This is a genomic window from Edaphobacter acidisoli, assembly GCF_014642855.1.
GTDB lineage: Bacteria > Acidobacteriota > Terriglobia > Terriglobales > Acidobacteriaceae > Edaphobacter > Edaphobacter acidisoli.
Map to the genome: position 1 here is coordinate 172,202 of NZ_BMJB01000002.1, position 57,671 is coordinate 229,872.

General features: G+C 59.7%; 48 protein-coding genes (2 of these 48 running past the window's edge). 23 read left to right on the top strand and 25 right to left on the bottom strand.

Going from position 1 to position 57,671, the window contains the following annotated elements:
• From IEX36_RS13780 to IEX36_RS13790, 3 genes are all read right to left on the bottom strand, one after another.
• Window positions 1-744, bottom strand: the 5' portion of a protein-coding gene (locus IEX36_RS13780; RefSeq protein WP_188760139.1) for a DUF2264 domain-containing protein. 507 nt of this gene lie to the left of the window's left edge; 744 of the gene's 1,251 nt are visible here — the first part of the coding sequence; its start codon is at window positions 742-744; its stop codon lies beyond the left edge, outside the window.
• Window positions 745-824: 80 nt separating this feature from the next.
• Window positions 825-2,624 (bottom strand): glycoside hydrolase family 57 protein, encoded by a 1,800-nt coding sequence (locus tag IEX36_RS13785; RefSeq protein ID WP_229669016.1) that lies wholly within the window; start codon window positions 2,622-2,624, stop codon window positions 825-827.
• A gap of 154 nt (window positions 2,625-2,778) precedes the next feature.
• A complete protein-coding gene (locus IEX36_RS13790; protein WP_188760141.1) occupies window positions 2,779-3,897 on the bottom strand; it encodes a BON domain-containing protein in 1,119 nt (372 codons plus the stop codon).
• 331 nt (window positions 3,898-4,228) lie between these two features.
• Between IEX36_RS13790 and IEX36_RS13795 the strand changes: the two genes are divergently transcribed.
• Window positions 4,229-4,618, top strand: coding sequence for a YtxH domain-containing protein (locus IEX36_RS13795; RefSeq protein WP_188760142.1), 390 nt, complete (start codon window positions 4,229-4,231; stop codon window positions 4,616-4,618).
• 80 nt (window positions 4,619-4,698) lie between these two features.
• Window positions 4,699-5,259: a hypothetical protein gene (locus IEX36_RS13800; protein WP_188760143.1), complete on the top strand. Its 561-nt coding sequence runs from the start codon at window positions 4,699-4,701 to the stop codon at window positions 5,257-5,259.
• Here IEX36_RS13800 and mnmA read toward each other — a convergent pair.
• From mnmA to IEX36_RS13820, 4 genes are all read right to left on the bottom strand, one after another.
• On the bottom strand, window positions 5,256-6,374 hold the full coding sequence (gene mnmA / locus IEX36_RS13805) for a tRNA 2-thiouridine(34) synthase MnmA (RefSeq protein ID WP_188760144.1): 1,119 nt from the start codon (window positions 6,372-6,374) through the stop codon (window positions 5,256-5,258). The two genes, IEX36_RS13800 and mnmA, sit on opposite strands and share 4 nt — an antisense overlap.
• 192 nt (window positions 6,375-6,566) lie before the next feature.
• Complete coding sequence (locus IEX36_RS13810; protein ID WP_229669017.1) at window positions 6,567-7,238, bottom strand: DoxX family protein; 672 nt, start codon at window positions 7,236-7,238, stop codon at window positions 6,567-6,569.
• 110 nt (window positions 7,239-7,348) lie between these two features.
• Entirely contained in the window at window positions 7,349-8,431 is a 1,083-nt protein-coding gene (gene arsB, locus IEX36_RS13815) for an ACR3 family arsenite efflux transporter (protein ID WP_308422319.1), read from the bottom strand.
• A gap of 37 nt (window positions 8,432-8,468) precedes the next feature.
• Window positions 8,469-8,969 carry an arsenate reductase ArsC gene (locus IEX36_RS13820; protein WP_188760146.1) on the bottom strand — a complete coding sequence of 167 codons (501 nt, stop codon included), beginning with the start codon at window positions 8,967-8,969 and terminating at the stop codon, window positions 8,469-8,471.
• Window positions 8,970-9,117: 148 nt separating this feature from the next.
• Here IEX36_RS13820 and IEX36_RS13825 point away from each other — a divergent pair, with 148 nt between their 5' ends.
• Window positions 9,118-9,486 (top strand): ArsR/SmtB family transcription factor, encoded by a 369-nt coding sequence (locus IEX36_RS13825; RefSeq protein ID WP_229669018.1) that lies wholly within the window; start codon window positions 9,118-9,120, stop codon window positions 9,484-9,486.
• Window positions 9,487-9,525: 39 nt separating this feature from the next.
• On the opposite strand, the gene IEX36_RS13830 is transcribed toward IEX36_RS13825, so the two are convergent.
• Window positions 9,526-11,100, bottom strand: a complete 1,575-nt coding sequence (locus tag IEX36_RS13830; RefSeq protein WP_188760148.1) for a hypothetical protein — start codon at window positions 11,098-11,100, stop codon at window positions 9,526-9,528.
• 212 nt (window positions 11,101-11,312) lie between these two features.
• Between IEX36_RS13830 and IEX36_RS13835 the strand changes: the two genes are divergently transcribed.
• On the top strand, window positions 11,313-13,397 hold the full coding sequence (locus IEX36_RS13835) for a M13 family metallopeptidase (RefSeq protein ID WP_188760149.1): 2,085 nt from the start codon (window positions 11,313-11,315) through the stop codon (window positions 13,395-13,397).
• Window positions 13,398-13,663: 266 nt separating this feature from the next.
• Window positions 13,664-14,575, top strand: coding sequence for a DMT family transporter (locus IEX36_RS13840; RefSeq protein WP_188760150.1), 912 nt, complete (start codon window positions 13,664-13,666; stop codon window positions 14,573-14,575).
• A gap of 144 nt (window positions 14,576-14,719) precedes the next feature.
• Here IEX36_RS13840 and IEX36_RS13845 read toward each other — a convergent pair whose 3' ends face one another.
• Window positions 14,720-16,099, bottom strand: coding sequence for an MATE family efflux transporter (locus IEX36_RS13845; protein WP_188760151.1), 1,380 nt, complete (start codon window positions 16,097-16,099; stop codon window positions 14,720-14,722).
• 167 nt (window positions 16,100-16,266) lie between these two features.
• On the opposite strand from IEX36_RS13845, the gene IEX36_RS13850 reads away from it, so the two are divergent.
• From IEX36_RS13850 to IEX36_RS13860, 3 genes are all read left to right on the top strand, one after another.
• Window positions 16,267-17,187, top strand: a complete 921-nt coding sequence (locus IEX36_RS13850; protein WP_188760152.1) for an HAD-IIB family hydrolase — start codon at window positions 16,267-16,269, stop codon at window positions 17,185-17,187.
• Between the two features lie 182 nt (window positions 17,188-17,369).
• Entirely contained in the window at window positions 17,370-18,068 is a 699-nt protein-coding gene (locus tag IEX36_RS13855) for a lytic transglycosylase domain-containing protein (protein ID WP_188760153.1), read from the top strand.
• A gap of 103 nt (window positions 18,069-18,171) precedes the next feature.
• The gene (locus IEX36_RS13860) at window positions 18,172-19,224 is read left to right on the top strand and encodes a lysylphosphatidylglycerol synthase transmembrane domain-containing protein (RefSeq protein WP_188760154.1); all 1,053 of its coding nucleotides are present in this window, start codon (window positions 18,172-18,174) and stop codon (window positions 19,222-19,224) included.
• A 1-nt stretch (window position 19,225) separates the two neighbouring features.
• On the opposite strand, the gene IEX36_RS13865 is transcribed toward IEX36_RS13860, so the two are convergent.
• Complete coding sequence (locus tag IEX36_RS13865) at window positions 19,226-19,837, bottom strand: cytochrome P460 family protein (protein WP_188760155.1); 612 nt, start codon at window positions 19,835-19,837, stop codon at window positions 19,226-19,228.
• A 153-nt stretch (window positions 19,838-19,990) separates the two neighbouring features.
• On the opposite strand from IEX36_RS13865, the gene mreC reads away from it, so the two are divergent.
• From mreC to mrdA, 3 genes are read left to right on the top strand one after another with little or no spacing between them, the layout of a single operon-like run.
• Complete coding sequence (gene mreC, locus IEX36_RS13870; protein ID WP_188760156.1) at window positions 19,991-21,322, top strand: rod shape-determining protein MreC; 1,332 nt, start codon at window positions 19,991-19,993, stop codon at window positions 21,320-21,322.
• 26 nt (window positions 21,323-21,348) lie between these two features.
• The gene (mreD, locus tag IEX36_RS13875) at window positions 21,349-21,873 is read left to right on the top strand and encodes a rod shape-determining protein MreD (protein ID WP_188760157.1); all 525 of its coding nucleotides are present in this window, start codon (window positions 21,349-21,351) and stop codon (window positions 21,871-21,873) included.
• A 54-nt stretch (window positions 21,874-21,927) separates the two neighbouring features.
• Window positions 21,928-23,847, top strand: a complete 1,920-nt coding sequence (gene mrdA / locus IEX36_RS13880) for a penicillin-binding protein 2 (protein ID WP_188760158.1) — start codon at window positions 21,928-21,930, stop codon at window positions 23,845-23,847.
• Window positions 23,848-24,182: 335 nt separating this feature from the next.
• Here the strand turns inward: mrdA and IEX36_RS13885 are convergent, their stop codons facing one another.
• The 4 genes from IEX36_RS13885 to IEX36_RS13900 form a co-directional block, all read right to left on the bottom strand.
• Complete coding sequence (locus IEX36_RS13885) at window positions 24,183-25,502, bottom strand: lactonase family protein (RefSeq protein WP_188760159.1); 1,320 nt, start codon at window positions 25,500-25,502, stop codon at window positions 24,183-24,185.
• 103 nt (window positions 25,503-25,605) lie between these two features.
• Window positions 25,606-26,889 (bottom strand): lactonase family protein, encoded by a 1,284-nt coding sequence (locus IEX36_RS13890; RefSeq protein WP_188760160.1) that lies wholly within the window; start codon window positions 26,887-26,889, stop codon window positions 25,606-25,608.
• 211 nt (window positions 26,890-27,100) lie between these two features.
• Complete coding sequence (locus IEX36_RS13895; protein WP_188760161.1) at window positions 27,101-28,186, bottom strand: MlaD family protein; 1,086 nt, start codon at window positions 28,184-28,186, stop codon at window positions 27,101-27,103.
• A gap of 259 nt (window positions 28,187-28,445) precedes the next feature.
• Window positions 28,446-28,826 (bottom strand): holo-ACP synthase, encoded by a 381-nt coding sequence (locus IEX36_RS13900; RefSeq protein ID WP_188760162.1) that lies wholly within the window; start codon window positions 28,824-28,826, stop codon window positions 28,446-28,448.
• Between the two features lie 183 nt (window positions 28,827-29,009).
• Here IEX36_RS13900 and IEX36_RS13905 point away from each other — a divergent pair, with 183 nt between their 5' ends.
• On the top strand, window positions 29,010-29,375 hold the full coding sequence (locus IEX36_RS13905; RefSeq protein ID WP_188760163.1) for a hypothetical protein: 366 nt from the start codon (window positions 29,010-29,012) through the stop codon (window positions 29,373-29,375).
• 4 nt (window positions 29,376-29,379) lie between these two features.
• Here IEX36_RS13905 and IEX36_RS13910 read toward each other — a convergent pair whose 3' ends face one another.
• Window positions 29,380-29,970 (bottom strand): DUF4352 domain-containing protein, encoded by a 591-nt coding sequence (locus IEX36_RS13910; RefSeq protein ID WP_188760164.1) that lies wholly within the window; start codon window positions 29,968-29,970, stop codon window positions 29,380-29,382.
• Window positions 29,971-30,039: 69 nt separating this feature from the next.
• Between IEX36_RS13910 and IEX36_RS13915 the strand changes: the two genes are divergently transcribed.
• Together IEX36_RS13915 and IEX36_RS13920 are read left to right on the top strand one after the other, a co-directional pair.
• Complete coding sequence (locus IEX36_RS13915; RefSeq protein ID WP_188760165.1) at window positions 30,040-30,744, top strand: ABC transporter ATP-binding protein; 705 nt, start codon at window positions 30,040-30,042, stop codon at window positions 30,742-30,744.
• An 80-nt stretch (window positions 30,745-30,824) separates the two neighbouring features.
• Entirely contained in the window at window positions 30,825-31,526 is a 702-nt protein-coding gene (locus IEX36_RS13920; protein ID WP_188760166.1) for a carbohydrate-binding protein, read from the top strand.
• Between the two features lie 40 nt (window positions 31,527-31,566).
• Here IEX36_RS13920 and IEX36_RS13925 read toward each other — a convergent pair whose 3' ends face one another.
• Together IEX36_RS13925 and IEX36_RS13930 are read right to left on the bottom strand one after the other, a co-directional pair.
• Window positions 31,567-32,217: a carbonic anhydrase gene (locus tag IEX36_RS13925; RefSeq protein ID WP_188760167.1), complete on the bottom strand. Its 651-nt coding sequence runs from the start codon at window positions 32,215-32,217 to the stop codon at window positions 31,567-31,569.
• Window positions 32,218-32,277: 60 nt separating this feature from the next.
• A complete protein-coding gene (locus tag IEX36_RS13930) occupies window positions 32,278-32,850 on the bottom strand; it encodes a thioredoxin family protein (RefSeq protein WP_188760168.1) in 573 nt (190 codons plus the stop codon).
• A gap of 88 nt (window positions 32,851-32,938) precedes the next feature.
• On the opposite strand from IEX36_RS13930, the gene IEX36_RS13935 reads away from it, so the two are divergent.
• Entirely contained in the window at window positions 32,939-33,433 is a 495-nt protein-coding gene (locus IEX36_RS13935; protein ID WP_188760169.1) for an HNH endonuclease signature motif containing protein, read from the top strand.
• Window positions 33,434-33,481: 48 nt separating this feature from the next.
• On the opposite strand, the gene IEX36_RS13940 is transcribed toward IEX36_RS13935, so the two are convergent.
• Window positions 33,482-34,615 (bottom strand): sialate O-acetylesterase, encoded by a 1,134-nt coding sequence (locus IEX36_RS13940; protein WP_188760170.1) that lies wholly within the window; start codon window positions 34,613-34,615, stop codon window positions 33,482-33,484.
• 149 nt (window positions 34,616-34,764) lie between these two features.
• The gene (locus IEX36_RS13945; protein ID WP_188760171.1) at window positions 34,765-36,396 is read right to left on the bottom strand and encodes a DHA2 family efflux MFS transporter permease subunit; all 1,632 of its coding nucleotides are present in this window, start codon (window positions 36,394-36,396) and stop codon (window positions 34,765-34,767) included.
• A 71-nt stretch (window positions 36,397-36,467) separates the two neighbouring features.
• On the opposite strand from IEX36_RS13945, the gene IEX36_RS13950 reads away from it, so the two are divergent.
• From IEX36_RS13950 to IEX36_RS13960, 3 genes are all read left to right on the top strand, one after another.
• Window positions 36,468-37,109, top strand: coding sequence for a TetR/AcrR family transcriptional regulator (locus tag IEX36_RS13950; protein WP_229669019.1), 642 nt, complete (start codon window positions 36,468-36,470; stop codon window positions 37,107-37,109).
• Between the two features lie 498 nt (window positions 37,110-37,607).
• Entirely contained in the window at window positions 37,608-40,877 is a 3,270-nt protein-coding gene (locus tag IEX36_RS13955; protein WP_188760173.1) for a vitamin B12-dependent ribonucleotide reductase, read from the top strand.
• 142 nt (window positions 40,878-41,019) lie between these two features.
• A complete protein-coding gene (locus IEX36_RS13960) occupies window positions 41,020-41,880 on the top strand; it encodes a hypothetical protein (protein ID WP_188760174.1) in 861 nt (286 codons plus the stop codon).
• A gap of 265 nt (window positions 41,881-42,145) precedes the next feature.
• On the opposite strand, the gene IEX36_RS13965 is transcribed toward IEX36_RS13960, so the two are convergent.
• Together IEX36_RS13965 and IEX36_RS13970 are read right to left on the bottom strand one after the other, a co-directional pair.
• The gene (locus tag IEX36_RS13965; protein ID WP_188760175.1) at window positions 42,146-43,327 is read right to left on the bottom strand and encodes a glycoside hydrolase family 27 protein; all 1,182 of its coding nucleotides are present in this window, start codon (window positions 43,325-43,327) and stop codon (window positions 42,146-42,148) included.
• A 138-nt stretch (window positions 43,328-43,465) separates the two neighbouring features.
• Window positions 43,466-44,920, bottom strand: a complete 1,455-nt coding sequence (locus tag IEX36_RS13970) for a sulfatase family protein (protein ID WP_188760176.1) — start codon at window positions 44,918-44,920, stop codon at window positions 43,466-43,468.
• Window positions 44,921-45,183: 263 nt separating this feature from the next.
• On the opposite strand from IEX36_RS13970, the gene IEX36_RS13975 reads away from it, so the two are divergent.
• Complete coding sequence (locus IEX36_RS13975; protein WP_188760177.1) at window positions 45,184-46,146, top strand: sugar-binding transcriptional regulator; 963 nt, start codon at window positions 45,184-45,186, stop codon at window positions 46,144-46,146.
• Window positions 46,147-46,259: 113 nt separating this feature from the next.
• Here the strand turns inward: IEX36_RS13975 and IEX36_RS13980 are convergent, their stop codons facing one another.
• Window positions 46,260-46,916, bottom strand: coding sequence for a Dph6-related ATP pyrophosphatase (locus IEX36_RS13980; RefSeq protein WP_188760178.1), 657 nt, complete (start codon window positions 46,914-46,916; stop codon window positions 46,260-46,262).
• Between the two features lie 181 nt (window positions 46,917-47,097).
• Between IEX36_RS13980 and IEX36_RS13985 the strand changes: the two genes are divergently transcribed.
• Genes IEX36_RS13985 through IEX36_RS14000 form a run of 4 tightly spaced genes read left to right on the top strand, consistent with a single transcriptional unit; the run spans window position 47,098 to window position 52,706 of the window.
• Window positions 47,098-47,403, top strand: a complete 306-nt coding sequence (locus IEX36_RS13985) for a YXWGXW repeat-containing protein (RefSeq protein WP_188760179.1) — start codon at window positions 47,098-47,100, stop codon at window positions 47,401-47,403.
• 56 nt (window positions 47,404-47,459) lie between these two features.
• Window positions 47,460-48,041 carry a KdsC family phosphatase gene (locus tag IEX36_RS13990; RefSeq protein WP_188760180.1) on the top strand — a complete coding sequence of 194 codons (582 nt, stop codon included), beginning with the start codon at window positions 47,460-47,462 and terminating at the stop codon, window positions 48,039-48,041.
• Window positions 48,042-48,087: 46 nt separating this feature from the next.
• On the top strand, window positions 48,088-52,500 hold the full coding sequence (locus tag IEX36_RS13995; RefSeq protein WP_188760181.1) for a DEAD/DEAH box helicase: 4,413 nt from the start codon (window positions 48,088-48,090) through the stop codon (window positions 52,498-52,500).
• Between the two features lie 44 nt (window positions 52,501-52,544).
• Complete coding sequence (locus IEX36_RS14000; protein WP_188760349.1) at window positions 52,545-52,706, top strand: DUF5522 domain-containing protein; 162 nt, start codon at window positions 52,545-52,547, stop codon at window positions 52,704-52,706.
• A gap of 3 nt (window positions 52,707-52,709) precedes the next feature.
• On the opposite strand, the gene IEX36_RS14005 is transcribed toward IEX36_RS14000, so the two are convergent.
• The 3 genes from IEX36_RS14005 to IEX36_RS14015 form a co-directional block, all read right to left on the bottom strand.
• The gene (locus IEX36_RS14005) at window positions 52,710-53,576 is read right to left on the bottom strand and encodes a tetratricopeptide repeat protein (RefSeq protein WP_229669020.1); all 867 of its coding nucleotides are present in this window, start codon (window positions 53,574-53,576) and stop codon (window positions 52,710-52,712) included.
• A gap of 107 nt (window positions 53,577-53,683) precedes the next feature.
• A complete protein-coding gene (locus IEX36_RS14010) occupies window positions 53,684-55,828 on the bottom strand; it encodes a VWA domain-containing protein (protein ID WP_308422320.1) in 2,145 nt (714 codons plus the stop codon).
• A gap of 72 nt (window positions 55,829-55,900) precedes the next feature.
• A protein-coding gene (locus IEX36_RS14015; RefSeq protein WP_229669021.1) for a TonB-dependent receptor crosses the window boundary here: on the bottom strand, window positions 55,901-57,671 show its 3' portion. Its footprint extends 1,697 nt past the window's final position; the window shows 1,771 of its 3,468 coding nt (coding positions 1,698-3,468); the start codon falls outside the window, past its right edge; its stop codon occupies window positions 55,901-55,903.

Below are 57,671 nucleotides of genomic sequence, written 5' to 3' on the forward strand. Positions count from 1 at the left end.
ATAGGGATGCATGACGAAGCTGTTGTAGTAATCCCAATGAAAATGCGGCCCATCGCCATAGGCTCCGTCGCCCACATACCAGCTATTCAGTTCGCGCAGAGCGTAATCGACACGCATCCGGTCCCAGTGCTGCCCGATGACCTTCAGCAGTGCTTCGTTTAGCGCAGCAAAGAGCAGCCAGTTGGAAAGACCCGGCTGAATGCGCCGTTCGGTGATGAGCGCCTCGACGAGTCGCTGGTGAGTTTGTTCGTTCAGTTTGCCGAGCAATTGATTTGGTGCACGCAGCAGTGCAAGTGCAAGAAACGACGAGTCCACCAGTGTCTGCGGAGACGCGCCAAAAGACATGTGGTCAGGCGAAGAAGGATCGAGAGCAGATGTGATCCCATCGAGTGCCCATGCACGGTAGCGGCTGCGCAGCGCAGTCTCCTGTGCCGATTCTCCTGATGCAGCATCCAGTTCAAGCCACGGCGCAAGCCCAGCGAGCAACCTACCCAAAGCCTCAAGGTGCGTCCCAACGGCACGCGACTCGCGCTGCCCAGGCGCCGCTTCAACTGGCATATCACGACGCAATGTGTGCTCGTGCAGCGCCTTGAGAACAGGCTCCGACACGCGCTCTAGCAAACCAAGCCAATAGGCACGATCGCCCCGATTTTGCGTTGTAGTGTTCGTTTGAGCGAAGGTCGGTAAAGAGGCAGCAGCCCCTGCTGCGAGGCCGCCCATAAGAAAGTGTCTACGATTTGGCATCTGGATGTTCATTTTGAGGACAGCATCCAAGATGCCACAGACGTGGAGCTTCTGTCCTGCGCCGATGTCTGCAAATGTGACTAGGCTGTAGCTGCAGCTGCTGGAGGTACGACGCTCTGCGCTTCAATCCGCTGTTGCTTTGCACCCGCTGCCCATAGTTCAGGATCGATATCTGGAAAGACGTTATCGCGCGTCTCGATCTCCGCCAACCGGGTTTCCTGCTCAGGCGTGATGCTGCCGGTCGACTCAAATGTCTGCCAGATCGCCTTGACCTCGTTGAATTGATCGTTGTGCGTCAGGAAGCGGATCTCAGCGTAATCGCGCGCAGCGCCTGTCGTAATGAGAAACTGCCAATCGGACGATTCCAATAGCAGCAACTCGCGGCAGAGCTGTTGCGCGATGCGTTTGCCCAGCGACGAACTGGCCCAATGACCCGTGGTGGCCACCTCTCGCGTATAAAGTTCAGCGGGATAGATATGCGTCCAGGTCCAGGAAGTCTCCGGATTCATCCATACATGGTTCGTTCCTTCGGCTCCCCACGACCCTTCGTGCATTGCAATAAAACCCGCGCGCGGATAACGGTCGAGATATTCGGCGCAACTGGTCATCTCAATTCCAGTTGGATAGCTGTATACCGTGCGTGCAATGGCCTCGAGCCACATTGGCCCCTCGAACCACCAATGGCCAAAGAGCTCTGCGTCAAAAGGCGCACAAAGAATCGGTGGGACCTCATCTTTGAAGCCAGATTGCAATGCCTCATGTACGAGATGTACAAAGTGTGATGCATGCGCCTTCACGCGTTCGGCTGCCTGCTGTGGGTCGTAGGGTTGCTTGTCCCCCATGTCCACTTTGGGGCCGGTTACGCGCCAGTAGCGGTGTCCGCCCGGCCAGCGTTTTTTATGGAAGTCGAGGTAAACGCCGTCGCCCGGATAGCCACTATCGCCGGACCACACCTGCACTCCGGTGCGCGGATCGCGCGGAAAGATTGTCGTTGCGTAACGCTTGTCATATGGGCCATCGACGTAATACGGCTGATACAAGCTGCGGTGCGCCTTATGCATCATTTGCTCGATCTCCGCGTCCGTGGGAACAGATCCATCGAGCAACTGGTAAGGCGAAGGAGTTCGCACCGATTCTTCGACAAGATGCGTATCGACAAAGAAGAATTCGATACCTGACTCAGACAATGCTTGCTCCACGCCAATTCGGTCAAAGGCCGCAGGTGTTGTACCGTCCGCGCAGGCAACAGGATAGTGCCAGTATCCCGCAGGGCGATAGCCGCACTCAGGTGCCCAAATACCGCGTGGACGGCGACCAATATGTCGCACGTGCGTGTCAACCGCCGTGCGGACCTGGGCGCGCACGCTCTCATCAGTGCCCAGCAAAGGCATATAGCCGTGTGTAGCTCCGCACGTGATGATGTTGATCAGGCCGGTATCATTGAAGTGGCGGAAAGCCTTAATTAGGTCGTGATCAAATTCATTAAAGTCTTCTAGTGCCTCCGAAAAGAAGCGATGCCAGAAGCGCGCAATCTCCGCAAGGTGAGCTTCTCCAGACTGTATGAAGAAGGCTTCGTCTTCGCGCGCCGCAACGATCTTGCGTGTCAGGTAGTTGGGAAATTCGGCTTTGAAAACAGGATGCGCGAGCTGCTCCAACAAGATGGGCGAAAGATTCAGATTGCAGTTGAATCGAATCTGATCACGCTCCAGGTTCTTAAGCACGCGCAGCAGTGGCAGATAGGTCTCAGCTGCAGCTTCGTGCAACCACTCCATCCCATGTGGCCAAGTGCCGTGGTTGATGACGTAAGGAAGATGCGCGTGCAGGGTAAAGGTGAGGAAGCCTGCGGGGCGGGACGCTTTGTCGGGCGATGCCTTCGTCAAGACGGAGCACCTCACATTGGATTTTCGGGTTGGAGCAGACAGACCCGGCAGACGCTTCACCGGGTCTGGTGCGCCAAGTCTACACCAGAGACATTCGCGTGGAATGTACTTTGACGGCCGCTGTAGAGTTAGATGCAGATGACAGTGCAACTAGTTAGTTGTCAGACCGTCGCTGCAATTGGGGTGAAGGCGCGCCGTTGTTGCCTGAAGCGCCTCCGTTGTTCGCGACGCGGAGACTGATCGGTCCACTGAGGTGGAAGCGCACGATCGATTCCGATGGGATCTGCACCTGCTCGCCCTTAGTGACCGTGTTGGCACCCGCTCCGAGGCCACCGCCGGCCGCTGCGCCTATAGCAGCACCTTTGCCTCCGCCGAAGATGCCACCAAGAATGGCCCCAACGGCTGCACCGCCGCCAACCTTCTCAGCGGTGTTTTTTCCTCGTGCTTTGCCCTGCAACGTATATGGTGCAGATGAGGCGGCGAGACGGTTTCCACGCGGGTTGATGCCAGTGAGCTGTACGCTCAGCAGCGAGCTTCCTTTATAGTGGGCAGCCTCTTGCACATCCGAGACGTTGCCGCTCACATGAGTGCCCGCTGGAATGGCAGTTATACCGCCAATCACAACGTCACTTGATACGACGCCACTGAAGTTGTCGCCAATCTGCGAGGTTGCACTGCTGAGCGTCTGGGTAATGCGGACGGGAATGACCGTGCCGCTGGGTACTGTTACATCAACGAAAGCAGGTGGCGGAGGCGGTGCGGGACGAGAAACAGGCGGTGCCATATTTTCACCTGCCGAAGGAGGTGGAACAACGGTCGCCTGCTGCACTGGCTTGGGTGGAGCCTGCCGCTCAACAGGCGCTGTCTTCTCTTTAGCTCTGCTTGGCGAGGGTTTGCGCGTCTCGCGTGGAGTTGGCTCAGGCGCTGGCGGGGGAGCAGCAGCTGCTGCAGGAGCAGGAGCCTGCACCGTCAGGTTATTGACCACGGTTTTGATCCCCGCGACCTGTGCTGCATCGGCCGCGGCAAGCGCACGTGCCTGGTCATTACTGACGGCGCCGTTCAGTGTAGCGATCCCATTCTGCACAGTCGCTTGAATTGGCGGCTCGGTACTGAGCGCGCTGTCAGCGGCAAACCGGTTGTGCAGCGCGGTTGTCAGCGCATCGTCGCTGGGTGGAGCGGCAGCCTTTTTGCAGCCATTTGTTGCGAAGGCAAGCGTAAGGATTGTTGCGGCGAGAAAAGCAGATGGTTTCGTTAGTCTGCGAAAGATTTGCATGGGACCTCTTTTTGTCTCGTTTGGCCATTGCCGTGCCATGATTCTAGCCCACTTAAATGATTTCTGAATGAGTTGGCGAGCGATAGCCGGTAAAGCTGCTTTCTTCTGCACAATCTATAGGTTGGACGCAGGCAGAGCTGCCTTGTGAGTTGTCTTATCTCTCTGTAGAGCATGATATCGACACGCAACCTTGCCATTGACCGGAGCATCTACGCAATACAACAGCCAATTCTTACCGCCTAGGGTGATCTGCGCTTTGCCATATGATTTCGGCGCAGATACGGAAATTGGTTTATAAAGGCGAGAGAGTTTTGGAAGAGGAGAAGTTCAAATGGCAGACAATGACAACGGGATTAGCGGATTGGGATGGTTCGTCGCCGGATTGAGCATCGGCGCTCTGGTCGGCGTGCTATATGCCCCAAAGGCTGGTAAGGAAACTCGCGAAGACCTCGTGGCGAGCGCACTGGATGCTAAGGACCGCGCAGCCGTTCTTGCCCAGCAGGCCCGCGATCGCGCTGCCGAGCTCGCAGCGCAGGGGAAAGAGCAGATGAACCGCTATGCTGATCGCGGTCGCGAGTATTATGACCGCGGACGGACACAATGGACGCAATACGTCGAGAAGGGTAAAGGGCTGGTGCAGGAACATCAGAGCAAGATGTCAGCGGCGATTGATGCTGGCAAGGAAGCTTACGCGAACACGACAGGCGATACCCATTCCTAGTGTCTTGTCTCAGTTTCATTGAGGCCCGATCAACTTTTGGCTGATCGGGCCTTATGATTGTTGCCGGAGAGGTGCAAGTGATGAGTGTTCACGGTGCTGTGCTGTCTGGAATCTGGTTAGCTGCCATAGATACGGATAAATGGCTGATTGTCTTCGTCGGTATGGTTGCGGTGGCGCTGGTCGTGCAGGCGATTGCTGTGATCGTCTTCGCGGTAGGGGCTGCGAAGACGCGCACGCGAGTGTTTGAGATGATCGAGGACTTGCGCGGTAAGATGACTCCGCTGATCTCCGTGACCCACGACATGGTCAAGGATGCCTCGCCTAAGGTGAAGACGATCACCGACAATCTTGTGCACACCAGTCACCTGATCCGTACCAAGGCGACAGAGTTCGACGCGACTGCGACGGAGGCAAATGCGAAGACGCGGGCTCAGGTTGCGCGCGTGGATGGGATGGTCAGCTCGGTGCTGGATGCGACCTCGGACGCGGCGGCGATGTTCTCGAACGCGATCCGGATTCCGGCGCGGGAGCTTTCTGGGTTGATGCACGGGATGAAGGCTGGGCTCGACGTGCTGCTGGGGCGGAGGAACGGGGCAAAGTCCGAGCCGGTAGAGGAGCAGGAGCCGGTGAGCCGGATCTAGGTGATCCAGCCGCCGCCGACGACCTCGTCTTCCTGGTAGAAGACGGCGGACTGGCCCGGGGTGATGGCGCGCTGGGGTTCGTCGAAGATGGCGTGGACGGTTTCGGCGTCGACGCGGGTTAGCGTGGCAGGGGCCGGGGTGTGGCGGTGGCGGATCTTCGCGGTGACGCGGATGGGCTCGGTGAGCTCCGGGATGGAGATCCAATTGAGGCGGTTGGCGTAGAGGTCGCGGGAGAGCAGCGCGTCGTCGGGGCCGACCGTGACCTGGTGCGAGTCCGGGTGGATGCTGAGGACGTAGAGCGGGTTGGGCGTTGAGAGGCCGAGGCCCTTGCGCTGGCCGACGGTGAATGCCTGGATGCCCTCGTGGTGGCCGACGACCTCGCCGGTGGTGGTGACGAGTTCTCCGGAGGTGTCGGGCATCGGTTCGCCCTGCTCGTCGAGGTAGGCCTTGAGGAAGAGGTTGTAGTCGCCGCCGGGGATGAAGCAGATCTCCTGTGAGTCGGGCTTCTGGGCGACGGCGAGGCCGGCTTCGGCGGCGAGGCCGCGGACGACGGGCTTCTGCATCTCGCCGAGCGGGAAGATGGTGCGCGAGAGCTGGTCTTGGGTCAGGCCGAAGAGGAAGTAGGTCTGGTCCTTGGTGTAGTCGGCTGGGCGGGAGAGGATCCAGCGGCCGCGGGCGGGGTCGTAGTGGTTGCGGGCGTAGTGGCCGGTGGCGATGCGGTCGGCGCCGATCTGGCGGGCGGTGATGAGGAGCTGGTCGAACTTGAGGTGGTTGTTGCAGAGGGTGCAAGGGATGGGGGTGCGTCCGGCGAGGTACTCGGAGACGAAGGGGCGGACGACGTCGGCCTCGAAGCGGGCCTGCTGGTTGACGACGTAGTAGGGGATGCCGAGCTTCTCGGCGACGTGGCGGGCGTCGTAGACGTCGTCGATGGAGCAGCAGCGGCCCTGGACGGACTCGGGCATGCCCTCGTGGCCGGCGAGGCGGCGCTGGTTCCAGAGCTGGAGGGTGAGGCCGACGATCTCGAGGCCCTGGGCGCGGAGGAGCGCGGCGACGGCGGAGGAGTCGACGCCGCCGGACATGGCGACCGCGATGGTGTTGTTGTGCTCCGTGGGCATCCCCCTACCCCCCTACTTTTTGCGCAAAGTCTTCAAAATATTAGAGTTAGTGTTGGACTTACGCGTAAAGTCTTGATTTCATGGAAAAAGTCCCCGGATGTGCGGGGACTTGCTCTCTTCTGACTTTCTATTTCAAGTATAGCAGATGGAGAAAACTAAACCGCCAAGTTTATGTGCTTTCATATGTGTGGTTTAGGTGGTCAGGGGGCTTGACAAGTATTTCTGTGGATTTGATTCTGTGGCGACGCTCAAACCTGGACCATCCACACGAAGGCGCGAGGACATATTCGGTGGAGCGCCTTTGGGAAGAGTGATGAATGCAATCACCAGCATCGCCGCGACGATGAGGGCGGGAACGCACCAGGTAATCATGGGTGGTTCTTTGGCTGGCGCTGGTCGTGGAAGACGCCGGGATGCCGGACGCAGTGTCCAGGAGACGATCGTGAACACGGCGAGAATAAGTGGCCCTATCCATTGGCTGCCGCGGTCGCCCGCCAGCAGGTGGGAGGCGGCTGCTCCGGCGTAGTTGAAGAAGGCCCCGGCGTATGCCCACTCCTTGAGTCTCGGAAAGCGGGGCGCGAGCAAGGCCAGGGCGCATGGAATTCTTGGCACTCCGATGATGTACAGCAGGAAGAGGGGATAGCCGAGGTGGGTCAGGACCACACGAACATACTCGATGCGCAGAAGGTCCCATAGACCACCTGCAGCCATCTCAAACGCCACAAGAATCGTTGAAAGCCAGTAGACAGTTGCCCGGAGCCACGCTGTGCGTCCCTGCGGAGAGCCATCTTCTTCGTGCCGGGACGTGAGAAGAGCGGCAACTGTTGCTGCCGCTATGAGGATGATGGTGATTGCAGCGTTCAATGGAGTCCTCCTCTGTCGCCTTGTGAACTTCATTTGCTGTTCTGATGACGGATGGAGGAGAAGGAGTGTGACAGATGGAGGCAGGATAGGACGCCCAAATGGCACCCGAGCTACTGTTTTCCTGAGACGCAGACGCTTTCTATCTCTGCGGGTTGAGGGTTTGTGAAGTAGCGGCGTTGGAAGTAGAGCGCCAGGTTTACCAGGGCAATCATGACGGGCACTTCGACCAGAGGGCCGATGACGGCTGCAAACGCCGCTCCGTAGTTGATGCCGAAGACTGAGACCGCCACGGCGATGGCCAGCTCGAAGTTGTTTGAGGCGGCGGTGAAGGCAAGGGTGGTGGTCTTCGAGTAGTCAGCGCCGAGCTTTCTGCCCATGTAGAACGACACAAGGAACATGACGACGAAGTAGACCAGGAGAGGCGCGGCGATCCTGAGGACATCGAACGGCAGGCGGACGATGTAGTTGCCCTTGAGGGAGAACATGACGACGATGGTGAAGAGCAGGGCAATCAGCGTCATGGGGGCTACTCGCGGCACGAAGTTGCGGTCATACCATTCGCGTCCCTTCATGCGAACGAGCAAGGTGCGGGTCAGGAATCCTGCGATGAAGGGGATGCCGAGGTAGATGAAGACGCTTCGGGCAATCTCAGCGATGGAGATGCTGACCACGGCTCCGCGCAGGCCGAACCAGCCGGGCAGGACGGTGATGAACACCCATGCGTAGATGGAATAGAAGAGGACCTGAAACACGGAGTTGAAGGCGACCAGTCCTGCGGCGTATTGGGTGTCGCCCTTTGCAAGCTCGTTCCAGACGATGACCATGGCGATGCAGCGTGCGAGCCCGATCATGATGAGTCCGGCCATGTACTCGGGGTATCCGCGCAGAAAGAGGATGGCGAGCGCGAACATGAGCAATGGCCCGATCAGCCAGTTCTGAATGAGAGAGAGGCCGAGCACGCGCTTGTTGCGAAAGACCTCGTGCAGCTCCTCGTAGCGGACCCGCGTGAAGGGCGGATACATCATCAGGATCAGGCCTGCTGCGATTGGAATGGAGGTGGTGCCGACGCTGAAGCGGCCCAGCAGCGGCACGACTCCGGGAGCAAGCCAGCCAAGCGCAATCCCGGCGGCCATGGCCGCGAAGATCCAGGCGGTGAGGTAGCGATCGAGAAAGGACAGACGGCCCTTCTTCACGTTGATCTCCGTGTCTACAGTCGTGTTGTGACGGTGGCTACGACCGGCCAATCTGGTCGAGTTCGCGTTGGATGGCCATGCTTTCGAGCGTTGCCAGAGGAAGCGAGAGGAAGAGGCCAATTCTCCGGTCGAGGACGGAGAAGGCGTCGCTGAAGGCGCGGGCGATCTCCTCCGGAGTCCCTTTGACGGCGGCGGGATCGGGAATACCCCAGTGCGCGGTCATGGGCTGGCCGGGCCAGTAAGGACATTGCTCGTTTGCTGCGTTATCGCAGACGGTAAAGACGAAATCGAGCCTGGGGGCATTTGGGGCGGCGAACTCGTCCCAGGATTTGCTGCGGAGACCTGTAGTCGGCAGGCCTGCGGACTCGATCTGCTGGAGAGCTTCGGGGCGCGGCTGTCCGGAGGGATGGCTGCCGGCGCTGTAGGCGGTGAATTTGCCCCTGCCTTTGTGGTTGAGGATGGCTTCCGCCATGATGGAGCGGGCGGAGTTGCCGGTGCAGAGGAAGAGGACGTTGTAGTGGGTTTGCGGGCTGGTCATGCAGCTACGACTCCTCGACGATGGGCTCAGTGGGTTTGGTGTTCATGCCTGCGCTTTTCATATTCGCTAAGGCAAATGTATGGATGCGGAACATATCTGTCAAGGCGTATATAATGCCGTCATGGCTGGTGGCGGGAAAACATTGAATTTGTCGCAACTGCTGGCTGCGTTGGCCGACCCTACGCGGCTGAGGCTGCTGAACCTGATGCGCGGGCGCGAGGTCTGCGTGTGCTACTTCGTGGAGATTCTGGGGCAGGGGCAGCCGAAGATATCGCGGCATCTGGCTTATCTGCGCAGGGCGGGGCTGGTGCGGGCTCGGCGTGAGGGGAAGTGGATGCACTACAGCATGGAGCGGCCGGATGATGCGGCAGCTCGGCCGGTATTGGATGCTGTGCTGGGTTCGCTGGCCGAGGACAGGAAGATGCAGGCGGATCTGAAGCGGCTGGAACGGGCTTGTTGCAAGCCGGAGATGTTTGTGACGCTTGAGGGTGCTCCTCTGCCGGCGCGGGTGGAGTGATAGAGAGCAAGAGCAACGAGCAAACGGCGGCTTGATGGCTTATTTGGCGGAGCCTTCGTTTTGCGGGTCGGTGGGGAGGGTGTAGAGGGTGGGACGTTGACGGTGTTCGGGTGCCTGGTCGCCTTGAGTATTGTCTTCGGAGGAGCTGGTTGTGGTTGGGGTGGATGGCGGCTGCGGTTGCGATGATGCGGCGGTGGGCTGCTGCGATGATGCGGCAGTGGATGGCGTCTGGCTGGGTTGTGCTGGTTTGGCTGGGGTGGGTTGTGCTGGTTGTTCGGGGGTGGATGCGGCGGCTGTCTGTGGGGCGGCGGTGAGGTGGACGGGCAGGTCGGTTGGCTTGGGTGCGGCGGCCTGGTCGAGTTTGAGGTCGGATTGCTCTTTGCGGTTCAGCGCGGGGAGCTTGTAGATTTCGAGCGCGTTGTTGCGGATGATGCCGAAGCTGAGGCCGTCGGATGAGATCGCGTAGTTTTCGCCGGTGACTTCGACGGGGGAGCAGTCGAGCTTGAGGATCTGCTTGCCGCTCTCGGCCTGGTAGACGACGACGGTCTCGGAGCTGACCTGGGCTGGGACGAGCTCCTCGGTCTGGTCGGCGAGCGGGGTGGTGGTGAGGATGCGGCCGAAGGCGAAGCGTCCGCTGGCGGCGGAGAAGACGAAGTGAGGGGCGAGGTAGTCGCCGAAGACACCCTGCTGCCACATCTGGTTGCCGCGCATGTCGAAGCCGCCGAGGATTTGTGGAGTGGGCGTGTTGTGGCAGGCGAAGGCGACGAACTCGCTGCTGCTGACGAAGACGGGAATGGGTTTGCAGGTGGAGTCGAAGGCGGCCAGCTCCCAGGTCTGGCCGGAGAAGGTGTCGAAGTTGAAGGCCCAGTGCTGGTGGCCCTGGTCGAGGACTTCGAGGTAGCCTGCGCCGGTGAGGATGAAGTTGCCGAATTTGTTGGTGCGGCCTGCTCCGGCGTAGAGGGCGTGGACTTCGGCGGTGGGGGTGTCGGGGATGGCGATGCGGTAGAAGTTGACCTGGACGGGGTCGGGGTCGGGCGCGGCGAGCGGGTCGGCTGGGGTGGTTGTGCGCGCTTTGGTCTCGATGGTGAGGACGTCGGATTCGGGTGTCAGGAGGATGGCGCCGATCTGGCGATCGAGGACGCGGACGAAGGGGGTCTGGTGGAAGGCGTCGCCGGCGGCGAGGTTGGTGAGCGGCGCGAGGGTGGTGAGGGTGTCGCGGATACGCAGGAGGAAGTGGCCGTGGCCGAGGTTCCAGAGATACTGGCCGCGGTCGTGGAGGCGCCACTCGGTGCGGGCGAGGACGCGGCCTGCGGGGAGCTCGAGGAGGATGGCGCGGACGTTGCGGTCCTGGTCGTCGGGCGGGTCGCCGGGGATGCGCTTGAGGAGGGTGTGGACTTCGAAGGTGAGGAGCAGGTGCTGGGGGTCGACGAAGTTGAGCGTCAGCATGGAGCTGCCGGCGAGCATGAACTCCTGCGTGGGCGGCTGGAAGTTGAGGGTGTCGAGCGGAATGGAGATGTCGGGCTGCGGGCCGCGCAGGGCGGCGAAGGCCGTGGCGGTCAGGGCCAGGACGAGCGCGAGGAAGACCCGGCGGACGAGTTGGACGGGAACCGGCATGAGGGTGGGCGCGTATCTGCCTGTGACTATTCTGCTATATAGACGAGTGGTGTGTTTGGACGGTCTCTCTGAATTGAGGGAGAACGGGTATCTTCTTTTCAGCGGATGACATGCAGGACGACAGGAGCAACGGCAGACAGGGGCGGACGGGGTGTGTTAGTTTCCGGTTGGCTGATGATTATGGAGGCAGGATGTTTATGAAGGAGAGTTGCATGATGGGACGATTGGGGAGGGTTCAGGTGGCTGGCGTTTTGGCGCTGGCTTTGGCAGGTGCTGGAAGCGTGGCTTTGGCGCAGCAGACGAAGACGGACCAGAGCACGCCGGAGAAGAAGTATCTGCCGATTCCGGGGTTCGATAAGACTTCGATCGACGCGAGCGCGAATCCTTGTGATGACTTCTACAAGTTTGCGTGCGGGAAGTTTGCGGCGAACCATCCGATCCCGGCCGACCAGCCGGAGGTGGACCAGTTCTATGCGCTGTTCAATGTGAATACGCAGGAGCTGAATGGGATTTTGAAGAAGGCCGAAGAGGGTGGCTCGGAGCGGTCGGCTGATGAACAGAAGATTGGCGACTACTACAAGGCTTGCATGAACACGGACGCGATTGAGGCCAAGGGGATGGAGCCGGTTGAGCCGCTGCTGAAGGAGATTGACGGCGTGACGGACCGGGCACAGTTGCCGGCGCTGATCGGCAAGCTGCAGCGGATGGGCGTGGATGTGTTCTTTGGCTATGGCGAGCAGCAGGACCTGAAGGATGCGACGAAGCAGATTGCGTTTGTGCAGCAGGCGGGGTTGGGGCTGCCGGAGAAGGACTACTACCTGCGGACAGGCGCGAAGGACATTCAACTGCGCAAGGATTATGTGACGCACGTGACGAAGATGCTGGAGCTGAGCGGCATTGATGCCGACACGGCGCAGAAGGATGCGGACGCGATGATGACGCTGGAGACGAACCTGGCGAATGCTTCGATGGGTGTGGTGGAGATGCGTGACCCGGAGAAGACGTACCACATGCAGACGATCTCGACGTTTGAGGGAAATCTGCCGGGGATTAATTTTGGGGAGTATCAGGAGGCGTTGCATTCGCCGCATGTATCGGAGCTGAACAACTCGACACCGGATTTCTTTCCTGCGATGGTGAAGCAGATCGAGACGACCGACCTGGCGACGCTGAAGGCTTATATGCGGTATCACGTGCTGACGGCGTTTGCGGGACGGTTGCCGAAGAAGTTTGATCAGGAGAACTTCGACTTCTATGGGCGCAAGCTGTATGGGCAGCCGGAGCAGGCTCCGCGATGGAAGCGGTGCTCGAACTCGGTGAACGCCGCGCTGGGCGAGGCGTTGGGCAAGGTTTATGTCGATGAATACTTCCCGCCGACGAGCAAGGAAAAGACGCTGCAGATGGTGCATGATATCGAGGCGGCGATGGACCGCGATATCGACTCGCTGGAGTGGATGTCGGAGCCGACGAAGGTGCGGGCGAAAGAGAAGCTGCACATGGTGGCGGATAAGATCGGGTATCCGGACAAGTGGCGCGATTATTCGAAGCTGGAGGTGAAGGCGGATGATGCGCTGGGGAACTCCGAGCGGGCGAATGCGTTTGAGAATGATCGCGAGCTGAACAAGATTGGCAAGCCGGTGGACCGTGGGGAGTGGCAGATGTCTCCGCCGACGGTGAATGCGTACTACGATCCGAGCATGAACGATATCAACTTCCCGGCGGGGATTCTGCAGCCTGCGTTCTATGACAAGACGCAGGACGATGCGGTGAACTATGGACACATCGGCGCCATCATTGGGCATGAGCTGACGCATGGCTTCGATGACGAAGGGCGCAAGTTTGATGGGCATGGGAACCTGGACAACTGGTGGACTCCGGATGATCTGAAGAAGTTTGAAGCGAAGACGGATTGCCTGGTGAATGAGTATGGCGGCTTCACCGCTGTGGACGATGTGAAGGTAAATGGCAAGCTGACGCTGGGCGAGAACACTGCCGATAACGGCGGCCTAGTGCTGGCCTTTATGGCGTACATGGAGCGCGCGAAGAAGGAAGGTGTCGACCTGACGGCGAAGACGGATGGTTACACGCCGGCGCAGCAGTTCTATATTGCGTATGCGCAGAACTGGTGCGAGAACTCGCGTCCGGAGATGGTGCGCGAACAGGTGCTGACTGATCCGCACTCGCCAGACCACTTCAGGGCGAATGGCGCAATTGTGAATCAGCCGGGGTTTGCGGCGGCGTTTGGATGCAAGGTGGGTACGCCGATGGTCCCGGTGAATAGCTGCCGAGTGTGGTAGTTGCTGATTGATTGGTTGTTTGGCGGGAGAGGGCTTAGGCTGCTCTCCCGCTTTGCTTTGGGGCGATTTTCGCATAGGGTAGAGAGGCCAAAGACAAAATACAGGGGTCTCTCCGCTCCGCCACGCGATAAAGCCGCGTGACTCCGGTCGAGATGACGTGGTTTATGGGATCGCTGTCTGGTTGAGTTGAGGAGATTGTCTGCTCGATACCTGTGCAGGATATGCCATAAGGTGGATGATTCGCCCGGTTGTGCGAGAGTGGAGAGATGGTGCTGTTGCGGCGAGGGCGGGCGATGGGGTTTGCGGCTTGTGCTGCGGCGAGCTCGCTTTGGGGGTGCGGATTTTTCTTTGGCAAGATTGCTCTGCGCGAGATGGGCGTGGGGCACATGGTGTTGTACCGCTTTCTGTTTGCGGTGGTGGCGCTGTTGCCGTTGCTGGCTACGCATAAGCCGGGGCTGAATCGGCGCGAGTGGGGTGTGCTGGCGATTGCGGCGTTTCTAGGGATTCCATTGCAGTTTCTGTTGCAGTTCTATGGGCTGTCGCTGACGACGGTGAGCCATGCGTCGCTGATGGTGGGTACGATGCCGGTGATTCTGGCTGTAGGCGCGGCTGCGTATGCGCATGAACGGATGGATGGGGTGGGCTGGGTTGCGCTGGTGGTTTCGACCTGTGGCGCGGGGTTGATTGCGCTTGGCAAGCATGGCAACTCGGGCTCGTCGATGGGCGGCGATCTGCTGGTGGTGTTGTCGCTGGGGGTGGCGTTGTTTTGGATTCTGCTGAATAAGCAGTTGATGGAGCGGCACTCGGCGGCGGTGGTGACGGCGTATGGGATTCTGCTGGGGACGCTGATGCTGGTGGTGTGGGTGGTGCTGAAGGATGGGCTGCCGCCGGTGCATGGGATTTCGTTGAAGGCTTGGCTGGCGCTGGCGGCGAGTGGGTTTTTGTGCACGTCGACGACGACGCTGCTTTGGAACTGGGGGCTGACGCAGGTTCCTGCTTCGCAGGCGGGAGTGCTGTTGAATATGGAGCCGCTGATTGGGAGTCTGCTGGGCGTGTTTGTGCTGGGTGAGCGGCTGGGGCCGACGGCGTGGGTTGGCGGGGCACTGATTCTAGGAGCGGCGGTGACGCTGACGACGCGGTCGAAGACGAGAGTGCGTGAGCAGATGCCGGTGACGTAGTTGCTGGTTGTGCAAACAGCAAAGGCAAAAGCAAATACTGGGGTTCTTCGCTGCGCTCAGAATGACAAACAACAGCAACGACAACAGCAACAGCAACAGCAACGACAACAGCAGATCCTCCGCCTTCGGCGAAGGATGACAATTTCAATTGTGGACGTTGTTCAATCCGGGGTGAGGGGCAAGGAGCTTCCTTGTTGTGTAGCGCCAGGTGGTGGTGAGGGAGATGCCTGCGACGATGAGGCCTGCGCAGAGGCCGAGCCAGAGGCCGACGGCTCCGTGGTGGAGATGGAAGGCGAGCAGGTAGCCGATGGGAAGGCCGATGATCCAGTAGCCGATGATCTGCACGATGAGGCCTGCGTGGGTGTTGCCTGCGCCGCGCAATGCGCCGGTGGCGGTGATCTGGAGGCCGTCGAAGAACTGGAAGATGGCGGCGACGATGAGCAGAGGCACGGCGGCGGCGATGACGGCGCGGTCTGGTGTGAATGCGCGGGCGATGGGATGCGCGAAGAAGAAGAGCACGAGGGCGAAGGTGGCCATGCAGCCTGCACCGAGTGCGATGGCGGCCCATCCCGCGGCGGAGGCTTCGCGGGGTGCGTTGCGTCCGATGGCCTGGCCGACGCGGACGGCTGCGGCGGCGGAGATGGCGAAGGGAACCATGAAGGTGAAGCTGGCGCAGTTCAAGGCGATCTCGTGACCGGCGAGCGGGAGCGGGCCCATGGTTCCGATGAGGAAGGTGACGGTGCCGAAGATGGCGATCTCGACGAAGATCTGTCCGCCAGCGGGCGCGCCGAGGAGGGCGAGGCTGCGGAGGCGCGCGGTTTCGATGTGGCGGAGCATCGAGCGGAGGCCGTAGTTGTGCTTGCGCTCGACGCGCCAGATGGCGGCGACGAGGAAGAGTGCGAGATATGCGCGCGAGATGGAGGTAGCGAGGCCTGCTCCGTAGATGCCGAGCGCGGGGATGTGGATGGTGCCGAGGTTGTGACCGTAAATCAAGAGCCAGTCGCCTGCGAAGTTCAGCAGGTTTGCGGTGATGAGCGCGGCGGCGATGGGGCGGACGTGGTTGAAGGCTTGCAGGTAACGGCGGATGGCGAAGTAGAGAAAGAGTGTCGGCGTGCCCCAGTTGAGTGCGTGGAGGAATGCTACGGAGCCGGTGAGGACTTCGCGGTTGATGGGCATGCGGAGCATGGCGAATGGTGCGGCGGCGATGAGCGCCACGAGCGTGGCGGCGAGTGCGGCGGCGAGGATGAGTCCGTGGTAGAGCCAGCGGTTTGCTTCGTCGTAGCGGCCTGCCCCGTGGGATTGCGAGACGAAGGTGTCGAGCGAGAGGAGCACGCCGGCGATGCCGAACGCGAGCGTGTTGTAGAGGACCTGGCCGAGCGATGCGGCGGCGATGTTCACGGCTGCGTGCGCGGTGTGGCCGATCATGATGGTGTCGACGATGCCCATCGACATCCAGCCGAGCTCGGCTGCGATGAGAGGCAGGGCGAGCGCGAGCATGGGACGGATTTGGTTGCGGATGTGCATTGGGTTTCGGGAATGCGATACGGATTCGATGCTACTAAAGGGCGCTGGGTGCGCGGAGCCTCTGTGCCGCATCGCAGGTGGCAAAACTACCAAAGCAGGTCCTCCGCCTGCGGCGAAGGATGACAACTGTTTGATGGGTAGAGATGCTCTTGCGAGAGAATAGAAAGATGGATGAACGGGTGCGGATGATTGCTGTCGATATGGACGGCACGCTGGTGGGCGGCGATGGGCGGGTGAGTGCGCGGACGCTTGCAGCGTTGAAGGCGGCTGAGCGTGCGGGTGTGCAGGTGGTGGTGGCGACGGGGCGGCGGCATTGTTATGCGATGAAGGTGTTGCGCGAGCTTGGGCTGGGTGAGGACGATGCGCTGATTAGTTCAAATGGGACGGTGACGCGGACGATTGGGGCGCGGCTGATTGAGCGGAACCTGTTGCCGGTGGAGACGGCGCGGTGGCTTTTGGAACACGTCGAGGAGTTTCGCAATGCGCTGGTGGTGACGTTCGACAAGGTGGGTGAAGATGGCGAGGATGCGCGCGGTGCGCTGGTGGTGGAGCATCTGGATGATTTGAATGCGAGCATTGGCCGGTGGATGGCGGCGAATGAGCCTTACATCGAGCACGTGTCTCCGATTGAGCTGGCGCTGGATGGCGATGCGCCGATACAGATGATGGTGTGCGGGCCGATTGAGCGGATGAGGAGGGCGGAGGCGCGGCTGCTGGAGCATCCGGCGGTGTCGGCTGTGGGTGCGGTCTCGGAGAAACATGCGGAGGTGCAGTTGCACAGGACGGAGTATCCGGAGCGCGATTTGAGCATTGTGGACATACTGCCTGCGGGGTGCAGCAAGGGCGCGGCGCTGTTGCGGCTGGCGGCGAGCAGGGGAATCCGCGCGGAGGCGATTGTGGCGATTGGCGACAACTGGAACGATCTCTCGATGCTGGAGGTTGCGGGGCGGGCGGTGTTAATGGGGAACGCTCCGGAGGATCTGAAGGCGCTGGCGCGGGAGCGTGGGTGGATGATGACGCGGCGGCATGATGAGGATGGGGCGGCAGAGGCGATTGAGGGGCTGCTGGGTACGGTGCAGGAGCGATGAGTCGCAGGGCGGTCTCACTTTCCGTTCTTAATTGCAAAAGCAGGTCCTCCGCCTGCGGCGAAGGATGACAGCTATTTATATTCAGGATTCTCTGAACTTCAAGGATTCTCTGGAGAGCGGTTGCAGTGACACGTTTGGGTGAGGTTTTGGCGCGGCCCGGATGGTAGCCTTGAAGAGTGACGATGCGTTGGAGTGCGGTGTGGCTGGTGCTGGCGGCGATGTGTCCGCTGGCTGTGGCCATGGAGCATGTGACGCTGACCAATGGCCAGGCTGTGGATTGTGCGCGGCATGAGGTTGTTGGTGAGCGGGTGCGGCTCTATCTTGCTGATGCGCAGAATGGCTCGAACTACTTTGAAGTTGCGGCGGGAGATGTGGTGCGTGTCGAGACGGTAGCGGATCCTCCGTCTCTTCCGCGAGCTGCTGTGGCGAAGCCTGCTGTGCAGACCGAAGCGGCTCCGGCGACGCTGTCGAAGGCGGAGATGCACGAGATGCTGGCGCATGCGGGTGCGGCGCATGACATTGATGCAGATCTGCTGGCGAGTGTGGTGCGCGCGGAGAGTGGCGGGCAGGTGCGGGCCGTTTCGCGTACGGGAGCGCGTGGGCTGATGCAGTTGATGCCGGGGACGGCGAACGAGATGGGTGTGGCGGATTCGTTTCGACCGGATGAAAATATTGCGGGCGGGACGGCTTATCTGGATGAGCTGCTGACGCGGTATCACGATAATGTGGCGCTGGCGCTGGCGGCTTATAACGCTGGACCTGCGGCGGTGGATAAGTATCACGGCATTCCTCCGTACCGGGAGACGCGGGCGTATGTAGCGCGGGTGATTCGGGAGTTCAACCGGCGCAAGCGGATGGCTGTGGTGGCGCGGGGGCAGTAGGATTTAAGGAGTGCGCGGAGAAACTCGTAGGTCTCTCCACTTCTCTGCGCTCCGGTCGGGATGACAAGGCAAAAGGACTCAGGCTCAGAACACTCGAAGAATTATGGACAAGCGGAAGACAATTTTCTGGGCCGTCGTTGTGGTGGCCGTGGCGGTGCTGGTTGTGGTGTTTCGCGGCCGGGTGCATTTTGACTGGGCGACGTTCTGGCAGCAGTTGCGGCTGGTGAGCTGGGGGCATATTGCGGCTGGGATTGCGCTGATCTATGCGACGTACTGGCTGCGGTCGGTGCGGTGGGCGGTGTTTCTTTCGCCGACGAAGAAGGTGTCGGCTGCGTCGCTGCTGGGACCGCAGTTTATTGGGTTCACGGCGGTCGCGCTGTTCGGCAGGCTGGCGGATCTGACGCGGCCTTACCTGGTGGCGCGGCGGGTGCAGTTGCCGCTGAGCACGCAGGTGGCGGTGTATACGATTGAGCGGATGTTCGACCTGGGCGCGGCGGCGCTGATCTTTTCGAGCGCGCTGGTGTTTATGCCGAAGGGGATGCCGCACCATGAGGTGTTCGTGAAGGCGGGAGTGGTGAGCCTGGTGCTGACGCTGGCGATTGCTGCTTTTGCTGGTGTGGTGCGGCTGGCGGGTGGAGTGGTGGCTGGGTTTGCGCGCGGGACGGTGGGGCTGCTCTCGAAGAGTGCGGGCGAGAGCATTGCTACGAAACTTCTGGGCTTTCGTGACGGGCTGAATGCGATCCAGTCGTTGCGCGATTTTGGCGTGACGGCGGCGCTGTCGCTGGCAATGTGGTGCATGATTGGCTGGGCTTATGTGGAGACGGCGCACGCCTTTGTGCATACGCCGGAGCTGGCGGGGCTGACGTTTTCAAGGACGATGTTGTTGATGGCGGCCAGTATTGGCGGGTCGCTGTTACAGTTGCCGATTATTGGCTGGTTCACGCAGATTGCCGTGACGGCGGCGGCGATGCACGCGTTCTATGGCGCGCCGATTGAGGCGGCGACGGCTTGCGGGGCGCTGCTGCTGCTGGTGACGTTTCTGTGCATCATTCCGACGGGGCTGGTCTATTCGCGGGTGGAGCATGTGAGCCTGAAGAAGATTGCCGATGAGAGCGGGGCCGCGAAGGACGATGCGGTGGCGGGTGCGGCGAGTTAGATTATTTCGCAGCGGCGGGTGTGCTGATCTCCTTTAGATATGCGGGGCTGAGGGTGTTCTTTTGCTTCGCCAGGGGGAACAGCGTGGGGTAGAACTGGACGAAGGTGGTGTCTACCGCGCCGTGGGCTTCGTGGCACTGGTAGCAGGCTGCCGGGCGCTTGATGAGCGCTGCTGTGGCTGGCCCGTCGGGTTCGAAGAAGCCCCAGCCGCCTTCGAGGCTTGAGTCTTTGACGTGGATCTCAAAGCCCATGAGTTCCTGGGATTGGGTGTGGCCGCGCTTGTTGATGGAGCTTGGCCCTTCTGCGCCGCGAACTTCGAGAATGAAGGTGGTCTTGTCGGGCCAGGTGCCGGTTTTGAGGAAGGCCTGGTAGGAGGAAGGGTTGACGAAGACGTTGTCGAACATGGAATGGCCGGCCATGGCAGGGTTTGGCGTGTAACTCATGTCGATCCCGGAGGTGAGGAATATCCACTCGCGGTAGTGGGCGGGCAGCATCAGCTTGTGGTCTGCCGTGTATGTTGGTGCGTCCGGCGTGGTTGTGGGGCTCTGGGCGGATAGAAGGGCAGGCTGAGCCGCGGCGGCGAAGACGAGCAGAAGGGCGGTGGCACGTAGCATCGAAAGGCCTCGCAGTGCTGGGTTGTTTTTCAACAGTACGCCGTTTTACCGCAATTGGTTCAGATTCAACGTATGGCCAAAAAGAAGTATGTCCGCATCCAGAGTGCTACCCCCCTGTAACGGCCAGTCTCGCGGATAATCTAGTGGTAGCGCATGGAATCATTTTTTGTCAGATATAAGAACGTGCTGGTGCTGGTGGCGGTGCTGCTGGCGCAGACGATCGCGCTCGCCGTGCAGGTGCGCCGTCCTGTGGAGGCGGGCGCGCCGGACGCGCCGCAGGTGCGGCTGATCCGGCTGTGGGTGGTTGCGGCGGTGACGCCGTTCGAGCGGGTCTCGCACGCGATTGGGCTGGACACGCGCAAGGGCTGGACGAACTACATTGACCTGCGCCACACGAAGCAGCAGAACGCCGAGCTCAAGAACGAGATTGCGCAGTTGCGGCTGGAGCAGGCCTCGATGGCGGAGGATGCGATTCAGGGCCATCGGCTGCAGGCGCTGCTCGACTTCAAGGAGCACTATATTTCGAGCACCGTCGCGGCGCAGGTGGTGGGTACCAGCGGCAGCGATCTGTCGCATGTGATCTACATCGACAAGGGTTCGGACGATGGGCTCAGGACCGACATGGCTGTGATCACGCCGGACGGCGTCGTTGGCAAGACGCGCGATGTCTTTCCGCATACCTCGCAGGTGCTGTTGATCAGCGACCAGACCTCGGGCGCGGGTGTGGTGCTGGAAGCGACGCGGGTGAGCGCGATTCTGCACGGCAGCTCGACGGGGGTGCTTGAGATTACAAACCTGACGCCGGACAGCCGCATCAAGCCGGGCGAGCAGGTGGTGACGTCGGGTGGCGATCAGATCTTTCCGCGCGGGCTGCCTGTGGGGACGATTACGTCGGTGGCGCTGGACCCGGACCATCCGCCCTACTCGCTGATTCAGTTGAAGCCGGCGGCGAACCTGACGCAACTGGAAGAGGTGCTGGTGATTACCGGGACCCAGACCGAGCTGCCGGACCAGGCCCGGAAAGACATGGCTGTGGGAGCTGCGACGGCGAAGGCAGAGGAAGCGGCGAAGGCAGCCAAGGCCGCACAGGACCAGGCTGCGGCGCAGGCGGCTGCGAGCTCGGCCGCGCAGATTGTTGCCAGCCGGTTGCCCAGTCTGAACGACAACAACGGCACGAATGGCCAGACCCAGACTGCTCCGGGCACGACGCCGGCAGGGCCTCCGGGAGGGATCGTGCCGGTGCCTCCGCCGGCGATTCATCCGGACCGCTACACGCCGGGGGCAACTCCGCCGGCGGCTGACCTGACGCCGGGCGCTAAGACCAATGTGATCGAGACGCCGCCTGCTTCCAGCTCGACAACGAACTCGACGGCGAATCCGACGGACACGACAACGAACCCTACGAATCTTACGAATCCTGCGCACGGCACGGCTCCAGCGAAGACGCGCGCGCCGAAGTCCACTGACGCTAACCCTAACGAATAACGGAAGACCGCGCTCACACTGTATCTATGGCCATTCGCAGCTACACATCACGCCGGGAACTCGAGGAGCACCACTTCCCGCCTGCCGTCACGATTCTGGTGCCGTTGGTGGCGATCCTGCTGCAAGCGCTGCTGCCGAGGCCGTTTCCGAAGCTTGGAGTGCTGGAGCTTCCGCTGATTGTTACGGTGTTTTTTGCCGTCTCGCGCCGCAGCCCGGTGGCGGGAACGCTGATTGGGGCGGTGATTGGCCTGCTGCAGGATGCGCTGACCTCGAACCCGATTGGCGTCAATGGGATGGCGAAGTCGGTGATTGGGTACATCGGGGCCAGCATCAGCCTGCAGATCGATGTGGACAACATCACCACGCGATTTTTGATGAACTTTGTCTTTTACCTGCTGAATCGGGCGCTGTTGTTTCTGGTGAATCGGCGGCTGCTCGGGGTCTCGGACTTTCATGTGATGTGGGGCCATGAGCTGTTGTATGCGGCGATCAATGCCGTGATTGCTGTACCGATCTTTCTGTTGCTGGACCGGACGAAGAGCCGCGAATAGGCAGCTGACGTCTAACTGGCAGCCGCGGCGAGCAGCCGTACACTTGAGGCAGGCATGGAGCAAGCGCCACATCCCGATCTGTCGAGCCTGGGGCCGCATGGCAAGGCGGAGAAGCTGCCTGCCACGAAGTTGGCTGCGGTGCAGTATGTTGTCGCGCTAGTTCTGGTCATCCTGACTACTGGGCTGTGGCGGCTGCAGATTCTGGGCGCGAACAACTTTCGCGCGCTGGCGCAGGCGAACCGGATTCGTAATGTGCCGATTCTTGCGCCGCGTGGGCGGCTCTTTGATCGTGACGGCAAGCTGCTGGTGGACAACTATCCGTCGGTCTCGTGCTATCTGCTGCGCGAGCAGGTGAAGGATTTGGATGCGGACCTGCCGCTGATCTCGCGCGGGCTGCATATTCCTGTCGAGCAGATTGAGGCGACGATCCGGAAGTATCAGGGCACGGCGAAGTATCAGCCGATTCCCCTGAAGGAAGACATTACGCCGGACGAGCAGGCGTTTATTGCTGCTCACCGCGACGAGCTGCCGGAGCTGGAGACGCTGGATGAGCAGCGGCGGCTGTATCCGAGCGATGGGTTTCTGGCGCACGTGATCGGCTATGTGGGCGAGGTGTCGGAGCAGATGCTGAACGATCCGCGCTATGCGTTCTACTCGCCGGGCGATGTGGTGGGGCGCTCGGGTATCGAGGAGACGTATGATGCGGTGTTGCGCGGAACGGACGGCAGCCGCGAGATCGTCGTGAACAGCCATGGCAAGGAGATCGGCCAGATGGGCACGATCCCGGCCATTCCGGGCAAAGACCTGAAGCTGACGATTGACCTTGACGTGCAGATGGCTGCCGAGAAGGCGATGGAGGGCAAGACCGGGGCGATTGTTGCGCTCGACCCGCACACCGGCGAGGTGCTGGCCATGGTGTCGAGCCCGTCGTTCGATCCGAACCAGTTTGCCGTGCGGCTGACGAAGAGCTATTGGGACCAGATCGTCAACAATCCCGACCATCCTTTGTTGAATAAGGCGATTCAGGCGCAGCTTGCGCCGGGCAGCACGTTCAAGACGATTATGACGCTGGCGGGGTTGCAGGAAGGTGTCGCGCAGAACATGCACGTCTTCTGCAACGGCGGCGCGACGTTCTATGGGCACTTCTACGCATGCGATACGCACCATGGGATGCTCGATATCGAGCACGCGCTGCCGGAGTCGTGCGACACGTATTTCTATACGCTGGCGAATAGGCTTGGCATCGATACGATTGCGAAGTATGCGACGGAGGTGGGCCTGGGGCAGCGGACGGGCATCGACCTGCCGGATGAGGCTTCGGGCGTGATGCCTTCGACAGAGTGGAAGCTGAAGACGCTGCATCAGCCGTGGTATGCGGGCGAGACGATCTCGGTGGGGATCGGGCAGGGCGCGGTGACGGTGACGCCGATTCAGCTTGCGCGTGCGTATGCCGGGATCGCTTCGGGCGGGGTGTTTCACAGGCCGCACCTGGTGTTTCCGGACGAGGTGTCTCCGCAGGAGCTGGAGGCGGTGCATGAGACGTTCAATGGCTCGGGCGAGAAGACGATTCAGATGAGCACGGCGAACTGGGAGATCATCACGGATGCGCTGTCGCAGACGACGCTGATGGGCACTGCTGCTGCGTCGCATCTGGAGGGTATCGATTTTGCCGGCAAGACCGGGACGGCGCAGGTGATGAGCCACCAGGCGCTGGCTCGCTCCGGCGGCGGCCACAAGACGGTCCCGAATGCGTGGTTCGTTGGCCTGGCTCCCAGGCGCAATCCGGATATCGTCGTGGTGGTGCTGTGGCAGAACGGCAATTGGGGCGCGAACTCGGCTAAGCTGGCGGCGCGGGTAATCGAGACGTATGTGAACAAGCAGCGCAGGCTGGACCACAATATTCGCGTGGTGGATACTCCTGCTCCAGCGGCGAAGCCTGAGACGGCCGCAACTGCACAGCCGACCGCTGAGTAGGTCCTGAGAAAACTAGGCGTCGTAAGTGGTGCCGTCGATCCTGGCTTTGGAACACCAGAAGCAGAAGCGAACGTCATGGTCCGGAACCATGGCAGCGAGATCCAGTCGTTTCCAACGGTGAATGCGCGCGCGACAAAGGAGTCCGTTCACGCTGCTAGCTTCGTGTTCCCGATGCGGCCATAGTTTCGCGATGCGGACCGCGAGTTCGGGGTCGGTGTTCTTTCGGATCTCCACGCTGGCTACTATTGCACATCTGGAGCAAAGGTGTTTGCTGACAAAAGGAAAGGCCGCCTGAGTGGCGGCCTTCATTGATGAGATTGTCTGTCTGCTATCTGCTATTGGACTACGAACTGTGTCGGGTGCTGGTTGCTTGCCGCAACCACCGCCAGGCAGGTCGGAAGGCCGGACGACGGGAATGGTGAGTTCTGAATCGTCGTCAAGGCACCGTTGTGTGGGTTCAGTTGCAGCGCGGAGACGGAAGCGTCCAGGTTGTTCGACACGTAGGTGTAGATACCAAGCGACGGGTCGATTCCGATGCAGGTTGGCTGCGTGCCGACGGTCGTTGCGGTCGAACCGACCGTGCCCGAGGGCGAGCCTGACTTGGCGTCGATTGCGTAGGCGCTGATTGTTCCGCTGTTCTTGTTGGCGACGTACATGTACAGGCCGCGTGGGTCGATAGTCACTGCGACCGGGAACTGGCCGGTGGCAAACGGCGAGCTTACCATCGTCGACAGACCGCCGCCGGTGGTGATGTTGAAGCCGTAGAGCTGGTTGGTCAACTGGTCCGTAACGTAGACGAAGCGCGTGGAAGGATCGACTGCGACGGCGCTGGGAGCAACGCCTGCGGCATAGCCGGTTGCAACTGTCTTGCCCGCGACGGTGGTGATCGTGGTGCCTGGAGCAGGGGTCAGCGCGCCGGTGCTGGTGTTCTGGGTGAAGCCGAGGACGGTCGCGTTGGGCTGCGGCTCCTGGTCTACCACGTAGACGAAGGTGTTGTAATAGCCGTTGTTGCTGGTGGCCCCAGTCAGCTCGCAGTTGGTGGCGCTGGCGCCGCCGGTGTTGATCGTGGCGCAGACCGGGCGGCTGATTGCGATGGCTATGGGGTTCATGCCGACGTTGGTGGTCGACTGCGGAGTGAGGCTGCCGTCAGAGCCGATCTTGAAGACCGTAACGCCGCCGGGTCCGGGCGAGGCGGGCGAGTAGAGCTGGGTGTTGTTCGGGCCGACCTGGTAGGTGAAGGTGACATAGAGGAAGGTGCCGGTGGCATCGACCGCTGCTGCCGTGGGGAAGCTGCCGGTGATGTTGACGGTGTTCTTGAGGTAGAGCTTGCCGTCGGTACCGATGCTGAACTGCATCACGGTGGAGTCGTCGTGGTTGATGACGTAGAGCGTCTGGCCGTTGGGCGTGGCGACATCCGTCACCGGGTTTTTGCCGGCGGCAATGGGCGAGTCAGGCAGCGGGGTCAGGGTGCCCTGCAGGTAGTCCACGGCGTAGGCAGTTACGGCGCCGTTGGTCGCGCCAGCAGAAGCCGGCTTTGCGTTGGTCACATAGACGTATGACAAGACATAGTCGCGGCTGCATGCCGTCAACCCAAGCCCAAGTGCAACGGACACGATCGAGGCCAGAGCGCCGCGGCCTAACTTATTCAGCTTCATGCTTCGATAACTCCAGGGCAGGTTGACCGCCCGCAGTGGTCTTTCAAAAAATCTTCAGGGCTCATGCAGACGCCCACATGCCGGACAGCCGGTCCGGGTCCGGCTAGTCCACGTTCGGACTGATGGCGAGGCAGGTCGCATGACCAACCGCCGTAAAGGTCGAACCGCGCTTCAAGTCCGACAGGGTTCCGTAGGGTTTGTAGAAGCTCTTGCCCGTGATCGTTCCATCGACGGCGTTGGATGTGTAGAAGTATTGGCCGGTGGGGTCTTCTGCCATGCAGACCGGGCCAGCCCCAACCTCGTATGGGTTGTTTTGGTCGTTGAGAGGCACCAGCTTGCCGGTGGTCTTGTCGATGGTGAAGGCCGAGATGGAGCTGTACGACGGCTGGTTCGAGTTGGTCGTCGACTGATTGAGCACGTACAGATACTGACCGCTGGTATCTGTCACCGAGTAGGTCGGGTTCTGAGTGAGCGGAAGGTTCGCGACCGCGCCACCGTTCGCCGTGTTCAGCGAGCAGGAGGTGCCGACCGTGTAGGGCAGGATGTAGCCACCCGGACTCGCCGCCGTTGCGCCTGCGTCGGTGATGTAGACCGAGCTGCCGTTCACGCTGATGGATGTTGCATTAACCGAGTTCAGCGCGATGTTCGAGTTCGTGGGACGGGTTAGCTGTCCGCCGGTGCCTACCGTGTAGGGGAAGACGGTCTGGTCGCCGCGATCGAGCGTCATGAGGCAGCCACCGCCGGCAAAGGCAATCATGGAAGGATTGAGGCCCACCTGGAAATATGTGAGCTGAGCTCCATTGCTGTCCTTTTGCTGCTGGTTCAGCACGAGCGTCAGACGTCCAGTGTCGGCGTTGATCGAAAAGACGGTGATATCGCCATAGCACAGGGTCGGGTTCGTCGCGTTTGCGCCGGAGCAGTTGGCTGTGGGAGCCTGCTGGTCGAGCACATAAAGGTAGTTGCCGGAGCTGTCGCGCGAGGCCCATGTTGGATAGGAGCCCTGGCTGACGAAGCACTGCTGCGGGGTGAGAACGCCACCGCCGCCGACGCTGAACTGCTCAATGCCACCAGTTGCTCCGCCGCAGGCTCCGCTCGGAACCGAGACCGAGGAGTCGGTCGTTCCCTGGTTAATGACGTAGACGTAGCGTCCGCCAGGTGTCACGACGAGCGAGACCGGGTTCACGCCGCCCGATGAGGCCGGCGAGTGAAGGACCTGGGTCAGGTTGCCGGTGAAATCGTCGATCTTGAAGCCAGCGATCTGGTTGTACTGCGTGCCAAGCACCCACATGAAACCAACGGTGCCGCCACCGCACGCTGTCATGCCCAGACCCATCGCTACGGACACTACCAAGGCCAATGAAACACGGCCAATCCTGCTCAACTTCATGCGCTTCCTTAATCCCCGCGGGCGGACAGCTCATGACCACCATTTCGCGGGCGAATCTGTAGGGATCGAATACCTCCGCTAATTGTAGAAGCTGTTGCGACTTTGTGCCACTTTCGAGGGAGGGTTTTGCGTGGGATTGATGGTCACCGGCAGATGGTTACTTCCCAATGGAGGCCACCGTGGAGGGCACAAGATATCAAATGATGGCCGGCTAGAAGATGCGCATGTGGATGGTGAGGTACTTCTTCGGATCGCTGCGGATGGTCTTGACCAGGTCGGTGCTGGCGCTGAGCAGGTCGTTCAGATTGGTGTAGGCGGCCTCATCCTTGGTCAGCTTGCCCAGCGTGCCACGGCCCGCGTTGATGCCAGCGGCAATCTGGTTGACGTTGGAGAGCGTCTCGCTCAGGTCGCGCCGGAACTTCGGGTCTTTGAGCATCAGGCCGAGGCCGCCCTTGCCTGCATCGGCTTCGGCAAGGAGCGAATTGGCATGCACCAGGGTTGAGTTCAGGTTCCTGTAGAGCGAGTCGTCCTTGATTAACATGCCTGCCGAGCCTTTGCCCGCCTGGAGCGATGTGGCGATGTCGTCGAGCTTGCCGGCGGCGTCGTTCAGGCGGTTGTACATGGTGTCATCGGTCATGAGCTTGCCGATGGAGCCGCGTCCGCTGTTCATGTTGACCTCCATCTTGTGGAGTTCATCGACGGTCGCGTTCACCTTGTTGTAGAGGTCGGGATTGTTGATGAGCTGGCCGACGGAACCTTTGCCCGATTGCAGGTTGTCGACGATGGCGTTCATCTTGGCAAGGATGACGTTGAGGTTTTCGAGCGTGCCCTGGCTGGCTTTGACTACATCGGTGAGCGAAGGTGTCTCGTCGGTCTTCAACACATCGCCATCCTGCAGCGGAGCGCCGACGGCATACTGACTGTTGATGTCGACGATGGTGTCGCCGAGGACGCCAACGGTGGAGAGCGATGCCTTTGAGTCCTTGCGCAGGTCGCTCGCATATTTGTCGTCGATCTTCATGACGACTTTGACGGGGGTCAGCTTGTGGTCGGGCGCGCTTGTGACGGTCACGTTCTTGACTGTGCCGATGGTGACGCCTTCGAGATTAACTGCAGCACCGTTTTTGAGGCCGGCAGCGTTCTCAAAGTAGCAGGAGATGGTCAGCTTGTGTGAGAAGACACCCATCCCCGATGCGCTCGTCATCAGAAAGAGCAGGGTGACCAGCACGACTGACGAAATCAGGACGATCACTCCTACCTTCAGTTGCGACCATCTGACCTCTTGCTGACTCGGCATAGCTCTCCTTCAAAAGTCTCCTGCTGCCCGGTCGAACCGCAATCCAACTGCTTGCCCGCCGAGCTATGCCCTCTGGCCGGGGAGCGCGCGCGAAGTCCGGTCAATCAAGAGGATACAACAACGTCCGGCTGGGCTTTTATCGTGGGTGCGGGCTGGGCTTGTTGGCATTGGGGCACAAAAAGTCCTTTACCTTCAATGGATGCCTGAATTGTTGTTGAGGTTTCAAGAAGTCAGGGGCTGCGTGGGGTCGATTCTGCCGCTAATCCTCAGCGATGACGACGGCCATGGCGACTGTCTGGCTGTGGGTCAGGCTCAGTTGCAGCGATCTAACGCCCATCGCCTGTGCTCGCTCTGAAGCCCTCCCGGCGAGATGGAGCGTGGGGCGCTCGCCGGGTTCGCGGCGCACCTCAATCTCCTTCCAGCCAATGCCGCGGCTGATGCCCGTGCCGAGAGCTTTCGCTCCGGCTTCCTTTGCGGCGAAGCGGGCGGCGAAGCTTTCGGCGGCGTGTTTTTTTTTGCGCTGACAGTAGGCGATCTCGCCGGGCGTGAAGATGCGCTCGATAAAGTGGTCGCCGAAGCGCGCGATGCTTGCTTCGATGCGCTCGATCTCGATCAGGTCTGTGCCAATGCCCAGCACCATGAGAACTCCCTTCTGTTGCTCCGGTTACTTCCGTTTTGCGCTCGCTGTTGCTGCGAGCGTCAGTCGAAGTGTGAACGCGAAGGTGACGACCGTACCTCGGACATCCATCAAGCAACCGAAGCTTCGCTCCGATGAACAGCATAACCGCACATCACGGGAAAAGAAGAGAGGGCACGTATTCCAATGCAGTCTGTCGACATCCAGAGCTTCAGCTACGAAGAACGCCAGGGTATGCTCTCCGCCCTGACTAATGCATTCGCAGACTGCGGCGGCTGGATTATTGATCGTAAGACGGTGTCGCCTACGACGGTGGAGTTTCGCATCGAGATACAGCTGCGCGCTGTGCTGGAGCTGTATGCTTCGCTGGTTTCGTCGGGACTGGAGCTGACGCGGGGCGCGCACCTTACCTTGTCGGAGCTGTGCACCTGCCGCAAGAATCTTCCCATCGCGGCGGACCTGGGGCAGATCGTCGCCATTCGGCTGGAGGTCAGCTTTCTCGAAGACGTGACGCTGCACTCGCTGCTGATGACCGGATCGAGCTATGCGTAACGCGTTATTGGTTCAGCGGAACCACTGTGCGTTTGTGCATCAGGCTGTCCGAGTCGCCGATGACGAGCGCTCCAGGCTGCCAGTGTCCGTGCGTAAATACCAGCTTCAGCCCCGTGGCGTCTTCTGAGACCGCAAAGACCGGCTCACTCACAACGGTCTGTCCGGGAGGCACCTTTACGGTCAGACGCACGCCGGAGAGTCCTGGCGACTCGCCCCACAGTCGTCCTTCGCTATCGATCAGGTATGCCTGAATCAGCGCTTCGCTCTCCGGCTTGTGGCCGCGGTTTGTGATCTCGATTGAGACACGCAGCAGATGGCGCTGATCTTGTGGAAGGCCTGTCATTCCTGTGACGCCCGTTACCGTAAAGCACATCTCGTCGAAGCATTGCGGTTGGCCAATCGCCACCACGCGCTGCTTTTGCCAGTGTGAGACACCAAGCAGCACCGCCAGGTACACCACCCAGATGGCTACGAGCCACTTCAGGCCGTAGAGCGCCTTCGCGCGCTCGCGTCGGGCAAACGAGACGATGGTGCCGATAAGTCCAATCGCGGTCCAGCCAGCCAGGCCGAGCAGCAGAAGCTCGTGGAGGTTCATCCCTGCCTCCGGTTCTTGATGGAGCTTTTCACGATAGAGCCTCGGTTCACGATAAACTTAGAGCAACTCATGGCACCCATTATTCTCGCCCAGGACCTCGGCAAAACCTATCGTTCCGGCAAATTGGAAGTTCCCGCGCTGCGCAGTGTCAGCTTTTCGGTTGAGCCGGGCGAGTTTGTCGCGATTGTTGGGCCTTCGGGCTCGGGCAAATCGACCCTCTTCTATATCCTCGGCGGACTGACGCAGGCCACCAGCGGCTCTGTCGCGATTGATGGCGTGGACTTCGCCAAACTGAGCGATGCCGAGCGTACGAAGATGCGCCGCCACAAGATCGGCTTTGTCTTTCAGCGCTTCAACCTGCTGCCTACGCTGACGGCCATGGGCAATATCGAGATCGCCAACGATATCTCCAACCTTGGAACGGGCACGGAGAGCAAGCTCGATCTGCCGCTGCTGAACCACTTGACGGAGTTGCTCGGCATTGCTGGCCGGCTCGATCACCGGCCTAACGAGCTATCGGGCGGCGAGCAGCAGCGCGTGGCTATTGCCCGCGCGTTGATTACGCGTCCGGCGATTGTGCTGGCGGACGAGCCTACTGGCAATCTCGACACGAAGAACTCGGACGCTGTGCTCGACATGCTGCGTAAATCCAGCCGCGAGCTGAACCAGACGGTGCTGATGATTACTCATAATCCTGAGGCCGCACAGATTGCCGACCGCATCCTGCATATGCGGGACGGCGAGATCGTCCATGTCGAGAACGGGACGAAGTAGACAGTTCGTGCCAGCTTTTTTCAGCAGATATTTTTAGGTTGCTGCACCTCCACGTTGATAATGCTCACGAGGAGGAGTTAATGAAATTTGCTGAGCTGATTCTCGTGTCTCTTCTGCTCGCGCCCGCTGCGCAGGCAAAGCTGCCCAAGGGATACAAAGGAAAACCTTACACAGACGCGACCCACACTACTGGAGCGCAGGTGATCCCGGGGCGCGTCGAAGCTGCGCTCTACGATCTTGGAGGCGAAGGTGTTGCCTACCATGACACCGACGCGATCAACCACGGCAGCGGTGAGCTGAATTACACCAAGGGACACTGCGAAGAGGGCGTGCCGCAGTCAATCTGCCACTTCCGCGAGCATGAAGGCGTCGATATCTCCTATGTCAAAAAGCTTGCCGACCTGAATCATCCTAGCCCGGTCACGCCGGAGTGGCAGCAGCTTTATCTTGGCTGGACGGTGGATGGCGAGTGGGTCAACTACACTGTCGATGTAAAGAAGGCAGGGCGATACAAGATCGTCGCCATGTACACGCACGTGGCCCAGACCATCAATTTTTCGCTGAATAATCAGCCGGCCGCTACGTGCACTCTGCCGCTCGATCCATGGAGCCTTTATCCCAATCGGCACGATCCGGCATGGATGATCTTTCACACATGGAACAAGGCCGAGTGCGGCGAGATCACCTTTCCGCATGCTGGCCTGCAACTGCTGACGCTGCATTACAAGACAGGAAACAATCTCGCGTACTTCGACTTCATTCCAATTGAGGATAAGAAGTAGAGGCGAGAAAGCTGATTGAGGTTGCGGAGGCCTGTCGTTGCTAGCGCGCGACAGGCTCTGCAGTCACTGGCACAAATACGCGTCCGCCGTCTTCGGAGATGCGGACCTGGCCGCTGCCGATGTCGTAGATCCAGCCGGAGATGGACAACTCTCCGCGCGCCATTGCGCCCGCGACCGACGGGTGTGTTTTGAGGTGTTGAATCTGGAGCAGCACGTTCTCCTCGGTCAGCCGCCGTGCGAAGTCCTCCGGCTGCTCGCCGGCTTTGGCGAGTGACCTGGTCACGCTCATCGCAGCAGCGGCGTTGGTCATCCAGTTTTTGACGGCGGGCATTTCGGCCGTTGCCTCCGGCTGCATCAGCGCGGCCATTGCGCCGCACTGCGAGTGCCCGCAGACGACGATGTGTGGGACCTTCAGCGCGCTGACCGCGTACTCAACCACTGCGCTGACGCCGCCAAGCATCTCACCGTAGGCTGGAATCATGTTGCCGATGTTGCGGAGCGCGAACAGCTCACCGGGACCGCAATTTGTAATCAACTCAGGTTCAATCCGCGAATCGGCGCAGGTGACAAAGAGCGCCATTGGCCGCTGCGGCACACTGACCGCCTTCAGATAGGTCTCCCGACGCTCGGGATATACCTCGTTGCTAAACCTTCGCACTCCAGCCTTCAACTGTTCCAGCACGTCCTGCACGGGTCCCTCGCTTAATACGTAATGGTTGTTGTTACAAATAAATTTTGTGTGGGCGAGAGATCAAGCTGCTTTCCACTTGATATTGCATCCGATGCTCGTCCGCTGGTTCGTGTCTGGAGTTTCGCCACGCAGCATGGTATCGATCGCCCTGCGCAGGTCTTTGCCGGTTACAGGAATATCGTTGCCGAAGTCTCCGCGACGCGGACGGCTGTCGTCAAGCTGGCCGCGATACACCAGCTTCAGGTCGCGGTCGAAGAGGAAGAAGTCCGGCGTGCAGGCTGCGTCGTAGGCGCGCGCTACCTCCTGCGTCTCGTCGTACAGGTAAGGGAAGCGGAAGTCCAGCCGCTTCGCCTGCGCCTTCATCTCTTCGGGGGCATCCTGCGGGTACTCGGCCACATCGTTTGAGGAGATCGCTACGATGGGGAGCTTGCCTTCGTAATCGCGCCCGATCCGCGCCAGCTCGGCTTCGACGTGCTTCACATACGGGCAGTGAACGCAGATGAACATCACCAGCAGCCCGGGCTTGCCGGCAGCCACATCGCGTCCCACCGCTTTTCCCGTAACCATATCGGTCAGCTCAAACGCCGGGGCTACCGTGCCCAGCGAGACCATCGTCGACTCTGTCTTCGACATCGCCTGTCTCCTTTAGAAGATCATCGTGTTCTTCCATTCTAAGCCGTGTTGATATGATGCCCGGTACACTGCTTTTGGAAGAACATCCATGCGCGTGTCCCGCACTCTCCCCGGAGGCCACATCTCGCCCGCCAAGCTGGCCCGCGGCCCTAACGGCCTGCCGCTTTGCCGGTGGTGCGACCTGGAGATTCTCGCGAAACGCCGCCGCACGTTTTGCAGCGACTACTGCGTCCACCAGTGGCGGCTGCGCACCGACCCCGGTTATCTCCGCGAGCAGGTCTTCAGCCGCGACCGTGGCATCTGCGCTGCATGCGGCATCGACGCAGTTGCGGCGTGGAACGCGCTCAAGCGCTCACGCGGCACGGCCCGCGCCGCCGGGCTTCGTCTCTATGGCATGAAATCGATCGCCAGCCGCCGCAGCCTCTGGGACGCAGATCACATCCGTCCCGTGGCTGAAGGCGGAGGCCAGTGCGATCTCGACAACCTCCGCACGCTCTGCCTACTGTGCCATCGTGAGGCTACGGCCGCGCTTCGCAAGCGCCTCAGGCAAAGGGAAAAACGCACGATAGCCATGCAACGTTGATTCAGCATCCGGCACTCACGACGACAATTGCCATCACTAAGGCCAGCTTCATTTAAGCTTGTGATCCAAGTAAGCTTCCACACACTCGGCCCACATCTGGCCGTGCTTCTTCAGCCCTTCATCGTTCATGTGGACGCCTTTTCCGTGATTCTGCCGATACTCTGCCGTCAGCAGATCCGTATTAGGCCCAGCGTTGGCAACTCCCGCCTTCCAGAGCTCCATCTGCGCCTCTTCGAAGGGAACGTCCTTCGGCTGGCCCGGGTGGTAGGTCGCCTCGGCCACAAACCACGGAATCTTCCATCCCGCTGCCTTCTGTGATGCGTGGATGACATCCGTCAGCATCGCTCGATACTGCGCTGGAGTGATCTGGTGCCCTGTCGGCTGGTTCGCATCGGACTCTCCCTGGTGCCAGAGCAACGCGCGAAAGCCATGCTTGCCCAGCTCGTGAATGCGCATCATCATTCCGTTGAAGAGCGTGCCGTCACTTACCAGCGCGCCGTGGCTGTCGCGGACTACATACTTCTCCATCGTCGGCATCACGAAGACGGGCCGTCCCGCAGGCAGCCACTGCCGCACGCTGGTCGAGCCTCGGCCCACATCGGCCACTCCGATTGGCACTTTGTACTTCCTGTACATCGCGTCGCCAAAGGCGGGGATGAAGCTGCCCTTCTGGCTGTTGTCCTGAACGCCGGGCTGCGGATCGTCCGCAATACGCCAGCTCTTGCCATCAAATGCGGTCACCATGCTCGTCTGCGTCTGTTGGCGAACCTCGCCATAGTTGGTCGAATTCGATTGCCCGGCAACAACAAATACCTCGCCCACGCCGACGTGTTCAACCGTGGTGTCCGCTACGGTCTTTCCATTGGTGAGCACCTGCACCTCAACCTGATAAAACCCGCCTGCCGGGGCCGGCAAAGAGCCATGGAAGTGTCCATTGCCATGATTCAGCGAGACACGCCTCCACCGCTCTGCGTTCTGCGCCAACTCAGGCCCAAGAATGCGCGCCTGGACCCTGCTCACCTTGCCCGCGATCGTTCCCTCGACCAGAATGCTTCCTCGGATCCGCGTCTTTCTTTGAAATACCTGGTAGTCCAACGGAGAGGTAAGCGTGACCGTCTCGCTGCCAGCCAATGGCCAGGAGTCAGCCTGCCCCATCACCGCCGGCGAACAAAGCGACGCCACAAGCCCTAGAGCCAAGAAGAAAAAAACAGAACGGCGCAGAGACAACGTCCACCCCTTAAAAGCAGCTTTTATATGCTGAAAGGATTTTTGTCATGCAGAAGCACCACAAAGTGTATGTACCTGTCATCTGCGCCGTCAAACGTCGCGCATCAATGTCCTGCCGGGGCCTTGCCTCCTATCTTGAAGTTCTTCGTCATGAGCACAAGCGGAGCGGCGATGAGCGTGACTACACCGATCACGTGGAATACATCCATAAACGCCAGCAGCTGCGTCTGCGCGCGCAGTCCGTCATACAGGCGCGCATAGCTGGCCTTCATCGCGTCCGCGGCGGAGAATCCATGCGCCTGAAGGTAGAGCGCCGTCTGCTGGACCACGTCCTGCAGCGAGCGCGACGATCCGGACAGGTTTGCGCCCATCACCGACTGGTGAAAGTCCTGCCGTCGCTCGCTCATCGTCGTAGCGAAGGCGATGCCGAAGCTGCCGCCCCAGTTGCGGAAGAAGCTTGTGATCGACGACGCCTTGTTGTTCTGGCTGGGTGAGAGCTGCGAATAAGCAATGACCGACAGCGGCACGAAGAAGAATGCATAGCCCAGGCCTTGCAGCGCTCGCGCCCAGGCATAGTGCGCGTAGTTGGTGGCGAGATCGAATCCGGCGTAGTGCAGAAATGCGAACCCCACGACGATTACCGCGCCGAAGAGCATAATCCGCGGCCGCACGAATCCGCGCTGCACCAGTTGCGCTCCCACGGGCGCGAGCACCGTGATGACAAACGCGCCCGGTCCCAGCACCAGTCCGGCATTGGTTGCGCTGTAGCCATAGAGCGACTGGAGAATTTGCGGAAGCAGCGCTGCCGAGGCGAACGAGCCAAAGCCGAAGACGAAGTAGAAGACATTGGCGATGCCGAAGTTACGGATCTTCAGAAGACGGAACTCAATCACCGGGTCCGCCTGGCGCAGCTCCCAGAAGATTGCAGTGCCGATGCAGACCAGCGCCACGGCGAACGCCCAGCGGATGAAGATCGAACCGAACCAGTCATCGATCTGGCCACGGTCCAGCAGTACTTCGAGCGCAGCCGAGCCCAGCCCGATCAGCGCAATGCCAACTCCGTCGATGTGCAGCCGTCCATTGGCTGACCGGACGGTCTTGCGCTCCTCCGCATACGACGCGGGATCGTGAACGAAGCGGCTGGTCAGGAATAGCGAAAGAAGGCCGACCGGAATGTTGATCAGAAAGACCCAGCGCCAGTTGTAGTTGTCGGTAATCCAGCCGCCCAGCACGGGGCCAATTGCGGGCGCGGTTACAATCGCGACCGTATAGAGTGCGAACGCCGAGGCGCGCTTAGCAGGCGGAAATGTATCGACCAGGATTGCCTGCTCGACCGGCGCCAGTCCGCCGCCTCCGATGCCTTGCAGTATGCGAGCCATCAGCAGCATGCCAAGGCTCGGCGCAATCCCGCAGAAAAATGAAGTGACCGTAAACAGAGCCACGCAGGCCATGTAATAGTTCTTGCGCCCAAAGACGCGCGACAGCCACGCTGACAAGGGCAGCACCACTGCATTCGCTACGAGGTAAGTCGTCAGAATCCACGTCACCTCGTCGAACGAGCGTCCCAGTCCGCCGGCGATGTAGGGCAGCGAGACGTTGGCGATGGAGGTGTCCAGCAGCTCCATAAACGTGGCCAGCGTCACCGTCAGGGCAATGACCCATGGATTGATGGCCTTCCTGACCCGCTTCGTCGGGCGCGCAACACTCGGAACTGGAACGGCAACTGCGGTAGCCATCGAAGCCTCTCAGGAATCAAAAGAGACCAATCGGTCTCTTTCTGCATCTGATTCCACAGGAGGGTCGCACGATGCGTTTTTTCCCGGATAATCTTCCAGAGAATATTTCTGACGGGGAGGCCGAGGTGAGCAAAGGTGAACTGACGCGCCAGCGCATCATCGAAGAGGCTGCGCCCATCTTCAACCAGCGCGGCTACGCAGGCTGTTCCATGCAGGATGTCATGGAGGCGACGGGCCTTGAAAAAGGCGGAATTTACCGTCACTTCAGCAACAAGGAAGAGCTTGCGGCCGAGGCGTTTCGCTACAACATGGGCCGGTCGGTCCGCTTCCGCATGGATGCGGTCGTAGGCGTCGAAGGCGCAGTCGAAAAGCTCCGCGCCTACGTCCGGAGCTGGGCGCGAACCCCATCGGTCATTCCGGGCGGTTGTCCGATGCTCAATACCGCAGTTGACGCTGACGACGGCAACCCGCTGCTCCGCAAGCTGGTCACGGAAGCAGTGCAGGACTGGAAGGGGCGCATCGGCCGCATCGTCGAAGAGGGAATCGCCGCGGGCGAGATCCGAGAGGATGTGGACCCGCGCAAGATCGCAAATACGCTCATTGCCACGCTCGAAGGCGCATTGATGATTACCCGCCTCGAAGGCACCAAAGAAGCGATGCGCGATGCTCAGGCCACGCTTGAAAGCGTCATCTCAGCCATTGCAAGAGAATGAATCCGAGCGGCTTTTGCCGCGCTGAGGCCCCGTTTTCCCACTTTTCCACCTGAATCCACACGGTTTGCACCGATCCTGCGCCTTGCGGCGGTGTGGAGGCTCAGCCTACTCTCAAACGTGCACGTTGATTAGATAGGCAATTATCAAACTGGTAAATGCCGCATTTTATGCGGGCTCTAGAGAAAATCCACAGGCAAACTGAGGGATTTTCATGCATTTCCGCGATTTACACCTCGTAAATACGGGTATTCCCGCAAGCAACACAACATCTTGTGCTTTATACTTGACACACACCATAGGCAGAGGTACTTTCACCTCTGCGACGCTCTGAAGCCTCCCGTTCTTTTCGAGACTCATCCCGCTGACCCGCTCCGGACCTCAAAATGGCCCGGCCCGGACAGTCAGCCCCCTGAAGACCTCGAAGCGGCCCGCTCCAGACCCATAGCGCCGAGCCACGCGCTCGTTTGAAACATCCAATATTGAAGGAGTCTCTGCCCCATGGCGACCATCCCCAACCAGACTGAAAACCTCTCCACTGCCTCGGGCCTCCAGCAGTCGCCTGCCGCGTCCTCCTACGCTAACCGCGCCCCGGGTCTGGGCTTCTCGCGCCTGAACACCCGCCCCGGCGTCTCGCCCTTCGACGAGATCACCTGGGAGCTGCGCGACGCCATCATCCAGGACTTCAAGGGCAAGACCATCTTCGAGCAGAAGAACGTCGAGGTGCCCGCCGACTGGTCCATGACCGCGACCAACATCGTCGCGTCGAAGTACCTGCACGGCCTGAACGGCACCGCCGAGCGCGAGAGCGGTGTGCGCGCGCTCATCAGCCGCGTGGCCGAATCCATCCGCGACTGGGGTATCGCTGGCGGCTTCTTCGCCACGTCCGAAGACGCCGACACCTTCTTCAACGAGCTGGTTCACCTGCTCGTCCACCAGAAGGTCGCCTTCAACTCGCCGGTCTGGTTCAACGTCGGCTGCGACCGGCTGGAGCCGAACTCGGACGCGCAGAACTGGCACTGGAACCCCGCCACCGGCAAGGTTGAGTTCTCTGTTACCGGCTACAAGCGGCCGCAGTGCTCGGCCTGCTTCATCAACTCGGTAAACGACTCGCTCGACTCGATCCTGACGCTGGCAAAAACGGAGGGCATGTTGTTCAAGTGGGGCTCGGGCGCGGGCTCGAACCTCTCGAACATTCGCGGCTCGATGGAGACGCTCTCGGGCGGCGGCACGGCCAGCGGCCCGCTCAGCTTCATGCGCGGCTTCGATGCCTTTGCCGGCGTCATCAAGTCCGGCGGCAAGACACGGCGCGCTGCCAAGATGGTCATCCTCAATATCGACCATCCGGATATTGAAGACTTCATCGAGTGCAAGGTGAAGGAAGAGGAGAAGGCCTGGCACCTGGTGCAGGCCGGCTACGACGGCTCCGGCCCAGACTCCGAGGCATTCACGAGCATCTTCTTTCAAAACGCCAACAACTCCGTCCGCGTGAACGACGAGTTCATGCAGGCAGTCGCGTCCGACGGCTCCTTCTCGACGCGCGCCGTCAAGGACAAGCACCCCATCAAGGAGTACAGCGCCCGCGACCTGATGAACAAGATCGCCGAAGCCACCTGGCAGTGCGGCGACCCGGGCATGCAGTACGACTCCACCATCAACCGCTGGCACACGTCGAAGAACACGGCGCGCATCAACGCCTCGAACCCCTGCAGCGAATACATGTTCTTGGACGACTCCGCCTGCAACCTGGCCAGCTTCAACCTGCTCAAGTTCCTCACGCCCGGCGGCCAGTTTGACATCGCGGCGTACCGCCACGCTATCGGCGTCGTCACCACGGCGATGGAGATTATCGTGGATTCGGCGGGCTACCCCACCGAGATGATCGCGAAGAACTCGCACGACTACCGCCCACTTGGCCTCGGCTATGCAAATTTGGGTGCGCTGCTGATGGCCTTCGGCCTGCCATATGACTCCGATGCTGGCCGCGACTTCGCTGGCGCACTGACCGCGATTCTCTGCGGCGACGCCTACTGGCAGTCCGCGCGCATCGCTGAAAGCTGCCCCGCGCTCGGCGCAGCCACGGAACTCACCCAGGGTCACATCAGCGGCGGCGCTTGCCCCGGCTTCTACGTCAACCGTGAGCCCTTCCTCGACGTCATTCGCATGCACCGCGCCGAGGTGAACAACATCGGCAAATCGCGCACCTCGGCCGAGCCGTTTTCGGTGCCGAACCTCGACGCGCTCATCGACGCCAGCCGCGACTCCTGGGACGGCGCGCTTGCCCACGGCGAGAAGTTCGGCTACCGCAACTCGCAGGTCACCGTGCTTGCGCCCACCGGCACCATCGGCTTCATGATGGACTGCGACACCACCGGCGTCGAGCCAGACCTTGCACTCGTCAAGTACAAGAAGCTCGTTGGCGGCGGCATGATCAAGATCGTCAACAATACGGTGCCGTCGGCGCTGATAAAGCTCGGCTACAACGAGGCCGAGGTCAACGCCATCGTCAGCTACATCGACGCGACCGGCACCATTGAAGGCGCGCCCGGCATCAAGCCCGAGCACCTCGCCGTCTTCGACTGCTCTTTCAAGCCTGCGAAGGGCACGCGCAGCATCCACTATATGGGCCACATCAAGATGATGGCCGCCACGCAGCCCTTCCTCTCGGGAGCGATCTCGAAGACCGTCAATCTGCCCAAGGACTGCACGGTAGACGACATCGCCGAAGCGTACATCGAGAGCTGGAAGCGCGGCATCAAGGCCGTGGCCATTTACCGCGACGGCTCCAAGGGCACACAGCCGCTCAACGTCACCGCCGCGCAGGAGGCGAAGAAGGCAGTCTCTCCCGCAGCCGCCGGTACGATTGAGATCGAAGAGGCTGTCGCAGCAGCGAAGGCCGCGTCGCAGACCACCATCGACACGCAAAAGACGCGCATCGCCGCGCTCGAAGCCCAGGTCCGTGCCGTCACCGAAGCCGCCATGCAGAACGCCGATGCGCTCGATGCCCAGTCGCCGCCGCGCGCTGTGCGCCACCGTCTGCCCGCCGAGCGCGCCTCGGTCACGCACAAGTTCTCGCTGGCCGGGCACGAGGGCTACATCACCGTCGGACTCTACCCCAACGGTCAGCCGGGCGAAATCTTCATCCGCATGGCCAAGGAAGGCTCGACGGTCTCGGGCCTGATGGACAGCTTCGCCACGGCGGTCTCGCTCGCGCTCCAGCACGGCGTGCCGCTGCGCGTGCTCTGCGAGAAGTTCGCCCACACGCGCTTTGAGCCTTCGGGTTGGACCGGCAACGAGCAGATCGGCTACGCCAAGTCGATCATGGACTACATCTTCCGCTGGCTGCAGATCCGCTTCCTCAGCGGCCACCAGCTCGACCTCTTCGCTGGCCTGGCGCCCGCGCCGAGTGTGCCGGTTGAAGGCACCATCGGGCAGGGAGTCGTCGCCTCACTGAATGCCGAAGGCGCGCCTTCGATGTTTTCATCCAGCAGCGAAGCGAAGGGATCCGCTTTTGCCTCTGCCTACGAGGAGCAGCACTACACCACGCCCCCGCAGCAGGGAATAGCGCCGGAGCCGAAGTCCAGCAGCCAGCAACCGACAGCCGGCAACCTGTCGTTAGAGGACCGCGGCATCTACCACGCAGCCGACGCGATGCGCAGCATGTACGACATGGGCGACGCCCCAAGCTGCGCCACCTGCGGAGCCATCATGACCCGCAACGGCTCCTGCTACAGATGCATGAGCTGCGGCAGCACCTCGGGGTGCAGCTAGACTCGTGCCCCTCCTCGGTCGAAATCGTCAGGGCAGCCCAAGGCAATATCTGCGGCTGCCCTCGACTGTTCTTGTCAAACTTCGCTTAATGCTCGCTCTGGCATCCTTGATGTTTCTTTTTGGGAGTTCTGCCCCTGCAACTATGATCGTTGTCATTGCGACGAAAGATGGTTATTGGATTGGGGCTGATAGTTATAGGTCAGGCGGCGATAAACATATCGCTGACGTCTGCAAGATTCATGAAACACGCTTTGGGCTGCTTGCGAAGAGCGGGGATGCTCAAGGAGCAAACCATTCAGGTGAGATATATTCCACAGACAAAGAGGTGGAGGATCTGATTGCTTCGTCCAAGGATTTGGAAACCTTTCAATCAAATCTTCGACTCAGATATGAGCACGATATAGACGAAGAGCTGGCTCTACTCGTTGATGACCCAAGCGTGACTTCAGAAAATATTGAGCAAATTCCAATGGGCAAACCCATCCCACATGCTCTAATCCCAACACTGCTCAGAATGGTCGTGATGTTCAATACGAAGGCTACGGATGTTTCTGGAGAGGTCTTGCTAGTTCGCCCGGAAAGTGATGAACTGACTGACGCACTCGGCCGGAATTATTACCATTACTCGGCGCCATCAACGCTAGGTTGGTACCCGTTGAGCGATATTTCTATAAAGGCCCCATCACCTCATTTCCAAGTAAGCTGTCCAGCTTCGGTTCATGAATTCAGTTACTTCGTGCCTTGTGAGAAGCCAGACCCTTGGATTCAGAAACACCCCAAAGAAACGTTGAAACGGCTGCTCGATCAAGCACACCGAAGGGAACCCGAAACGATAGGCCCTCCATACACGATTGTGCGGGTCATTTTGAGGAAGTCCAGAGCGCCGAAGGTGAAATGGATTTCAAAGGGAGTGTGTCCGGGTTGGTCCGAAAGTGTCGATCCCAAGTATAGCCTTATTGAAAGGCGTGACGATATGAGAAAACAACGAGATTCCAATCCGTAGCGTAGGTTCGCATTCAAAGTTTAGATTTGGCGGTCGTAAATGCACTTATCGCATGAGCGGGATTCGAGCGAAGCTCGAACCGCCTTGCTTAAGGGCACGGCTTCAGCCGTGCCGCAACCCTCTCCAAACAGCAAGGGGCTTTAGCCCCTGAGGTACGCTTTACAATCGCCGCATGGCGATCCCAAGCAGAGCGTCGCGCCCTGGTGCCTTCGTCATCACCAGCGGAACCTACAACCGGCGCCGTCTCTTCCAGCTTGAAGCGGTCTTATTTGCTAACCACCAGCAGAGTCACCCCGTGCTTTGGAATCCTCGACGTGTAAACTCCCGAGCGTCGCCCCATATCCTTCCCCTGCCATACATTCCACACTTTCGCGTTGCCCTTAAACCCAATCTTCTCCAGGTCGACCGAGACATCACGCACGCTCCAGCTCCGGTTGAAAAGCCCCACAGCCACACGCCCGCCGCTCAGCGGTTTAGTCCACACATCCAGGTCGCCGCTCTCATACAGGCGGTCTCCTTGCTTGCCCAGCGCATCCTGATCAATCGCAATCGCTTCCTTGTTCATCAGAATGCTCTTGTCTGCCTCCGACATCTTCGTCAGATCATTGCCCGCCAGCAGTGGCGCAGCCAGCAGTACCCACAGGCTCATGTGCGTCTTGTACTCATCCTCGGTCATCCCGCCGTTACCCACCTCCAGCATGTCCGGATCGTTCCAGTGTCCCGGCCCCGCATACTTCGCCAGGCCTGCCTGGCTGAATCCGATGGCAATCATCCGGCCATACGTATCGTTGATGTCATCCGTCGTTCGCCACATATTCGCGCCCAGCCCCGGGCCCCACTTCCACGGCTGATCCACCCCATACTGGCAAAGGCTGTACACAATCGGTCGGCCCGTCGCCTTCAGTGCATCTCCCATCTTCTTGTATGCCGCAACCATCAGCGCATTCGCTGCATTCGGATCGTCCGGATGCTCAGCCTCCGCCTTGTGCATGTTGTCCTGAAACGAGCACAGGTCATACTTCAGAAAATCCACGCCCCAGGCGGCATACATCTTCGCATCCTGGGCCTCATGCCCCAGACTTCCTTCATAACCTCCACACGTCTTTGCCCCGGGCGAAGAGTAGATGCCAAACTTCAACCCCTTGGAGTGGATGTAATCCCCCAGCGCCTTCATATCCGGAAACCGATCGTTCGGATGCAGAACCCCGTCCGCATCCCGCTTGCCCTGCCACGTGTCGTCCACGTTCACGTAGACGTACCCGGCATCGCGCATTCCGGTGCTCACAAGTTCGTCAGCAGCGGCGCGAACATCGGCATCCGTCACGTGCCCGGCAAAGTGGTTCCAGCTGTTCCATCCCATCGGCGGCGTGGCAGCAATGCCCGCCTGGCCGTAAACCGGAATGACAGCGGTTACAAAAGCAATCGTAAGAGCCACAAAAGTACGCATCGTCAGGAGTCTCCAGAGATGAATTTCAAAGCGTATCCAAGCATATAGCCTCAGAGCCTTATTCCAACCCGATCAGCTCGCTATAGCTCAATCCATTATGGCCATGGCTTCAGCCGTGCCTTCTTCATGCCAGTGGAGTTAAGAACTGCTGTCAGCCTGTAACAGGGGATCGCCTAGTTCCTGCTGCATTTTGACCAGCCGTTCAGTCATCTCGCGTCTCGTCTCTGCATGGCTTGAATCTGCAGAGAGATCATGAATCTCCCACGGATCATTCTCGATATCAAAGAGCTGTATGCGCTTGATCTTGGGATAGAGGATCAACTTATGTTTTCTGGTGCGGACCATCCTCTGAAAATCGCGATAGTAGCAAAACACAGCTTCGTGAACCGGTTTGCCGCCGCCGTGCAGCAGAGGCACAAGGCTCGGGAATTCGACGGTCTGCGGAACCAACACACCGGCCAGCTCGCACGTTGTAGCGTATGCGCTGTGCTGGTAGACAAGTTCATCGACTCGCTTGCCAGGAGTAATGCCCGGCCCTGAGATGATGAGCGGCATGCGGATGCTGCAGTCATACAAATTCTGCTTACCCATCAATCCGTGTTCGCCCACGGCAAGTCCATGGTCCGCAGTTAGGATGATGTAGGTGTTGTCTGCCTTCCCTGATTGGGCCAGCGCCTCCATGACGCGTCCTACCTGTTGATCAACCAGCGTGATCAGGGCGTAGTATTCGCGCCGATGCAGTTGCACGGCCTCTTTCGTACGAGGGAAGGGAGCAAGCACCTCATCACGGATGCGGCTATCGCCCTGATCGAAGAGGTGCTCGGGAAGAAAATTTGGCGGGACTTGAATGTCTTCCTGCGGGTAAAGCGCAAGGTCTTCTTTGAATGACTGACGCGGGTCGTGCGGAGAGTTGAAGCCGAGATACATGAAGAACGGAGCATTGCGCTTCGCGGCCTTATTCAGCAGATGATCGACGAAGTAGTCGTTGTAGAGAACATCAGCGTGCTCGATACGGTCAGGGTGCTCGTTACGCCACAGGTCGGTGTGTAGCCAATGTCCTTTCTGTGTCTTGTCCCATGGCTCCCAGTGGTTGCCTGGGCTGGGGCGATTGTATGCAGCCCCAGCCATGGGCGTGGACTCAAACATGCCCGGTCCAATCGGGCCCATCTCCTTAAAGCTGCGCTGTAGCGCTGTGGGATCGAGATGCCACTTTCCGCAGATGTAGGTGTCATATCCTGCTGCGCCGAGCGTCTGTCCCCACAGATGAACCTCATCGAGTCCGGCTTCGGCATGAAAGGCGCTGAGACCGCTATTAAGCATGGTGCGACTGGGCGTGCAGACCGCGGGGCTCCACGAGCCTTGATGAAAGCAGTGGGTAAAGGCGCATCCTGATGCGGCGAGCTTATCGATATTGGGAGTATGAACCTCGGGATTATTGAGCGACCCTATGGTCCGAAAGGCAAGATCGTCGCAAATCATAAAGATAAAATTTGGCCGCCCCGAGCTTCGCGGCGCCAATGCTTCGAGTGGCAGAGGCTTTCCGGCAGCGACGATTCCTGTGCCCATCAGTTCTATAAAATTTCGACGATTCATCATCCTCGGTTACTCCTTGCGATGCGTCTCTTTGGTGATTTGTATATGAAAATATTCTTTTATAAAAAGTAAATCTGTATATAGAATTTGCGCCTTGCGTGTCAAGAAGTGTTGCTAACTGAAGCAGAGATTGCCGGAGACTATTACAGAGTCGAATTGCGGTTCTCCGCGGAACGACACGCTGAATTGATGCGCCGGAGCCGATTCGATGAAAGAGTAAAGCGTCGGCTGGGCACATGGAAACGCTATGCTATAAAACATTTATGTCCAGATCAGCTGAACTGCGTCTGATGACGAAGATAGCCCGGCTCTACTATGAGCAAGGTTTGCGCCAACAGGCCATCACGGATCGATTGAGCATTCATCAATCGACGATCTCCAGGCTTTTGAAGCGTGCGCGGTCGGAAGGCGTCGTGCGTATCAGCGTGGCTATTCCAAATGGCGTTTTTACAGAGATGGAACAAGCACTGGAGGAGCGTTATGGCATTCAGGAAGCCGTCGTGGTAGATACGCTCAATCACGAGGAAAATATTGCACGGGATCTGGGCACGGCTGCGGCATTCTGGATCGAGACTCGTCTCAAGCCTGGCATGGTCATTGGCATCTCTTCGTGGAGCCGTTCGCTCATCGCAATGTTGGACTCACTGCACCAGAATGATCAGGGACGTGATGGCACGGTTGTCCAGATTCTTGGCGGTGTGGGAAATACGGGCAGCCAATATCATGCGAACCGATTGGCACACGATCTCGCCTCGCGGATTAAGGCGACTCCGATATTGCTGCAGGCGCCTGCCGTTGTAGCGACTGCCGGGGCGCGTGATGTTCTTTCGAGAGATCCTGCTGTGAAGGTCGTATCGAATCTGTTCAAGAAGCTTGATGTCGCGTTGGTGGGAGTTGGCGCTGTGCAGCCGTCGTCGCTGCTTGCCAGCAGCGGAAATGTGTTTTCTGTGGCGGAGTTGAAGAAGATGCAGGCTCTTGGCGCTGTCGGTGACATTTGTCTTCGCTTTTTCGATGCGCAAGGCGCGCCGATTAAATCGACGCTCATGGACCGCGTGATTGGGATCGATCTGCCGACGTTGAAGAAGGCAAAGACTGTTGTAGGCATTGCTGGTGGTGGCAGGAAACTCCCGGCTATTCATGCGGCACTGCTGGGCGGTTGGATCAACGTTCTGATCACCGACCGGCACACAGCGGAGCAACTGTTGTCTCATAAGGACAAGGCCTAACCAATCCTGCACATGCAATCTACGTATTCTCTCGGGCCGGCCTGAGTGATGGCCTATTCATAAATATGCGAACCATAAATATGCAACTTAACGGTATTTATGAGAAAGCTGTCTCAAACCAGTTCTGCGTAGCTGAACCCGTCTCGCATCACTCGCTCGCCGGCTGCCACTGGGATCTCTCTGGCGAACATCGGCCCGGCGTAGCAGAAAGAGTGAAACTCACCGTTCTCGCCGCATGGATCGACTCCATCCGGTAGCTCACCAAGCAGGGAAGCGTCCCACTCGCGACCCGCAAATTCCGCCGGAACCTTGCGAGGGTCAACACACGTCAATCGTGCTCGCAGCCCACCTGCCATCATCTCCCCCGCCAGCTGGCCCGTCGGAATCCCCCAAACCGGAAAGATCGGCTCCAACCCCGTCCCCGCCAGCCGCGCGACCCGGTATGCCCGGATGTCCTCCAGAAAGAGGTCTCCGAATGCGATCCCTGAAAAACCCTCTTGCACAGCCCGCGCGCATACCGCGGCCATCCGCTCCTCATACGCCTCGTTCGAGCACGGAAATGGAAGATCCACCTTCCACAGCGGCAGCCCTGTCAGCTCCGCCTGCCTATTCAGCAACTCCTCGCGGAACCCATGGATCGCTACACGGCGAAACTTCTCGTTCACCGTCGTCAGCAGTGCTCCCACCTCTAACTTGCCGGCCTGACGCAATAGGTGAAGCGCCCATGCCGAGTCCTTTCCTCCACTCCAGCTCAAAAGAATCTTCTTCATTACGGAACCCGCAACTCATACTACTACAAGGAGATCTCGGCACCGACCTGTACGAAGGCCCAGAGCAGGCAGACAGTACCAGCATTGCAACTCGCATCCAATATAGAGAGAAGGTAGGATGGGACAGTTCCGAGCCGTATGCAGACTGCTTTCTGCAATTCCAATTGAGGAGAGACCGGAGATGAAGAAATTTTTGCTTTCCGCCGTGTGCGCTGCTTTGCTGTCGACAGGCGTCGCCATGGCGCAGGTATCGATTCGCATTGGTCCGCCGCCACCGCCGCGCGAGGTGGTTCCAGTGCGGCCTGTCGGGCATCCGGACTGGGTATGGCAGCAGGGTTATCAGCGCTGGGACGGACGACGTTATGTCTGGGTTCCAGGCACATATGTCGCCCCACCCTATCGCGGAGCACGCTGGGTTCCTGGCCACTGGCGCAATGGCGGACCGCGCGGCTGGGTCTGGGTCCCCGGCCACTGGCGTCGTCGTTAATGATGAGACGTGGCGGGCCTTCGGAAGAGTGAAGCCCGCCACGTTATCATCGAAAGATGACCGCTGAAGCTCGCGCAAAAAATATCAAAGTTCTCATCTTCGACGTTGACGGCGTTCTCACCGATGGCCAGATCTTCGTCATTCCCGGCTCCGATGGCCACGGCATCGAAGCGAAGGGCTTCTGTGCCCATGATGGTCTAGGCATCTCGCTCGGCCGCATGGGCGGGCTCCGTATCGGCATCATCACCAAGCGCCAGTCGCGCACGGTGGCCATCCGCGCCAACGACCTGAAGCTGGAGTTCGTCTACCAGGGTCAGGCGCACAAGATGGACGCCATCAATGAAATCCTTGCCAAGACGCACATCGGCATCTCGCAGCTCTGCTACGTCGGCGACGACATCATCGACCTGCCTGTGATGCGTCAGTGCGGCCTCGCCATTGCTCCTGCTAATGCGCGCGCCGAGGTCAAGGCCATAGCGCACTACGTCACGCCGAACCGCGGAGGTTTTGGCGCAGGACGCGATGCCATCGATTTCATTCTCTCCGCACAAGGTACGCTGCAGAAAGTGGTCGAGCAGTATCTCGATGAGTCCAGCTCAAACGCTGCTACGGCTGATGTGGGCGTCGGCAACATGTAGCTGGCGCTGGCGAACAAAGCACGAAAAAACGCGCTAAAATTTCCCCATGCAGGCCGTCGAAATCCCCGCGTCACTCGCCTGGGCTCATCCGGTCACGGCGGAGTGGTTTGTCAGCAAATTCGGCACTCCCACCGAGCCGCAGGAGCAAGGCTGGCCCAGCATTCTCGCGGGCGACGCAACGCTGATCTCCGCTCCGACTGGCAGCGGCAAAACGCTCGCGGCCTTTCTCGTCTGCATCGATCAACTGCTGCGTGCGGCGATCTCGGGCAGCCTCGCGCCCGCGACGCAGGTGGTCTACGTCAGCCCGCTCAAGGCGCTGTCGAACGACGTGCAGAAGAACCTGAATGGCCCGCTCGCGGAGATTCAGAGGCTTGCCATCGAGCGCGGCTATCTTTGCCCGGAGATTCGCACTGCAGTCCGTACAGGCGACACGCTGGCGAAGGAGCGCGCCGCCATGCTGCGCAATCCTCCGCACATCCTGGTCACAACGCCGGAGTCGCTCTACATTCTTCTGACCGCCGCGAAGTCACGCGAGCAACTGCGACGTGTCCGCACAGTGATTGTTGACGAGATTCACGCCGTTGCCGACGACAAACGCGGCGCGCACCTTGCACTCTCGCTCGAACGGCTCGACGCACTCGTGACGGGAGAGAATCGTCTGTGTGCCGGAGCGCATCTTGCTGGGTTGGCAACGCCGCCACAGCGAATAGGGCTTTCGGCTACGCAGAATCCGATTGAATTGGTGGCAGAGTTTCTCACCGGAGCGCACGAGACGCGCAAGCCGGCCACGATTGTGCAGGTTGGCCAGCGGCGCGAACTGGACCTGGCCATTGAGGTTCCTTCGGATGAACTCAGCTCCGTGGCCACGAATGCCATGTGGAACGAGATCTTCGACAAACTGGCGGCCTGTGCGGAGAATCATCGCTCGACGCTGGTCTTCGTCAATACGCGCCGGCTGGTGGAGAAGATAGCGTTCGCGCTCTCCGAGCGGCTTGGCGCGGAGAATGTCGCAGCGCATCACGGCTCGCTCTCACGCACGTTGCGGTTGGATGCAGAGCAGCGATTGAAGAGCGGCGAGATCAAGATACTCGTCGCCACGGCATCGCTTGAGATGGGCATCGATATAGGAGATATCGATCTCGTCTGCCAGATCAGCAGCACGCGCGCGGTTGCCACGGCGATGCAGCGTATCGGCCGCGCAGGGCACTGGCGTGGGGCGATTCCCAAAGGCCGCTTCTTCAGCACAACACGCGATGATCTCGCAGAACAGGCCGCGCTCATCCGCAAGATGCGCTCGGGCGAACTGGATCAGTTACAGATTCCTCCCGAGCCGACGGACGTTCTGATGCAGCAGATCGTCGCCTGCTGCGGCGCGGAGCCATGGGAAGAAGATGCGCTCTACGAAGTGATTCGGGGCGCGTATCCCTATCGCAATCTCACACGCGCCCGCTTTGACGCGCTGGTCGATCTACTTGCTAACGGTATCGAATCCAGCCGCGGACGCTACGGAGCATATTTGCTGCGCGATGGCATCCACAGCCAACTGCGCCCGCGCCGGGGAGCACGCATGATTGCCATCTCCAACGGCGGCGCGATTCCCGAGACTAACCTCTACGGCGTCATCCTCCAACCCGAAGGCGTGCAGATTGCCACGCTCGACGAGCATTTCGCTGTGGACTCAAGTCCCGGTGATGTCGTTCTGCTCGGCACGTCGAGCTGGCGTATCCAGCGCATCGAGGCTATTGGCCGTGTGCTGGTCGAGGATGCTCACGGTGCGCCACCCACGCTGCCTTTCTGGGAAGGCGAAGCGCCGCAGCGCACTGCTGTGCTCTCGGATGGAGTCGGCGAGCTGCGCGAGGAGATATCACGGCGCACGCCGAATGTTACGCCGGGAAACATCTCGCAGACTGACTCGGAGGTCGCTGCAACGACAAAGTGGCTGATGGATGAGTGTGGCCTGTGCCAGAGCGGTGCGCAGCAGCTTATCGCCTACATTGTCAATGGTCGCGCCGCTCTAGGCGCCGTTCCTTCGCGGAGCACGATTATTGCCGAACGATTTTTCGACGACGGCGGCGGGATGCAACTAATCCTGCACGCCCCCTTCGGGGGCCGCATCAACAAGGCCTGGGGCCTGGCGCTGCGCAAGCGCTTCTGCCGCGGCTTCAACTTCGAGCTACAAGCAGCAGCCACGGACAACGGCATCAACATCTCGCTCGCCGAGCAGCACAGCTTCCCGCTCAGCGATGTCTTCCAGTTCCTCACCACGAACACGGTGAAAGAGCTACTTGAGCAGGCGGCGATTGCCTCACCCATCTTCAAGACACGGTGGCGTTGGGCCGCTAACCGCAGCTTGCAACTGCTGCGCTACTCCAAGGGCAAACGCATCGCGCCGCAGATACAGCGCACACGCTCGGAAGACCTACTGGCCAGTGTCTTTCCGCAGGCCGCTGCCTGTTTCGAGAACATCGAGGGTGACATCCAAATTCCGGCACACCCCTTGGTCGATGAAGTTATGCAGGACACGCTGCAAGAGGCGATGGACCTCGAAGGGCTCATCGAAGTGCTTGATGGTATTCATTCTGGAGCGATTCGCTGTCTCGCTATCGATACGCCTACGCCGTCGCAGTTCGCCCATGAGCTGCTCAATGCCAATCCTTTCGCGTATCTGGATGAGGCTGGCCTTGAAGAACGCCGCGCTCGTGCCACCACACTCGGCCGCGCTCTGCCGGAGGCACCGGGCAAACTCGATCAGGCTGCTATTGACGAGATTCGCCGCGAGTGCTGGCCCGACCTTCGCGACGAGCACGAGCTGCACGATCTTCTGCTTGCTCTCGTCGCACTGCCGCTCTCCTTTGTCGATAGGCCGGAAGCACGCCACTGGGAGCAGTTCTTTGAAAGGCTCACGCAAACCGGACGAGCCAAGACGATAGACCTCAACGGCATTCCATGTTTGGTCGCTGCCGAACGCATCTCATACTGTGCTGCACTCTCTGCGGACGAGCAAAGAGAAACAGCAGAGGTTACAAAAGAAATGGCGATGAAGCAGTGTGTTCAGGGGTGGTCACAAATTCTTGGACCTACGACTGCGCGCTCCTTCGCAGCATTGTTAGGTTTAGAGCCTCCTGCCGTCTTTCAACAATTTCTTGCAATGGAAATGCAGGGCTTGCTGATGCGTGGCTCTTTCGAGCAGCCGGCAGTTACAGAAGAATACGATATTGAGTGGTGCGAACGACGACTTCTGCAGCGCATTCATCGCCGCACACTGCACACGTTGCGCAAGCAGATCGAGCCTGTCACTCCTGCCGTCTATATGCGTTGGCTGCTCGGCTGGCAGCACCTTGCGCCGCAGACGCAGCTCGCTGGCGAAGACGGCGTGCTCGCCGCGCTGCATCAGCTCGAAGGTTTCGAGGCTCCGGCAATCGAGTGGGAGCGCACGCTGCTTCCTGCGCGCGTCGCGGACTATGATTCGCGCTGGCTGGATAACCTTTGTCTTTCCGGCGCAGTTGGTTGGGGACGCATCTCGCCGCACCCGGCATGGTTTGCGGGCAGTAGTTCCTCCGGCGATTCGTCAGCGCCGCGCCGCGTCATTCCAACCAACGCCGCGCCCATCACGTTCTACGTGCGCGAATTCGCCGATTGGCTGCCACATGCATTAGCGCAGCAGTCGGTCGAAGAGGCCAGACTCCAGCAAGCTCTCAGCCCCGAGGCCCTACAGGTGCGCGATCTCCTCCGACAGCGAGGAGCGTGTTTCTCCAACGACATTCAGCGCATTCTCAACTTTACGCGCGCACAGACACAACGAGCTCTGTGGGAACTTGCCACAGCCGGACTTGCTGCAGCCGATGGCTTCGATCAGCTTCGAGCCATGATGGATCCGCGCCGCAAATCCGCTACAGAGCCCATAGGCAAACGCGCGGCGCGCAGTTCCGCAGGCCGCTGGTCGTTGCTCTCGGAGGATTTGCACGCCGCACCTACGCGTATCGAACAGGCTCGCCGCACTGAAGCTGCGCTCGAATCCTTTGCGCGACAACTTCTTACCCGCTACGGTGTGCTCTTCCGTGATCTGCTGGCACGCGAGTCCAACGCACCTCGCTGGCGCGATCTTGTTGGAATCCTGCGCCGTCTTGAAGCGCGTGGCGAAGTTCGCGGGGGCCGCTTTGTTTCGGGCTTCAGTGGCGAACAATTCGCGTTGCCGGAGGCTGTCGAATCGCTGCGCGCTGCTCGTCATCGCGATAGCAATATCATTATTCCCGTTGCGGCTGCTGACCCTGCGAACCTCGTCGGCATTGTTATCCCCGGCGAGCGTGTGCCCGCCGTCCCCGGTAAACAGACCTTGTTTCGTAACGGAAGATTGCACAACGAATCTGAGCCCGAAGCCGCGTCGTTCAATGCTGAAAACGAGCCTCATCCGGCGATGCTGCCAGCAACCGCTCCCGAACGCAATCTAGGATTGTTCTAGCCATGCCCAATCCGCCGCACTCGAAGCCCAAGCCAATCGAGGACATGCAGACTGAAAGGATCCGCAAGGCCGAGTCATCAGAGCCTGCAAATCTCGACCCTGGAGATTTTTATTACGAAGGACAATACCTAGTCTTCACTACCCAATATCATTTGAAGCGCGGGTACTGTTGCAACTCAAACTGCAGGCACTGTCCGTATCGTTAGTGGTCATTCGTGCTGGACCTCGGGCTGCGAAGACAGAGGAGGAAGTGCTCCTGGCACGTTTTCGACAGACGCTCGTCCGGTTCTCAACGCACGCGCATTGTGCACCAGCAGCAGCACGCGCGGGTCTTTGCGGAGGTGTTCCATGACTTGGTCATGGCTCATGGCTTCGAGCACGTCGAAGCCACCCTCGCTCGCCATCGTCAGATAGTGCAGCATCTGCACATCGTCGCCGCGCACCGCAAATATCCTGGCAAGCTCGTAGCAAAAGCGGGCGTGGTCGTCGGTTGTCAACATGCGGGCCGTTACGCCCAGACTATTCGAGCGATCGAATATCTCCGGATCGAGTCTGAGCGCGATCGCATATTCTCTGCGTGCTCCGCTCCAGTTTTTGTCTTCGAGATAGGCGGTCGCGAGGTTGGAGTGGAAACTGGCGCCTTTCTTGTCCAGCTTGATGGCGCGCTTGTAGTCAAAGATTGCGTTCGACTCCTCGCCCATCACGTATTCAACCGCGCCGAGGTTGTTCCATCCCTCTGCATCTTTCTTCTTCAGCTTGATCACTTCTTTGAAGTAGGTACGTGCACGTTGAGAGTGCCCGAGGCCAAGCTCGGTAATCCCCATCTTGTTCAAGAGGGGAACCTCTTTGCCGCCGCGCCGCATGGCATACATGTAGTAGTCAAGCGCATCCTGCGGGAAACGTCTGGCGCGAAGCACGTCCCCGGCCATTTCTAATTGTTGAGGGCTTCCGATCATTGGATCAGGCAGGTGGGCCTGAATATCCGGCCACTGCGGACTGCTGTGTTCAAAGGCACGAAGCTGATCAGGAGTTAGGCTGTCCTGCTGTACGCCCGGCTGAGCTGCAGCGATCGACATGCCAAAGAGAAGAACGAGACAAGACGCATACCAGCACGGTCTCATGGCGCACCTCGAGAAGGTACGCTCAAATCCTCCTCCCGCCGGCGGAGAATGTCAACAGCGGTTTACCGGGCGGACGCCACCGAATTCTTCGCTGGGGCCGCAGCCGGTGCGGCTGGGCGTACCATCAGCGCCATTCTCGGAAAGCTGAAGCTACCTCCTGCGTCGTCGATGACGTTGACCTGGCAGATGTAAGTCCCCGGTTTCAGTTGGCTTAGAGGCACATCGAACTGGAACGAAACCGCGCCACGATCGGGCGTATTAACCGTGTCAGCTTCAACTAGAGGCGTCTCATACACTTTCACCCCGCCACGCATGAACTCGATGCTGGTCAATACATGCACCTGTCCGGAGGGTCTCCGCACGAGGCCGGGAGAAGCAGGCGGCGCAGGGCCGTTCTTCTCTCGTGTAGGGTCGTAGATCTCGTAGAGGAAGTACAGGTGCTGGTCTTGTCGGAAGACATGCGGCACGTTGGGAATCCACTCCAACCCATCGCGCACCAGCGGATCGGTGGACTTCTTCGTATCGGGAGTTCGTTGACTCGAAAGCACAATCGAACTCATCTTCAGCGGCATTTTTTTGAGGTCAGGAACCTGCAGGTCGGCCTCGAAGCTGCCCATTGCCCCGGTCTGGTTTTCGCGCACCACAAACTTGAGGTGATAGCGTCCGGGCGCGAGTGTAAAGCCGGTCGTGTACTGAATGTTCTTCCGCTCAACCTGTTGTGACTGGTCAAGTGCAAGCTTCACTGTGTCCCGCACGTTACCGACGACGATGCCTTCGGCGTTCTTTACCTGACCCATGATGTCGATGTTTGCTTTGTCTTTGTCGCCGTTCTTCAAGAATGGAATCTGCGAACCCGGCACGATCAGCGAGACAGGCACAAAGAACCTGTTATCGCTCATCCTGAAGTAGAGCGCCTCCAGATAGACCGCGACATCGGTTGCGGGCAGAGAACTGCGCATCTGCTCCATCAGGGCCTCTTCGCGATCTTCGGCCTTCTGGTGCTTGAAGTCGGCGGGAGCATAGTATCCGGGTCTGTACTCCAGCTTCACATCGCTGCGGTTGACCCTAATGGTTAGATGCCGATAGCTGCCATCGCGTGCCGTGTTGGTCGAGCGGAAGCCGAGGATATAGTAGGCCTCGGTGTCGTGCTGCACCTGCTGGAACGCCGGCGCGAAGTCGTTTGAGTCGAAGAATGCCTTGCCACCCGTGTCGCTTGCCAGCGTCGCTAGCGTTTCCTGCGAGCTGAAGTTCGAATTCAACTGGTTCTGCATCGCGCCGCCACTGTAAGCTGCATTTCCCCGCAGACTTCCCGTCGAAGCGTCGCCGACAGGCGAGAGCGCCTGAAGACCGCGCGCGTCTACGCTATAGATCGCCATGTTGGCCCGCACGGCTTCGTTCGTCGCAGCGCGCATGCTCGCCTGATTTTCAATGCCTTGCCGCGTCAGTCCACCGGAGAAATAAAGCAGGCTCTTGCGCTGGTCCACTCGCTCCAGACTCTTGGCAATCTCGCGAATGGCATACAGCTCGCGGTCCGTGTTGAGCGCGTTGTACTCGCTGTCATCCGCGGTGAAGCTTGATGCGTCGTCTGCCGTTCCGCTGGAGTCGCCGCCTTCATTGCCGTTGGCGAAGCCTGAGCCTTCCGAGCCGTTGTAGCGGCCTACGCCTTTGAGCAGAAGGTCTTTGTCCGAGGTAAAGTCCTGGTCCATGCTGAGCGACGTGTCCATGCTCACCAGCGCGACAAGATCGGCAGGCTGCATCTTTTTCTTGATGTAGTCTTGCGCCGCCTCTACCGCGCGGTCCACATCCTCCGGCTGCATGCTGCTCAGGTCGAAGAACATCACAATCAGGCGATGGTCTTTGAGCTCCGAAGGCTTTTCGGCGAAGTTCTGGTTCAGCAGATCTGCCACCGTAGCCTTGCCGCTGACAGTAGTCGATTCGCGCAGCACCGCGGCTGCATCGACGTTCTGGTAGTCGAAGGTCGAGACCGTCTGCGGCTTGCCATTTTCGAGGATCGTGAAGTCGCTGGCCTTCAGTCCCTTCACCAGTTCGCCAGTCTTCTTGTCGCGCACGACCACATTAGTTAGCACGATGTTACTCTCGACCTTCAGCGTGAAGCTGCCATCCGGATTCGCCTGCTGCGCGCGCACCATAGCAGGTGTCCCCGCCATCATTCCGGCCAGCATCGCGGCAATGATTCGCTGGGTCAACGTATTTTTCGCCGATCTATGCACTGCAAAATCCATCACAGAACCTCAGAAGCCATCAACAATCAAACACTGTTAGAACCGATACCTCGCCTCAACCGAAAGCGTTCGCATCGCAGACGCTCCTGTCACCTGACCAAATGTCGGCGAGTTCAACGTCGTATTGATCCCTGAATACTCGACCATATTCAGCGCATTTGTCGCCGTCACACGCGCCTCGAACGACCGCGTCTCGCCCAGGGTTACTGTCTTTGAGAGTGAAGCATCGACCGCTGTGGTCCCAGGTCCTTCAATCGAATTGCGAGACGCTGTGCCGAACTGGCCTGCTGCCGGAGCCGAGAACGCAGCCGCATTGAACCAATTGCCGAGTTTCCGTTCACCGGCGACCGGCACACCGAAGTTACGATTTGGGCGCAGCGAATTGCTCGATCCCGAAGCCGTTTCCTGCACTGTCAGCACGTAGTTCGGCGTGTAGTAGCTTCCCATAGCAAAGGTGAAATCTCCCGAGATTGAGAATCCATCAAGTGCATGAGACCAGAAGCCGCCCTTCGAAAGCAGCGCGCGGTTCGGCCCAAACGGAAGCTCAATGACCCAGTTGCCCGTCAGCTTCTGGCGAATGTCAAAGGAGCTATTGCCCTCCTCCGCATTCAGGTCCAGATCGTTTTGGGCCACAGTTGTTGCGCCTCCGCCAATCGAAGAGGCATTGTCGATCGAGTGTCCATACTGATACGAACCGCCCAGCGCAATGCCCTTCGACATTCGCTTCCGCAGGTTGACTCTCAGCGCCTCGAAGCGCGAGTAGCCAAGCGAATCTTCGTAGTCGAACGCCTGTGCGCTTGAGTTCAGCAGGCCGCTCGCAGTCCGGTTCGGCGCACGGACCATGTCAAGGTTGCCGCCCTTCGCGCCGTCGTAGCCAATGTTCGCCACAATCCCCAGCGGGAAGGTGTGTTGAATATCCAGGTCCCATATCTGCACATGTCCAAGTCTGTAGTTCAGGTTGGCGCTGTAGTTGTTCTGCACCGCTGCGGTGGAGCAGTTGTATGCTCCTGCCAGCGTGAATGTGCCGAGTGTGCCGCACCCTTGCTGACCGGCAATATTCGTCTGGGTCACGGCGAAGGGCGGCTGGTTCGACATCTGCCGCGCAATCGACGCGTACTGCCCCGTGTTGTAGTTGATGCCATAGCCGCCACGAATCACCGTGTCTTTGAAGAATCTCGCAGTTGGCCTATACGCAAATCCAAACCGCGGCGCATACATGGCACGGTCCGGATTCACGAGCGAACGCGGGAATGCGCCACTGTACGTGCCGTGCTGGCCTGGCTGAACCGCCTCAACAGCCGTGAAGTCAGTATTGTGATCCAGGTTCACCAGCCGGTTGTTTTTCTCAAAGTAGGGCGAGAAGTACTCATAACGAAGCCCATAGTTCAACGTCAGGTTCGACAGCGCGCGCCAGTCGTCCTGCGCGTACCAGTCATAGACGTTTGCGCGAAGATACGTTTTGAACAGTCCCGCCTGAACGGATGCATTTTGCGGAAGGCCGAATAGAAAATCTGCAAACCCGTTGCCGCTCGCAGGAATCACGGGGCAGGCTGTTGTAGAAGAAGAGACGCAGTTAGCGGCGGGATTCTGCGTAGCGTAGCCCGTAAAGCTGAACGAGCCAAGCGGCGAGCCCGTGCCGATTGAATCCGCATGGACGCGACGTATGTCTCCGCCGAAGCGCATGTTGTGCTTGCCCTTGCGATAGGAAACAAAGTCGCTAAACGAGATCGTCTGGTTGATCGTGTCGCTCGGCGTTGTGTTGCTCAGGCCTGTGAATGCGGTCGAGCCTCCAAACGAGAGCGACGGG

What these genes read in the sequence shown, in the direction of transcription:
- IEX36_RS13840 (WP_188760150.1), top strand. Translation starts at nt 13,664, where the DNA reads ATGGTGCTGTTGCGGCGAGGGCGGGCGATGGGGTTTGCGGCTTGTGCT.
- IEX36_RS13895 (WP_188760161.1), bottom strand. Translation starts at nt 28,186, where the DNA reads ATGCCGAGTCAGCAAGAGGTCAGATGGTCGCAACTGAAGGTAGGAGTG.
- IEX36_RS13795 (WP_188760142.1), top strand. Translation starts at nt 4,229, where the DNA reads ATGGCAGACAATGACAACGGGATTAGCGGATTGGGATGGTTCGTCGCC.
- IEX36_RS13930 (WP_188760168.1), bottom strand. Translation starts at nt 32,850, where the DNA reads ATGTCGAAGACAGAGTCGACGATGGTCTCGCTGGGCACGGTAGCCCCG.
- IEX36_RS13915 (WP_188760165.1), top strand. Translation starts at nt 30,040, where the DNA reads ATGGCACCCATTATTCTCGCCCAGGACCTCGGCAAAACCTATCGTTCC.
- IEX36_RS13860 (WP_188760154.1), top strand. Translation starts at nt 18,172, where the DNA reads ATGGACAAGCGGAAGACAATTTTCTGGGCCGTCGTTGTGGTGGCCGTG.
- IEX36_RS13965 (WP_188760175.1), bottom strand. Translation starts at nt 43,327, where the DNA reads ATGCGTACTTTTGTGGCTCTTACGATTGCTTTTGTAACCGCTGTCATT.
- IEX36_RS13905 (WP_188760163.1), top strand. Translation starts at nt 29,010, where the DNA reads ATGCAGTCTGTCGACATCCAGAGCTTCAGCTACGAAGAACGCCAGGGT.
- IEX36_RS13900 (WP_188760162.1), bottom strand. Translation starts at nt 28,826, where the DNA reads ATGGTGCTGGGCATTGGCACAGACCTGATCGAGATCGAGCGCATCGAA.
- mreD (WP_188760157.1), top strand. Translation starts at nt 21,349, where the DNA reads ATGGCCATTCGCAGCTACACATCACGCCGGGAACTCGAGGAGCACCAC.
- IEX36_RS13985 (WP_188760179.1), top strand. Translation starts at nt 47,098, where the DNA reads ATGAAGAAATTTTTGCTTTCCGCCGTGTGCGCTGCTTTGCTGTCGACA.
- IEX36_RS13935 (WP_188760169.1), top strand. Translation starts at nt 32,939, where the DNA reads ATGCGCGTGTCCCGCACTCTCCCCGGAGGCCACATCTCGCCCGCCAAG.
- IEX36_RS14000 (WP_188760349.1), top strand. Translation starts at nt 52,545, where the DNA reads ATGCAGACTGAAAGGATCCGCAAGGCCGAGTCATCAGAGCCTGCAAAT.
- mreC (WP_188760156.1), top strand. Translation starts at nt 19,991, where the DNA reads ATGGAATCATTTTTTGTCAGATATAAGAACGTGCTGGTGCTGGTGGCG.
- IEX36_RS13865 (WP_188760155.1), bottom strand. Translation starts at nt 19,837, where the DNA reads ATGCTACGTGCCACCGCCCTTCTGCTCGTCTTCGCCGCCGCGGCTCAG.
- IEX36_RS13995 (WP_188760181.1), top strand. Translation starts at nt 48,088, where the DNA reads ATGCAGGCCGTCGAAATCCCCGCGTCACTCGCCTGGGCTCATCCGGTC.
- IEX36_RS14005 (WP_229669020.1), bottom strand. Translation starts at nt 53,576, where the DNA reads ATGTCGATCGCTGCAGCTCAGCCGGGCGTACAGCAGGACAGCCTAACT.
- IEX36_RS13945 (WP_188760171.1), bottom strand. Translation starts at nt 36,396, where the DNA reads ATGGCTACCGCAGTTGCCGTTCCAGTTCCGAGTGTTGCGCGCCCGACG.
- IEX36_RS13955 (WP_188760173.1), top strand. Translation starts at nt 37,608, where the DNA reads ATGGCGACCATCCCCAACCAGACTGAAAACCTCTCCACTGCCTCGGGC.
- IEX36_RS13800 (WP_188760143.1), top strand. Translation starts at nt 4,699, where the DNA reads ATGAGTGTTCACGGTGCTGTGCTGTCTGGAATCTGGTTAGCTGCCATA.
- IEX36_RS13950 (WP_229669019.1), top strand. Translation starts at nt 36,468, where the DNA reads ATGCGTTTTTTCCCGGATAATCTTCCAGAGAATATTTCTGACGGGGAG.
- IEX36_RS13975 (WP_188760177.1), top strand. Translation starts at nt 45,184, where the DNA reads ATGTCCAGATCAGCTGAACTGCGTCTGATGACGAAGATAGCCCGGCTC.
- mnmA (WP_188760144.1), bottom strand. Translation starts at nt 6,374, where the DNA reads ATGCCCACGGAGCACAACAACACCATCGCGGTCGCCATGTCCGGCGGC.
- IEX36_RS13970 (WP_188760176.1), bottom strand. Translation starts at nt 44,920, where the DNA reads ATGAATCGTCGAAATTTTATAGAACTGATGGGCACAGGAATCGTCGCT.
- IEX36_RS13980 (WP_188760178.1), bottom strand. Translation starts at nt 46,916, where the DNA reads ATGAAGAAGATTCTTTTGAGCTGGAGTGGAGGAAAGGACTCGGCATGG.
- IEX36_RS13855 (WP_188760153.1), top strand. Translation starts at nt 17,370, where the DNA reads ATGCGTTGGAGTGCGGTGTGGCTGGTGCTGGCGGCGATGTGTCCGCTG.
- IEX36_RS13845 (WP_188760151.1), bottom strand. Translation starts at nt 16,099, where the DNA reads ATGCACATCCGCAACCAAATCCGTCCCATGCTCGCGCTCGCCCTGCCT.
- IEX36_RS13990 (WP_188760180.1), top strand. Translation starts at nt 47,460, where the DNA reads ATGACCGCTGAAGCTCGCGCAAAAAATATCAAAGTTCTCATCTTCGAC.
- IEX36_RS13850 (WP_188760152.1), top strand. Translation starts at nt 16,267, where the DNA reads ATGGATGAACGGGTGCGGATGATTGCTGTCGATATGGACGGCACGCTG.
- IEX36_RS13960 (WP_188760174.1), top strand. Translation starts at nt 41,020, where the DNA reads ATGATCGTTGTCATTGCGACGAAAGATGGTTATTGGATTGGGGCTGAT.
- IEX36_RS13920 (WP_188760166.1), top strand. Translation starts at nt 30,825, where the DNA reads ATGAAATTTGCTGAGCTGATTCTCGTGTCTCTTCTGCTCGCGCCCGCT.
- IEX36_RS13830 (WP_188760148.1), bottom strand. Translation starts at nt 11,100, where the DNA reads ATGCCGGTTCCCGTCCAACTCGTCCGCCGGGTCTTCCTCGCGCTCGTC.
- IEX36_RS13790 (WP_188760141.1), bottom strand. Translation starts at nt 3,897, where the DNA reads ATGCAAATCTTTCGCAGACTAACGAAACCATCTGCTTTTCTCGCCGCA.
- IEX36_RS13910 (WP_188760164.1), bottom strand. Translation starts at nt 29,970, where the DNA reads ATGAACCTCCACGAGCTTCTGCTGCTCGGCCTGGCTGGCTGGACCGCG.
- IEX36_RS13820 (WP_188760146.1), bottom strand. Translation starts at nt 8,969, where the DNA reads ATGACCAGCCCGCAAACCCACTACAACGTCCTCTTCCTCTGCACCGGC.
- mrdA (WP_188760158.1), top strand. Translation starts at nt 21,928, where the DNA reads ATGGAGCAAGCGCCACATCCCGATCTGTCGAGCCTGGGGCCGCATGGC.
- IEX36_RS13885 (WP_188760159.1), bottom strand. Translation starts at nt 25,502, where the DNA reads ATGAAGCTGAATAAGTTAGGCCGCGGCGCTCTGGCCTCGATCGTGTCC.
- IEX36_RS13890 (WP_188760160.1), bottom strand. Translation starts at nt 26,889, where the DNA reads ATGAAGTTGAGCAGGATTGGCCGTGTTTCATTGGCCTTGGTAGTGTCC.
- IEX36_RS13835 (WP_188760149.1), top strand. Translation starts at nt 11,313, where the DNA reads ATGATGGGACGATTGGGGAGGGTTCAGGTGGCTGGCGTTTTGGCGCTG.